Origin of the sequence: Paenibacillus allorhizosphaerae, assembly GCF_042659105.1 — a bacterium.
In the GTDB taxonomy this organism is placed as follows: domain Bacteria; phylum Bacillota; class Bacilli; order Paenibacillales; family NBRC-103111; genus Paenibacillus_G; species Paenibacillus_G allorhizosphaerae.
Genome location: NZ_JBHSRV010000001.1, coordinates 57,672 through 115,342, shown reverse-complemented (window position 1 = coordinate 115,342; position 57,671 = coordinate 57,672). Strand labels below are relative to the sequence as shown.

General features: G+C 48.5%; 45 protein-coding genes and 2 pseudogenes (2 of these 47 cut by a window edge). 43 read left to right on the top strand and 4 right to left on the bottom strand.

The genetic code is table 11. The annotated features are described in order from the left end of the window. From ACFQI7_RS00450 to ACFQI7_RS00310, 29 genes and pseudogenes are all read left to right on the top strand, one after another. On the top strand, positions 1-371 hold the 3' portion of the coding sequence (locus ACFQI7_RS00450) for an ABC transporter permease subunit (protein ID WP_218096445.1). Its footprint begins 373 nt before the window's first position; 371 of the gene's 744 nt are visible here — the last part of the coding sequence; its start codon lies off the left edge, out of view; it ends in the stop codon at positions 369-371. A gap of 268 nt (positions 372-639) precedes the next feature. After that, positions 640-1,018 (top strand): annotated as a pseudogene (locus ACFQI7_RS00445) (SRPBCC family protein). A 195-nt stretch (positions 1,019-1,213) separates the two neighbouring features. Beyond that, entirely contained in the window at positions 1,214-3,469 is a 2,256-nt protein-coding gene (locus ACFQI7_RS00440; protein ID WP_218096444.1) for an ATP-binding cassette domain-containing protein, read from the top strand. 307 nt (positions 3,470-3,776) lie between these two features. Continuing rightward, positions 3,777-5,090, top strand: a complete 1,314-nt coding sequence (locus ACFQI7_RS00435) for a bifunctional DedA family/phosphatase PAP2 family protein (protein ID WP_230414566.1) — start codon at positions 3,777-3,779, stop codon at positions 5,088-5,090. Between the two features lie 494 nt (positions 5,091-5,584). Continuing rightward, complete coding sequence (locus ACFQI7_RS00430; RefSeq protein WP_218096443.1) at positions 5,585-6,916, top strand: ABC transporter substrate-binding protein; 1,332 nt, start codon at positions 5,585-5,587, stop codon at positions 6,914-6,916. Positions 6,917-7,111: 195 nt separating this feature from the next. After that, positions 7,112-7,330 (top strand): hypothetical protein, encoded by a 219-nt coding sequence (locus tag ACFQI7_RS00425; protein ID WP_218096442.1) that lies wholly within the window; start codon positions 7,112-7,114, stop codon positions 7,328-7,330. A gap of 248 nt (positions 7,331-7,578) precedes the next feature. Further along, entirely contained in the window at positions 7,579-9,363 is a 1,785-nt protein-coding gene (locus tag ACFQI7_RS00420; protein ID WP_218096441.1) for a glycoside hydrolase family 36 protein, read from the top strand. A 133-nt stretch (positions 9,364-9,496) separates the two neighbouring features. Further along, complete coding sequence (locus tag ACFQI7_RS00415; RefSeq protein WP_218096440.1) at positions 9,497-9,913, top strand: Rrf2 family transcriptional regulator; 417 nt, start codon at positions 9,497-9,499, stop codon at positions 9,911-9,913. A 101-nt stretch (positions 9,914-10,014) separates the two neighbouring features. Further along, complete coding sequence (locus tag ACFQI7_RS00410) at positions 10,015-10,887, top strand: SDR family oxidoreductase (protein WP_218096439.1); 873 nt, start codon at positions 10,015-10,017, stop codon at positions 10,885-10,887. A gap of 236 nt (positions 10,888-11,123) precedes the next feature. Then, positions 11,124-12,008 (top strand): AraC family transcriptional regulator, encoded by an 885-nt coding sequence (locus ACFQI7_RS00405; RefSeq protein ID WP_218096438.1) that lies wholly within the window; start codon positions 11,124-11,126, stop codon positions 12,006-12,008. A 313-nt stretch (positions 12,009-12,321) separates the two neighbouring features. Next, positions 12,322-12,612 (top strand): hypothetical protein, encoded by a 291-nt coding sequence (locus ACFQI7_RS00400; protein WP_218096437.1) that lies wholly within the window; start codon positions 12,322-12,324, stop codon positions 12,610-12,612. A gap of 37 nt (positions 12,613-12,649) precedes the next feature. Then, positions 12,650-14,005, top strand: a complete 1,356-nt coding sequence (locus tag ACFQI7_RS00395) for a sulfatase family protein (RefSeq protein ID WP_218096436.1) — start codon at positions 12,650-12,652, stop codon at positions 14,003-14,005. 90 nt (positions 14,006-14,095) lie between these two features. Then, a complete protein-coding gene (locus ACFQI7_RS00390; protein ID WP_218096435.1) occupies positions 14,096-15,385 on the top strand; it encodes an ABC transporter substrate-binding protein in 1,290 nt (429 codons plus the stop codon). A 66-nt stretch (positions 15,386-15,451) separates the two neighbouring features. Further along, positions 15,452-16,918 (top strand): sulfatase-like hydrolase/transferase, encoded by a 1,467-nt coding sequence (locus ACFQI7_RS00385; protein WP_218096434.1) that lies wholly within the window; start codon positions 15,452-15,454, stop codon positions 16,916-16,918. Positions 16,919-16,941: 23 nt separating this feature from the next. After that, a complete protein-coding gene (locus ACFQI7_RS00380) occupies positions 16,942-17,112 on the top strand; it encodes a hypothetical protein (RefSeq protein WP_218096433.1) in 171 nt (56 codons plus the stop codon). A gap of 5 nt (positions 17,113-17,117) precedes the next feature. Then, entirely contained in the window at positions 17,118-18,563 is a 1,446-nt protein-coding gene (locus ACFQI7_RS00375) for a sulfatase family protein (RefSeq protein WP_218096432.1), read from the top strand. A gap of 61 nt (positions 18,564-18,624) precedes the next feature. Next, positions 18,625-19,950, top strand: a complete 1,326-nt coding sequence (locus ACFQI7_RS00370; RefSeq protein ID WP_218096431.1) for a sulfatase family protein — start codon at positions 18,625-18,627, stop codon at positions 19,948-19,950. A gap of 18 nt (positions 19,951-19,968) precedes the next feature. Further along, the gene (locus ACFQI7_RS00365) at positions 19,969-21,567 is read left to right on the top strand and encodes an arylsulfatase (protein WP_218096430.1); all 1,599 of its coding nucleotides are present in this window, start codon (positions 19,969-19,971) and stop codon (positions 21,565-21,567) included. 190 nt (positions 21,568-21,757) lie between these two features. Then, positions 21,758-23,182 (top strand): annotated as a pseudogene (locus ACFQI7_RS00360) (sulfatase-like hydrolase/transferase). A 203-nt stretch (positions 23,183-23,385) separates the two neighbouring features. Continuing rightward, complete coding sequence (locus tag ACFQI7_RS00355; protein WP_218096429.1) at positions 23,386-24,306, top strand: TauD/TfdA dioxygenase family protein; 921 nt, start codon at positions 23,386-23,388, stop codon at positions 24,304-24,306. A 107-nt stretch (positions 24,307-24,413) separates the two neighbouring features. Beyond that, complete coding sequence (locus ACFQI7_RS00350) at positions 24,414-25,898, top strand: ABC transporter substrate-binding protein (protein WP_218096428.1); 1,485 nt, start codon at positions 24,414-24,416, stop codon at positions 25,896-25,898. Positions 25,899-25,940: 42 nt separating this feature from the next. Beyond that, complete coding sequence (locus ACFQI7_RS00345; RefSeq protein ID WP_218096427.1) at positions 25,941-27,242, top strand: extracellular solute-binding protein; 1,302 nt, start codon at positions 25,941-25,943, stop codon at positions 27,240-27,242. Between the two features lie 28 nt (positions 27,243-27,270). Then, positions 27,271-28,641: a sulfatase family protein gene (locus ACFQI7_RS00340; RefSeq protein WP_218096426.1), complete on the top strand. Its 1,371-nt coding sequence runs from the start codon at positions 27,271-27,273 to the stop codon at positions 28,639-28,641. Positions 28,642-28,685: 44 nt separating this feature from the next. After that, complete coding sequence (locus ACFQI7_RS00335; RefSeq protein ID WP_218096425.1) at positions 28,686-30,080, top strand: sulfatase family protein; 1,395 nt, start codon at positions 28,686-28,688, stop codon at positions 30,078-30,080. Further along, positions 30,077-31,546 (top strand): sulfatase-like hydrolase/transferase, encoded by a 1,470-nt coding sequence (locus tag ACFQI7_RS00330; protein ID WP_218096424.1) that lies wholly within the window; start codon positions 30,077-30,079, stop codon positions 31,544-31,546. The genes ACFQI7_RS00335 and ACFQI7_RS00330 overlap by 4 nt, the downstream gene beginning before the upstream one ends. A gap of 30 nt (positions 31,547-31,576) precedes the next feature. Continuing rightward, positions 31,577-33,031: a sulfatase family protein gene (locus ACFQI7_RS00325; protein WP_218096423.1), complete on the top strand. Its 1,455-nt coding sequence runs from the start codon at positions 31,577-31,579 to the stop codon at positions 33,029-33,031. A gap of 406 nt (positions 33,032-33,437) precedes the next feature. Further along, positions 33,438-34,751, top strand: a complete 1,314-nt coding sequence (locus tag ACFQI7_RS00320; protein ID WP_218096422.1) for an ABC transporter substrate-binding protein — start codon at positions 33,438-33,440, stop codon at positions 34,749-34,751. A gap of 146 nt (positions 34,752-34,897) precedes the next feature. Beyond that, positions 34,898-36,193, top strand: a complete 1,296-nt coding sequence (locus ACFQI7_RS00315; RefSeq protein ID WP_218096421.1) for an ABC transporter substrate-binding protein — start codon at positions 34,898-34,900, stop codon at positions 36,191-36,193. Beyond that, on the top strand, positions 36,190-36,354 hold the full coding sequence (locus tag ACFQI7_RS00310) for a hypothetical protein (RefSeq protein WP_218096420.1): 165 nt from the start codon (positions 36,190-36,192) through the stop codon (positions 36,352-36,354). The genes ACFQI7_RS00315 and ACFQI7_RS00310 overlap by 4 nt, the downstream gene beginning before the upstream one ends. Before the next feature lie 193 nt (positions 36,355-36,547). Here the strand turns inward: ACFQI7_RS00310 and ACFQI7_RS00305 are convergent, their stop codons facing one another. Then, entirely contained in the window at positions 36,548-37,579 is a 1,032-nt protein-coding gene (locus ACFQI7_RS00305) for a DUF3231 family protein (RefSeq protein ID WP_218096419.1), read from the bottom strand. A gap of 315 nt (positions 37,580-37,894) precedes the next feature. Here ACFQI7_RS00305 and ACFQI7_RS00300 point away from each other — a divergent pair, with 315 nt between their 5' ends. The 7 genes from ACFQI7_RS00300 to ACFQI7_RS00270 all read left to right on the top strand — a co-directional run bounded on the left by ACFQI7_RS00300 (position 37,895) and on the right by ACFQI7_RS00270 (position 47,105). Next, a complete protein-coding gene (locus tag ACFQI7_RS00300; RefSeq protein ID WP_218096418.1) occupies positions 37,895-38,347 on the top strand; it encodes a MarR family winged helix-turn-helix transcriptional regulator in 453 nt (150 codons plus the stop codon). A 63-nt stretch (positions 38,348-38,410) separates the two neighbouring features. Beyond that, entirely contained in the window at positions 38,411-39,223 is an 813-nt protein-coding gene (locus tag ACFQI7_RS00295) for an SDR family oxidoreductase (protein ID WP_218096417.1), read from the top strand. Positions 39,224-39,732: 509 nt separating this feature from the next. Further along, positions 39,733-40,824: a Gfo/Idh/MocA family protein gene (locus ACFQI7_RS00290; protein WP_218096416.1), complete on the top strand. Its 1,092-nt coding sequence runs from the start codon at positions 39,733-39,735 to the stop codon at positions 40,822-40,824. Between the two features lie 585 nt (positions 40,825-41,409). After that, complete coding sequence (locus ACFQI7_RS00285; RefSeq protein ID WP_218096415.1) at positions 41,410-42,516, top strand: Gfo/Idh/MocA family protein; 1,107 nt, start codon at positions 41,410-41,412, stop codon at positions 42,514-42,516. Positions 42,517-42,593: 77 nt separating this feature from the next. Next, positions 42,594-43,913: an ABC transporter substrate-binding protein gene (locus ACFQI7_RS00280; RefSeq protein WP_218096414.1), complete on the top strand. Its 1,320-nt coding sequence runs from the start codon at positions 42,594-42,596 to the stop codon at positions 43,911-43,913. Between the two features lie 54 nt (positions 43,914-43,967). After that, on the top strand, positions 43,968-46,115 hold the full coding sequence (locus ACFQI7_RS00275; protein WP_218096413.1) for a beta-L-arabinofuranosidase domain-containing protein: 2,148 nt from the start codon (positions 43,968-43,970) through the stop codon (positions 46,113-46,115). A gap of 87 nt (positions 46,116-46,202) precedes the next feature. Next, positions 46,203-47,105: a phosphotransferase family protein gene (locus ACFQI7_RS00270; protein WP_218096412.1), complete on the top strand. Its 903-nt coding sequence runs from the start codon at positions 46,203-46,205 to the stop codon at positions 47,103-47,105. 235 nt (positions 47,106-47,340) lie between these two features. Here the strand turns inward: ACFQI7_RS00270 and ACFQI7_RS00265 are convergent, their stop codons facing one another. Next, complete coding sequence (locus tag ACFQI7_RS00265) at positions 47,341-48,276, bottom strand: AraC family transcriptional regulator (protein WP_218096411.1); 936 nt, start codon at positions 48,274-48,276, stop codon at positions 47,341-47,343. Positions 48,277-48,461: 185 nt separating this feature from the next. On the opposite strand from ACFQI7_RS00265, the gene ACFQI7_RS00260 reads away from it, so the two are divergent. The 4 genes from ACFQI7_RS00260 to ACFQI7_RS00245 all read left to right on the top strand — a co-directional run bounded on the left by ACFQI7_RS00260 (position 48,462) and on the right by ACFQI7_RS00245 (position 52,373). Next, entirely contained in the window at positions 48,462-49,199 is a 738-nt protein-coding gene (locus ACFQI7_RS00260; protein ID WP_218096410.1) for an SDR family oxidoreductase, read from the top strand. A 257-nt stretch (positions 49,200-49,456) separates the two neighbouring features. Next, the gene (locus tag ACFQI7_RS00255; RefSeq protein WP_218096409.1) at positions 49,457-50,143 is read left to right on the top strand and encodes a YetF domain-containing protein; all 687 of its coding nucleotides are present in this window, start codon (positions 49,457-49,459) and stop codon (positions 50,141-50,143) included. Positions 50,144-50,326: 183 nt separating this feature from the next. Then, on the top strand, positions 50,327-50,950 hold the full coding sequence (locus tag ACFQI7_RS00250; protein ID WP_230414565.1) for a PadR family transcriptional regulator: 624 nt from the start codon (positions 50,327-50,329) through the stop codon (positions 50,948-50,950). Positions 50,951-50,981: 31 nt separating this feature from the next. Beyond that, entirely contained in the window at positions 50,982-52,373 is a 1,392-nt protein-coding gene (locus ACFQI7_RS00245) for an FAD-dependent oxidoreductase (RefSeq protein WP_218096408.1), read from the top strand. A gap of 468 nt (positions 52,374-52,841) precedes the next feature. On the opposite strand, the gene ACFQI7_RS00240 is transcribed toward ACFQI7_RS00245, so the two are convergent. Next, complete coding sequence (locus tag ACFQI7_RS00240) at positions 52,842-53,438, bottom strand: TetR/AcrR family transcriptional regulator (protein ID WP_218102772.1); 597 nt, start codon at positions 53,436-53,438, stop codon at positions 52,842-52,844. A gap of 145 nt (positions 53,439-53,583) precedes the next feature. Between ACFQI7_RS00240 and ACFQI7_RS00235 the strand changes: the two genes are divergently transcribed. The 3 genes from ACFQI7_RS00235 to ACFQI7_RS00225 all read left to right on the top strand — a co-directional run bounded on the left by ACFQI7_RS00235 (position 53,584) and on the right by ACFQI7_RS00225 (position 55,973). Further along, complete coding sequence (locus ACFQI7_RS00235) at positions 53,584-54,798, top strand: MFS transporter (protein ID WP_218102771.1); 1,215 nt, start codon at positions 53,584-53,586, stop codon at positions 54,796-54,798. A gap of 283 nt (positions 54,799-55,081) precedes the next feature. Next, a complete protein-coding gene (locus ACFQI7_RS00230) occupies positions 55,082-55,498 on the top strand; it encodes a DUF1259 domain-containing protein (RefSeq protein WP_218102773.1) in 417 nt (138 codons plus the stop codon). Between the two features lie 52 nt (positions 55,499-55,550). Continuing rightward, entirely contained in the window at positions 55,551-55,973 is a 423-nt protein-coding gene (locus ACFQI7_RS00225) for a DUF1259 domain-containing protein (RefSeq protein WP_218102770.1), read from the top strand. A 108-nt stretch (positions 55,974-56,081) separates the two neighbouring features. Here ACFQI7_RS00225 and ACFQI7_RS00220 read toward each other — a convergent pair whose 3' ends face one another. Continuing rightward, positions 56,082-57,671: the 3' portion of a glycoside hydrolase family 55 protein gene (locus ACFQI7_RS00220; protein WP_218102769.1), read on the bottom strand. Its footprint extends 264 nt past the window's final position; 1,590 of the gene's 1,854 nt are visible here — the last part of the coding sequence; the start codon falls outside the window, past its right edge; its stop codon occupies positions 56,082-56,084.

Genomic DNA, 57,671 nt, shown 5'->3' with positions numbered 1-57,671 from the left:
CGGCCATTTGCAGCTTGTTTGCAGGAACCGGCGGAAGCTTTGACGCCACAGGAATGTTCAAGGCGTATGCCGCGTCGTTCGTGTCGATGGCGGCTCTGGCGGCGGTGTTCGTATTCGTCTCGCAATTTTTTGGAAGCGCCAGCGGCTCGTTCACCTTTTCGATCGTATTATATGCCGCGGCGAAGCTTGCGCCGTTTTTTGCAAGACCGGTTTCAGCCTTCTCGCCGGCTTCGTATACGGATTGGCATTTGCTATGGATCAGCAGTACCGTCCCCGCAGGCAAACTGATCGTGACGACACTCTTTCTGATATCAAGCTGTATATTGTTTTTTTCGCTTGGATATTTTCTCTTTAATCGCAAAGAAGCTTAACAGTTGGAGTGGAACGCGGCAGGGAATCCGGCTTTATTTGCGGTCCCCCATCCGCAGAGACAAACAGCTGACGTTTGTATCGGAATTGTTGCAGCTTGTACGGCGACAGATTTTGCGGACTACCTGATATTAATAAGCTCACAATCAAGTAGTTCTGACACCCAATAAAACTGAGTCATGATCATAAAGCTTCGGTATATCGCACCGAGGCTTTTTAACATGTAGCCAAGGAGCCAAACCTCATAAAATCAATAGTTGACACACAGCGATCGAGAAGCTTTGGTCCGCCTTAACCAATTCTAGCAAGCTTGCCAAGTGGGTGGTTAACATCCACACGCTCAGGCGATGGATAATGATTTAAGCCCTTCGTAGGACAACGTTTTCAGTTTCGCACTCAGCCGACCGAGTGGTGGGATGGTACTATCGACGGCGAAGTGCTTATCGTGGACGCACCAAACCGGGTGTCCTATACTTGGGCCAGCGGAGGGGAGAAGCACACGGTTACCTGGACGCTGCAGGATTTAGGGGACGGAAAGGTTAACCTTCATCTCGAACAAACCGGATTCTCAAATGCTCAAGGAATCGAAGGCGCTAAGTATGGCTGGGGTAAATGGTGTGGCGAGCTTGAAAAGGTGTTGGAACAATAGCCGCATTCGGTACACAAATATCTCCATCCCTAATGCTATATGATTGGGTACGATAGTTGTACCCTGCTTGACGCGAATCAAAATAAACCGGCTGCATGTAGTTTGCAGCCGGTTTATTTTGATTCGGATAATCTGCACGATGAATGGTACAATGTGGATATAAGTTGAAATTAACACTATCGGAAGGGTGAAAGCATGAGCGAATCGAATCAGGAGTATATTGTAATCTCAGGTGCGAGAGAAAACAATCTCAAGAACGTATCCTTGCGGATTCCCAAGCGGAAGATCACGATTTTCACCGGAGTATCCGGTTCCGGCAAGTCATCGATCGTCTTTGACACGATCGCTGCAGAATCCACGCGTTTGCTGAATGAGAACTTCAGTATGTTCGTGCGCACTTTCCTGCCCCGCGTTCCGCAGCCGGATACAGATGCGATCGAGAACCTGAGCATGGCTGTTATTGTGGATCAGAAGCGGCTGGGCGGCGGTTCCCATTCCACGATGGGCACGATTACCGATATCTCTCCCATTCTCCGTCTTCTCTTCTCCCGAGTGGGTCAGCCCTATATTGGACAAGCGCACATGTTCTCGTTTAACGATCCGCAAGGCATGTGTCCCGAGTGCAACGGGATCGGCCGTAGGCTGGGCGTCGACATGAGCAAGGCGGTGGACATGTCAAAGTCGCTCAATGAAGGGGCAATTATGCTGCCGGACTATTCGGTGAACGGCTGGGAATGGAACATGGTGATGCAGTCAGGGTCCTTTGATCCCGATAAGAAGCTAAGTGAATATTCGGATGAGGACCTGGAGCAACTGCTATACGGCAAGGCAAGGAAAGTGAAGATGGATTTCGCAGGTAAGGCAACGAATATTACGGTGGAAGGCGTCATCGAGAAGTTCACCAACAAATACATCAAGCAGGATGTGAAGACAAAGTCCGAGCGCACACAAAAAGCAGTTGCGCCGTACATTTCCGAAGGTCCCTGCTCCAGCTGCCGCGGCGCGAGACTCAGTCAGGCCGCGCTCAGCTGCAGGATCAATGGACACAACATTGCGGAGCTGTCCTCCATGGAGGTCGGACAGCTCATCCGCGTCGTTCGAGAGATTGACAATCCCGTCGCCGTGCCGATCGTCAAGTCGCTGACGGAACGGCTGCAGCATCTGGTGGATATCGGACTTGACTACTTGACGCTCGACCGTGAGACGGATACATTGTCCGGCGGCGAGTCGCAGCGAGTCAAGATGGTGAAGCACCTGAGCGGCAGTCTGGTGGATGTCACCTACATCTTCGATGAGCCTAGCGTTGGGTTGCACCCCCGTGATGTTCACCGGTTAAATGAATTGCTTCAGAAGCTGCGCAACAAAGGCAATACCGTAATTGTCGTCGAGCATGATCCCGATGTGATCAAGGTGGCGGATCATCTCGTCGACGTCGGACCTCACGCCGGCAGCCGCGGCGGTACCATCGTCTATGAAGGAAGCTTCCAAGGACTGCTGGAATCAGGTACACTGACAGGTACCCATATGAAGCGGCCGCTCCAGCTGAAGCATGATTGCAGACGGCCGTCCGGCAAGCTGTCCATCAAGGATGCCACTCTGCACAACCTGCGAAACGTAAGTGTAGATATTCCAACCGGAGTGCTGACTGTCGTAACGGGTGTTGCAGGCTCGGGCAAGAGTACGCTGATAAACGAAATATTCCTCAGTCAGCATCCGGATGCGATCGTCATCGACCAATCGGCGGTAGGCGTGTCAACACGCTCGAATCCCGCGACCTACACGGGCATTATGGATGATGTGCGCAAGGCGTTTGCTTCCGCGAACAAGGTGAACCAAGGCTTGTTCAGCTTCAACTCCAAAGGAGCTTGCGAGAACTGCCAAGGGCTTGGCGTAGTGTATACAGATCTTGCATTCCTCGACAGCGTGAAGCTGCAATGCGATGTATGCGGAGGCAGACGGTTCAAAGAAGAGGTGCTCGCGTACACGCTGAACGGCAAGTCAATTGCAGAAGTGCTGGAGATGACTGTGGAGCAGGCGTTGGAATTTTTTCAGTTAAAAGAGGTTGTGCGCAAGCTCCAGGCGATGAGTGATGTAGGGCTGAACTATATTACACTCGGCCAGCCGCTCAGCACGCTCTCGGGTGGGGAATGCCAGCGCATCAAGCTGGCAAGCGAGCTGCATAAGAAAGGCAGCATCTACATGATGGACGAGCCGACGACCGGTCTACATATGTCAGATATCGGTCACCTTCTGGAGATCATGAACCGCCTCGTGGATGCCGGCAATACGGTGATCGTCATCGAACACAACCTCGATGTGATCAGCCAAGCGGATTGGCTCATCGATATGGGACCTGACGGAGGCAGCAAAGGCGGCCAGGTGGTGTTCGAGGGCACACCTCCGCAGATCATCCATGCGGAGCAGTCGATCACGGGAAGATACTTGACGTAATGTATTAAATCTACTGTAATGTATGGGATTCGTAATTGCTTCGCATGACAAGGAGAACATATTCAAGGTTAAACTTACGTTTGCTCCACCAAGGCTGCCAACAGATTTGGCAGCCTTTCGCTTAAGTAGCTGGCAGTGCATGCCTTGCCAAGCTAGGTACTACTTACTGATGAAAGCTCGTGCAACTTAACCCGACAGGGACAAGGGGGAACTGATCCCCAACGGTATAGTGGTGGGCCGACTACCGCATCCTGGTTTAGAGAGTATGTTATGAAACAAATGGAAACAATGATGAAAGAAATCTTCGATGATGAAGAAGGGACCATACATTCTCATGCACTTTATCGTCCATTGGATGGATACGTACGGCTATGTCATTTTAGTGCTGCTGTTGGTGCTGGAGATGCTTGCCCTTCCGCTGCCCGGCGAGATGCTCATGAGCTACGTCGGCCTGCAGGTTTTTCACGGGACGTTCAGCTGGCCGCTCAGTATTTTGCTCGCATGGATCGGAACCTGCACCGGCGTGACGGGAGCTTATTGGATCGGAAACCGCCTGGGTCATCCTTTTTTCGAAAAATACGGCTCGCGTATTCATATGGGACCGGATCGGCTGAATCAAGTTTCCGAATGGTTCGCAAAGTTCGGCAACAAGCTGCTCGTGTTCGCTTATTTTATTCCCGGGGTTCGGCATATTACGGGGTACTTTGCTGGGGTTACACGCATTCCATTCCGTTCTTATGCCGTGTATGCCTATGCAGGCGCTTTGCTGTGGACGGGTACGTTCATCTCGCTCGGCAGACTGCTTGGCCCCGAGTGGGAGCATTTTCATCGCGCGGCGACGAGATATTTGATTATCGGCGGATGTATTGCACTCGCTGCAATGATTATCGTGTATGCGTACCGCAAATACCGCCGGCAAATCTTCGATACGGCAGCGGATCTGTTGGGCCGCGGTGCGGCTTCGTTACACTCGCTGCGCAAGCTGAGGCTGCTCGTCACGACGGCATGCGTCGTTTTTTTGACATTTTTTGCACTGATGGTCCGTCTCATAGAAGACTTCTTTTCACATGAATTTACCCGGTTCGATCGAGTTACCTCATATATTATTCATGAGCTTTTCGATGAAAGATGGGCTGCATGGATGCGAGGATTTGCATTCCTTGCTTCGATGCAGGTGCTGGTTCCGATTGTCGCGGTATCGGCGGCATGGATTTTGTTGCGGAGCCGTGAACGGCGGATCGAACTCGGTTTTACCGTTGTCCTCGTCATCGGCGGAGAGCTGTGGGAAGAAGGATTGCGCCGATTGTTTCACAGGCTTGATACCGGAACAGCCGGCTTTGCATTTCCAAGCGAGCAGACGTTCATTACTTTAATCTATATCGGCTTTGCGGCTTATTTGCTCGTAAGGCACCGCACCGCGGCATGGCTGCGGACGGCCGCTTTCCTGCTCGTGATCGCGGTTTCCCTGCTGGTGGGGCTAAGCCGGATTTATTTCGGTATCCAATTTCCGAGTGACGTGGCGGCCGGATATGTATTCGGTGGTGTTTGGCTCAGTTTGAATATCGTCCTGATGGAAATATTCCGTTTCATAAAACGCAGTAAAGGAGGGAATGAATCGTAATGAATTTGAAGCTGCCGTTGCCGTGAGCTTTTTTTATTAGCCTTGCTTGTGCGATGGGCTTTGGATTTATTGCGCTTTTGATTAGCGCTCAAAAAATGGCCCTTTTCGATCAAACGGTATCCGATTATCAGCAGTATTTGGAAAAACAATGTTGAATTTTTCGCAACATAAAATCCGCAAATATGAGAATAGGACAAAAACACCTCAATTTCCATTATATCCTACGCCCTCATTTCCCGATATGATTAGTTATACAGGAGGAAACAATGCATTTGAGGGGAGGAGTGTAATGAAACGGCGATTCCGGATAAATTAATCCTCGGTTTCCGGAATAAGGGATGTCAAGCCCGGCAAGATATACAAAACGTTTTATCGCACAATTTTGTAAGCGCTGCCACTTTCACATTTATAAAGCGGATCGTTAAAATAACAGTCTGCGTGCGAGTACCCGATTCATTCGGGGGCCCACTGCGACGGGGCAGGAGCGAAAATGGATGGATAACTATGTTTTGAGAAAAACAGGAATCGTCATTACCGGCTTGACACTAATGATCACAGGCTGCAGCGGCGGGGTAGACAGCGTCAAAACAGTAAAGCCCGCAGAAGAAAAGCAAGTGAAGCTGGATACGACGCCAGTCAAGGTGAAGTTTGCAACGACTTCCGGACCTTTCAACGAAAAAGATTTTCAGCAATATGTCAAAGACCCTGTAGCCAAAAAGTACCCCCACATTACCCTCGAATATATCAACATGTCGGAGAAAGGCTTATCTCTCAACGAACTGGTTGCGGCCGGTAATCTGCCGGATATTGTGGTCGGATACGGTGCAACGCTAAAGCAGCTTAAGGATCTGCAGTTGTTTTATACCCTGGAACCGCTTATCAAGAAATACAACTTGGATTTGAATCGGATCTCTCCCGAAATGCTCGAGTACATCAAGGTCAACGGCGCTTCCGACTCTCTGGGCGGACTCCCCGCATATAACAATACTTTCGGTTTGTTCAATAACAAAGGATTATTCGATAAATTCGGCGTGCCTTATCCGAAGGATGGAATGACTTGGGAGGAAGTCGGCGACCTTGGAAGAAAAATAACCCAAATGTATGACGGCGTTCAATACCGCGGCTTTTTTCCCGACGGCGTGAATCGGATGATCAACCAGATCACGTTGACTCAATTGGACAAAAACGACAAATCGATGTTAACGACGGAGCCTTGGAAAAACGCCTTTGAGTTGTGGAATAAAATCTATAACTACCCAGGCAGCTCGGATCCACCTTTCAATACGATCAACTTCAGCAATAATCAGGCTGCCTTCTTGAAGGGGGAGCTGGCCATGATTACCGGCTACAGCGCAACGCTGCTGGCGCTGCGCGAGGCCAAAGATATGAGCTGGGATGTCGTGACGTATCCGCAGCATAAAAGCAAAATGGGATACAGCACGAATGTCGATACACCGAACTTATCCATCACAGAGCAAAGTAAGGTGAAGGATGCCGCGTTCCTTGTGATCGAAACCGTATTATCCGACGAAGTGCAGCTGGACTTCTCGAGAAACGCGAAAATGTCCGTGCTGACCAGCGACAAAGTCAAGCAAGAATTCGGCAAGGGCATTCCCGAATTCCAGGGTAAACCGTTGAATTTGGTCAGCATGGTGAATCTGAAGCCTTCCGTGCCCCGAATTTCCCAGTACCAAGGAAGCGATACGAATAAAATCGTGTCCGATGCTTACGAGGTGGTGCTCCGGAAGGAGAAGGATATCAATACCGCATTGCGAGAGGCGGACGAGGCACTTAATAAGTTGGTGGAATCGAAAAAGAAGCAATAGGAGGTCGCGGAATGTTCTTTCAGCATAAGCAGCAAGCGCTAAACAAAATACTTATACTCGCAATCGTACTTTCGTTCTTTTAACGTACCCGGTTTACCGGCATCGACGGCTCATGCAGCGGCGGGAGACAACTCCTATCTGTTAGGCATCGAAGTAAACAAGCCCATCCATGCGGCAGTCAATCTGGATCTTGCAATGATGATATCACAAGGTACGAGCGCCTATTTGCAAGGTAGAGCTTTCAATGAACAAGGCGCCGAATACACCGTCCGTATGCTGATGGACACCGTGCAGGGGAAATCGGGCAAATCTTCCGTTCCTTCCATCGTCATTTGGAAAAGAGCCGCTGCCGAAGGAACTCCCCTTGCCGAGATCAAAACGCACGACTTTAACGGCAGCATCCAAATTCGTTAATAGTCTAGGTTGCACATGATGAAGTGATCCACTCTGGAGCCGCCAAGCATGCTTGGCGGTCTTCCGATATCCGCTGTCCACATCATTGCTCCACATGCGGTTACAATTGGCTGTCTAAGGTCAATATGAGCATCAGACAAAAACACATCAATTTCCATTATGTTCGGCGTCTAGATTTACCGATATGATTAGGTTCAGACAGGCTGCAGCAATGAATTTCGAAAGATGATATAGGAGGAGATCCGCATATGCTGACTTTAGACAAACTGAAAAAATTGCCTTCAACGGTTAGACTCTCCGATTGTACAACCGCTTCTGAAAGCGATGTGGCCTTAGAGAGGACGTGGTCGAACAATCTGCTGCAAACAACGGTAACCAATCGTTCCGACCGGCCGCTGCAGATCAAAGAATTGGTGTTGTTCTCCGGCATGACGTCGTACGATCAGGAAACCCCATTTTACGGAGAAGGGTACCAGATGCTGACCCAATATGGGGGGACGCTCTCGTCACCGTTTCATATTGGGGCGTATGGCACGGACTGGGATTTCTTCCGGCTGCCGAGAACGCCGTTTCATGAGAACGTATGGTCCGTATACAATCTTTTGCTCCTATCGCCTGAACGACAAGGACACCAGCTGCTGGCTTTTACGTCCTGCCACCGTTTTTCCGGCGAGATTCGTTTCAGTGGCTCTTATATCGAAGTGATTATGGATACGGAAGATTTGACGCTTGAGCCGGGCGGTTCTTGGGATTTGGAACAATTCGTCTTCTCTTCCGGCTCTGACCGTAATCGGCTTTTTGCGGAGCTAGCCGAACACTTGAACCGTAACCATCCGCGCATGCGGTATCCGGAAATTCCGACCGGCTGGTGCTCGTACTATTGCCTGCGCCCGATGACGGCGGATGGATTTTACGACAATGCCCGCGCAATGAAGCAGCGTATCCCCGAGCTGAAGCGGATTCAAATTGACGGCGGGTATGCGGCCGCTAACGGCGATTTCTTAATACCGCGGCCAGGTCTGGGAGCCGATGTCAAAACGATCAGCGACGGCATCCGCGCCAATGGGATGGAGGCTGCCGGATATCTTTCTCCATTTATTGTTGAGCCCGGCTCCAAACTGCGCCAGGAACATCCGGACTGGCTGGTCAAAGATGAAGAAGGAAATCCGTATAACGGAATCGGCCAGAAAAAAAGAACGCCGGAGAAGCAGTGGTACATGCTGGATACTACGCATCCGGAAGCGTTGGAATATTTGCGGTCTGTCGTGAGGACGATGCATGACGAATGGGGCTGGCGCTATTATAAAATGGATTTTTTGCAGTACGGCGCGCTTCCCGGAGTCCATCACGATAAAAACGCAACCCGTATTGAAGCATTCCGTCGCGGTATCAAAGCGATTGTCGATGAAGTCGGACATGACAGCTTTATCCTCGGCTGCAATGCGCCTTTTTGGCCGCTGCTCGGACTTGTTCACGGGAACCGGATTACGAACGATATCGCGCGGGATTGGAAGCATGTGGGCGGCAACGCGAGGGAGCAGTTTCCTCGTAACTGGCAAAACGAAGTTTTATGGTTCAACGACCCGGACGTTATCGTACTCGAGAGAGTAACCTTCAAATCCAAAACGATAAGCGGAGAAACGGTTGAAAAACCATCGATTATTACCGACCAGGAGTTTGAATTCCACAAAGCCGTCATTTTAGCTTCCGGCGGAATGATCATCAGCGGTGATCTCATCCCTTCGATGTCGGAGAAGAACATCAACGTATTAAAAAAACTGCTGCCTCCGACGGGAAAAGCGGCCGTTTTCGAAGACAACAGCTTCGCCGTAGGACGGATAGATTTGGGTAATAAGCAAGTGATCTGCGTATTTAATTTTGAAGATGAGCCGAAAGATTTCGATTTCCCGCTGCAAGGAAGCCATCGCCTCTATGATTTTTGGACGGATGAGGAGATCGGGGTATATCAGGATAAGGTTCAAGTGCCGGGCCTTGACGCGCATTGCGCAAGAGTGCTGTACTACAACGCTTAGTTTATTGCGGTAATATTAAACGGGACGAGAGCTTATAATACATCTGGAAAGGGCTGCCGATAAGGTGGGTGGCCTTTTCTTATTGACTTTACTTTTGGTGGTAACTATAATGGTTACAACGGTGGTGATGTAATTGAAACAAATAAGCACGCGTTTCTCAATCGCTGTTCATATTCTTTCCCTGATTGCTGTCAGTTCAAACGAATGCACCGGGGACTTCATCGCAGGTAGCGTAAATACAAATCCCGTGGTAATTCGAAGAATTATGGGAATGCTGAAAAAAGCGGGACTAGTGGAAGTACGGCCGGGGGTGGGAGGCGCTTCTCTGCTCAAGACACCTGATGAAATAACGCTTCTTGATGTTTATCGCTCTGTAAATGTGATTGAAGAAAACCAATTATTCCGTTTTCACGAAGATCCGAATGAACGTTGTCCGGTCGGGCGGAACATTGAGTCGGTTCTCCAATCCGAGTTGAACGAAGCTCAATCTGCAATGGAACACAGGTTGGCACGAACGACTTTGAGCCAACTCATAGCAAGGTTCAAATAAATGAGAGCTCCTTAAAGTGAGCTTTTATTTTATAAACTTGTTGTAACTATAAAGGTTATAACAATAACAACTACAACAAATTAGATTTGGAGGAATAGAAAATGAAAATGTTAGTCACCGGCGCGACAGGGAGATTAGGAACGAAAATTGTAGAGACGCTATTGAAATCTGTACCAGCGAGTCAACTGGCTGTAAGTGTCCGCAATCCAGAGAAAGCGGAAGGGTTACGTGCGCGTGGGGTAGAAGTTCGGCAAGGGGATTTTGACCGTCCGGAAACATTGAATTCAGCCTTTGCAAATATCGATCGATTATTGATTATCTCTGCGGATGGAGACACTGAAACAAGAATTCGTCAGCACACCAATGCCGTAGCCGCTGCAGAGCGTTCCGGTGTTCGATTTATTGCATATACCAGCATAGCCAATGCAACGGAAAGCGCGAATTTCCTTGCTCCTGTTCACCGCGCTACGGAAGAAGCCATCGTCAAAACGGGCATTCCTTACTCCTTCTTACGCAACAACTGGTACTTGGAGAATGAAATTTCAAGCATTCAAGGCGTGATGGCAGGAGCTCCTTGGGTAACCTCTGCCGGATCCGGCAAGGTGGGGTGGGCACTGCAACAAGATTACGCGGAGGCGGCTGCAGCAGTATTAGCGGGGAACGGACACGAGAATACGATTTATGAGCTTTCGGGGAAACCGTTGACTCAAGAAGAGCTGGCATCTGCTCTTGGCACGGTATTAGGCAAGAAGGTATCCGTGCAACAGGTTGACGACACCACTTATGCCGACATCATGAAAGGCGCAGGTGTACCCGAATTCGTCATCCCCATACTCGTAGGGATTCAGCAGGGAATCCGGGAAGGCACACTGCAGATCGAAAGCAACGATTTTGAAAAACTGCTCGGTCGCCCGATTACTTCGATCCGTGAGGCATTGACTCAAATCGTTAACGGAATCTCTCCAACAAATTAATCGAACTCCATTCATAACCGGCCTTTCGTAATGTCAATTCACGATATTGGCACGAATGATATACAAATTGACACTTCGGATGGACCGTGCTACCATATTTATCATATTAATCATATTTGTGTGTTCAACCGGAACTCCGGAGACGCAGCTTACGTTTCATTTTGTTAAATGGACGGGAGGCTACGTCTTTTTTTTGATCAACCTATGGATGAAACATTGAAGTAAGAGGTGGATTCATGAAGGAGTATTCGTACGAATTTAGGGAAAATTACCGTCACACGCCATCGGAGTGTGAAAAATTGGGCGGAATATGGCCGCTCCGTGTTGGACAAAACAGAGCAAAACCAAATTATTTTGTTGGCACGCGGATTATCGATTGTTACTCCGTTCACTTTATTATCAGCGGATCGGTTTTCCTCTCGCATGGAAACGAAGTGGTCCATTTGAAGCCAAAAGATATATTTTGCCTCTATCCGAACATAAAGTATAGTTACAATGTTGTCGACTTCGATTCGGAGTTACCTTTGCAAATGTGTTGGATCGCTTTTAACGGAGTCCAGGCTTCTTCCATTTTGAAGCTTATCGGTGTTTCTGAAGACCAACCCTTCCTTCGTAATTGTTTGACTCCTGATTTATATGAGTGGATCAAAAAATTGTTCAACCTCGTTGCTAAAAAGGAACAAAACGTTGGGCTGAAAACACAAGTCGCCTTATACAACATTTTTGACATGTTAATGAATAATAAAAGCGGTTTACCGAGTAAGGCATACGTCAACGAATGGTTAATGAGAAGCATAGATTTTATTAATACCCATTTTATGGAAGGGATATCGGTGATGGAGGCCGTTCAGGTCGCGGGAGTGCACCGTTCACATTTTTACAATGAATTTAACCGTTTGCTCGGCATGAGCCCCAGACAATATTTGATAAAGCTTCGTATGGAAAGGGCCAGCGAGATGCTGATGAATACAACCTTAAGTATTACTGAAATTTCGCTCTCCACCGGGTATCCGGATCTGTATTCTTTTTCCCGCGCTTTTTATAATTTTTTTGGTGTTTCCCCAACGGATTATAGGATAAAAGCATCCGTAAAACTAAAGCAGATAGACAATCAAGTATAGATGAACTAAATAGTTATTCTCATACATCATTGTATAACTTTGATTAAATGCTGCATTAATTCCGATTTATTATATTGGAATACTATATTATTGCGGTTGAGTTGATATTGACATTGTTCAAGGAGGATGCTTCAACGTGAGGGCAACCGGCCTATCGAGAGGCGGTGGAAGGATTCGACATAATGATAAATAGAGGAAAACATAATGATATTCCACAATCGACACGGATAATTTAAAATTAAGATTAATTCCAATATATATCATAGGAATACTGAGTTATTTTGATCACCGTTCAAACGATTGGCATCACGATATGGTGAACACTTTGAAATACGGCGTCACCCGGGAGAAATGGTTTAACTCGGAATTCAAAAAATCGTATACCGAGGAACTCGGTATATTCAAAGGAAAACCTGGAAGGATTATTCAAGGAAAAGCCTGCACCGCTCCGGTCAGTACGGTGTTTGACAACAAAATTTATGCAGTGCTTGCCGATGCGCAAAAAAATATGGGGCAGAACGGTGCGGATGTCGACAAAATACTTCGGATTGCAGACGATCAGGCAAATCACGTGTTTGCGGAAATAAAAAACGCCAAAAAGTAGGGACTTCAACGTTTAGAAAGGATGGACAATACATTCAATGACTCGAACGAATATACTGCTCATTACCGCTGACGATTTGAACTATAATTCACCGGGGGTTGCGGGATGCGGAATTCCTGGAATAACGCCGAACATCGATCGGCTGGCCCAGGAAGGGATCCGGTTCGTACACGCACATATGACGATTGCGGTGTGCCAGCCTTCCCGATCGGTGCTTATGACCGGCAAATACCCGCACCGCAACGGAGCGCTCGGCTTCGGTCCGATAAACCGCGATGTGGTCACGCTGCAGGAGCTGCTGAAGAAGGCAGGATACCGAAACGGCATTATTGGCAAAGAAACGCATTTGGCACCCTCCGACAAGTTTTATTGGGATGCCTACGTCCGCACGGAGGATGAAGCCAATGGCTATGGCCGGGATCCTTCCGTATATTACCGATATACGAAGCAGTTTATAGAGGATGCGGTTCGAGAGGGAGAGCCATTTTGCCTTATGGCCAATTCTCACGATCCGCACCGCCCATTTGCAGGAAGCGAACAGGAATTCAAGAAGTTTGGCCGGCATACGGAAGTAACGCGACGATTTGCGCCCGATGAAATCGAAGTTCCGGGATTTTTACCTGATCTTCCGGATGTACGTATAGAGCTCGCACAATATTTTGCTTCTGTCCATCGCTGCGACTGCACGGTAGGGGAAATTGTAAGAGCGCTTAAGGAATCGGGACAGGAGGATAATACGCTTGTCATGTTTTTAAGCGATAACGGAATGGCCTTTCCTTTTGCCAAAACGAACTGTTATTTGACCAGCACCCGGACGCCATGGATCGCTCGTTGGCCGGGTAAAATCGAACCGGGGACGGTGGATGAGCAGCATTTTATTTCCGGGATCGATTTTATGCCGACCATACTGCAGGCCGTCGGACTTTCTAAGGCGGGCGGAGTGGACGGCAGGTCATTCGCAGATCTGCTCTTCGGCAAGACGCAGCCGTATCGAACGAAAGTATTTACGGTATTTAACCAGACTTCGGGGAAGCGCGATTACCCGATGCGCTGCGTGCAAAACAAGCAGTTCGGATACATTTATAACGACTGGTCCGATCAAGAGAACGTTTTCGTTAACGAGTCGCAAAACGGTATGAGCTTCAAAGCGATGCAGAAAGCAGCGGAGCTGGATGAGTCGGTAGCGGCCAGAGTCCGTTTTTTTCAATACAGGGAAAAAGAAGAATTATACGATTTCGAGAAAGATCCCGACGCTCTGAATAATTTGATTGACCTGCCGGATTATAAATGCATTGTGAACGATATGAGACAAGAGCTGCTCTATGCAATGAGTTCCACGTATGATCCGGTAACGGAGTCGTACCGTAAATTTCTCTCACAATCCAAATCTTGAAATGAATAAAAGTCTTAACATTTCAGGGCTGAATTGTTAAGACTTTTCATTGTTCATTGTGACTTAAATAAAAAGAAGGAGCTGACCGTTATGAAAAATAATCGATTGCTCATGCTGCTTACCGGTTTCATCCTGATCAGTTCCGGCTGCGGCGGGAGGGAGACTGGCGGTACCGGACATGCCGATAAAAGCCGTTTCGAGCCCGTCAAACTGATAATGTACCAGCGCGGAGCGAATATCAGCGATGAGGAATTCCGTATTTTGATCGCCGAGCCGGTGAAAAAGAAATATCCGCATATTGATATAGAGCTCATACACGCCGACAAAGAGAAAACGCCGGAAAGCTTTGTGTCCAGCAGAAACATGCCGGACCTCGTCTTCACGAACGGTGCAGGAGTCCGAACATTCAAAGATCTAAATGCAGCCGAGGATTTATCGGGGTTGATTAAAGCGAACAAATTTGACTTGAACCGTTTTGAATCCAATGTCATCGAAACGATCAAGTCTCTTGGAGCACAAGGCCAAATCTACGCGATTCCGTTTTCGATTAATTTCACGGCGCTATTTTACAACAAGGATATCTTTAATAAATTTGGTGTTCCTTACCCTAAAGATGGCATGACATGGGAAGAAGTGACGAAACTAGCCAGGCAGCTGACCCGAATCGACGACGGGCAGCAATATTACGGCCTCCATCCAGGCGGAGTAGAACTTAAAGCGGAACAGCTATCGCTCAGCGCCTATAATCCCAATACGAAAAAAGCTACTCTGAGCGGCGACGGTTGGGTACGCGTGTTCCAGGCCCATAAAGCCGTTACGGATATTCCGGGCAATCAGCCGCCGAACAATATAGCAACGTTTCAGAAAGACCAGGTTTTGGCGATGTCGGCTGCGAAGGGAGCCAGGATCGGAGAGCTGGAGGATTTGCATAATCAAGGGAAGCCGGTCCATTGGGACCTGGTTTCGTTCCCGACATTTCCGGAAGCACCGAGAATAGACGCAGAGGCCGCAACGCACATGCTGATGATGACTTCAACAAGCAAACATAAGGATGCGGCTTTCAAGGTGATGGAGATTGTAACGGAGGAAGCGAATCAATCGGAGATGAATAAGCGCGGCCGTTTGACCGGCTTGAAGGATCCCGCAATGAAAGAAAACTTTGGCTCCAATCTTCATTCATTGAAAGGAAAAAACGTAAAAGCCATATTATATAATACGCCGGCGGTTAACCGCTATAATGACAAATTTACGGATATTGCCAAAAGCCAGATCGGGCCAGCAATCAACAAAGTGATGAAAGGGGAAGCGGACATTAATACGGCGCTGCGGGAAGCGGAGGATACAGCGAACAAGCTGATCGAAGCGGAATTAAAGAGATAGATGAACCTGCTATAGAAAATTGCCGTCGGTAATCACCATAAACCTGTAAAGGAGAGTGTTTATAATATGTCGAAGCACAACCGGACCAACATTCTTATATTTATGACCGACCAGCAGCAAGCGCAAGTAACGCTTCCAGGACACCCTTGCCGAACCCCAAATTTGGATCGCATCGCCAGGGACGGGATTCGCTTCACGAACGCATATCCGCCGATGGCTCATTGTTGTCCGGCAAGAGCCTCTTTTATGACGGGATTGTACCCTTCGCAGCATGGGATTTACAACAACGTCTCTAATGAACAGGCCATCTGCCGATCCTTGAAACCCGGAGTCGAGACGTTTTCCGAGAAGCTGAAGGAAGCGGGATATCAGCTGTTTTTCAGCGGAAAATGGCATGTTTCCGCAACAGAGAATCCAAAAGACAGAGGCTGGGAAGAGCTCCACGTCAATGCGGGCGTGGGAGCATATATGGGCATACACCGGGATAAGTGGAGAGAGAACAAGGCGCAGATCGATGAGGATCTATCGGCAGCCTCCCGGAAAAAAGGGGAGATCGTAAGACCGGGATGGGGGAACGTGCAGTTATACGGGACTTCGCCAAAAGCTCTTCAAGAATTGGGAGATTACCGAGTCGTTAGAAAAGGGATCGAGCAACTGGACAGACTAAAAGACGGTGAAAAGCCGTGGTGCCTGTATATCGGTGTCACCGGTCCGCATGATCCGTTCATTATTCCGGAAAAGTATGCAACCATGTACTCCCCGGATGACATCGAGCTGCCGCCCAACTACAATGACACACTAACGGATAAGCCGGCCTTATACAGGAGAATGCGGAAAGTGTTCGACATCTTGTCGGAGCAAGAAGTCAAGGAATCGATCGCCCATTACTGGGGCTATTGTTCGATGATCGACGATCTGTTCGGCGAAGTAGTGGATGCGCTTCAGCGTAACGAGCAGCTGGATAATACGCTGGTGCTGTTTCTGTCCGATCATGGGGAACATGCCGGGGCACACGGATTGTATGCGAAAGGACTGAGCCATTTTGACGAAGGGTACAGAGTACCGCTGGTTGCACATTGCCCCGGCTTGATCAAAAGTCCCGGAAAAACCGTCGAACATTTTGTCACGTTGATGGACATTGCTCCCACATTAATCGATGTTGCCGGTGCATCAAAGCTGAACAAATGCAGCGGCGCCAGTCTGATGCCGTTCTTCGACGATGCAGAGCCCGACGGTTGGCGGGAATCGGTATACGCTCAATGCAACGGAGTCGAAGTTTATTACACAAGCCGAATGGTCAGGACGAATCAGTATAAATTCGTTTATCACCCAACCGATATCGACGAGCTGTACGATGTGCGGAATGACCCGTATGAAATGAACAACCTTGCCGAGCTGCCCGAAATGGCGTCGCTCAAAAAAGAGATGTACCAACGGATGTGGCGGCATGCTTTCCAGTCTGAAGATACGATTTTTAACAAGTACGTCACCGTAGCAACCGCCGATTATGGGCCGGGTATCGCGGATTTATAATTCGTCGTAAGGGAGTGGTATTTATGCTGAACCAAACTACCCCAATGTTTCTCCGACAAGCCGATCTTGTGATCATCGATTCGGATAGATTGGGTGATGAAAAGTGCGGAGAATGGGAGGATTACGGCACCCAGGACATCTTCCGTATTCCTGTACTTGAACGGATTGCTGAGAACATATACTTTACAGGTTGAAGGGAATGGCTGATAAGATGGTACAAAACAATTGGAATATATTAGTTATTACGTCGGATGAGCATAATGCCAAAATAATGGGCTGCGCGGGCCACCCGATCATCCGTACTCCGGGACTGGACCGGCTTGCCAGCGAAGGGACACTGTTTACGAAGGCTTACTGCGCTTATCCGATCTGCGCTCCGACCCGGCAAAGCTTTATCACGGGTCAATATCCGCTCGAGCACGGCCAACTCAGCAACTCGCACGTGTTCGATAAACGAAACCGGACCTGGGCGCATCATTTCAAGCAGCATGGATATACAACGGCTTGTATCGGGAAAATGCACACCAACCATGAGTCTTACGAGTACGGCTATGATTACAGATACAGTACGGAGCATATTTCTGAGGAGATCAAAGCGAACAGAAAATCAAACCCGCCGCAATTTGATCCGGCTGATAAGCTTATATTCGATTCGATTACCGATATTCGCGGAGAGAAACCATCTCGTCTGCACGGCAAGGTGGTCAACGACGAATCGTTAGAGACGGATGCCATAATGCTGAAAGAAGCGGTTCATTATTTAAAGTCGCATCCATCGGAAAAGTTTTTCCTGCACGTTTCGTTTGTTCAGCCGCATTGGTATTGGAATACTTCGAAGGAATATTACTACATGTATGACCCCGAATCCATTGACTTGCCGAAGACTGTTCCCGGGGAATTGGAGAGCAATGCGGTTGTTTACAAGATGGCGGAGAAAGCCGGGTGGTTTCACAATACGGAGGAGATGCACCGGCTGGCGAGGGCGCGATATTACGGCAGTATTAGCTGGATGGACAATAACGTCAACCAGCTGCTTGATACGCTTGACGAGCTTGGACTTACAGAAAACACCCTGGTTGTGTACTTCTCCGATCACGGAGATATGGCCGGTGAAAAAGGACTGTGGCTCAAAAATCAAATGTACGATTCTTCGGCGCGCGTTCCGCTCATTATCCGGATGCCGGGCGTCGTTCCTGCCGGTGAAGTGAACGACAAGCTGATCAACCATGTGGACTTATTTCCCACTCTCGCAGGCCTAACGGGAACTCAAGAGCAGATGCCGAATGACATATCCGGCGTTGATTTATCCGGTTTGATTGTCGGCGGTGAAAGCGAGAATGCCTTAGTTAAGAGCAGACAATTCACCTTCAGCATACAGGGACTGAAAAGCGCAGACAGTGTGCCGATGCAAGTAATGGCACGTTCGGACCGTTGGAAATTCATTCAGTATGCACAAGAAGCGCCCGATCAGCGCTATGTGCTGTACGATATGAATCATGATCCGGAAGAAACGCGGAATTTGGCTTCTGAAGAACAATGGCGTCCTGTCGTTCATGAGCATCTCAATGCCATCGCGGAATTTCTTCGCGGATTGCGAAAGCCGGCCTACGAGGTGATACGAAAAGAGGAGGCCGATGTAACCTAAGTCTGAATCCCCAAAAGTCGGATAGGTTCACTTTACATTTCAAAGGAGGATGAAGCAAAAAATGACAAACAAAACGCAGCAGAATCTTGTTTTTATATTTGCGGATCAATTTCGAGAAGAGTCTCTACCCATACGGGATCCGAATGTCATTGCCCCTAACTTGCAAAAGCTGATCGACGAGGGGATATCCTTAACTCGGACGTACACGTCAAATCCTGTTTGTACGCCTGCCAGGGCCTCGATCATTTCCGGACTGTATTCGCATACGCACGGCCTTATTACGAACAACCTGCGTTTGCGAACGGATATCACATCGATTGCTCACGTATACCGCGATCACGGATACCGAACCGGATATATCGGCAAGTGGCATATGGACGGGGAGGAAAAGCCGGGCTTTGTACCGCCGGGACCGAGAAGGCAGGGCTTTGATTATTGGGCGGCATTTAACCGAGGGCACAACTATTGGGATTCGGTGTATTACCGGGATGAGCCCGTACCGATTCAGGCCGAGGGGTATGAGCCGGATTATCAAACCGATCTCGCGGTAAGCTTCATTGAAGATAATAAAGGTGTGCCCTTCTGCTTGTTTATGTCTTGGGGTCCGCCTCATACTCCTTTTCATCCGGAGCAAGGAAGAGACGATCGTTGGAACGATCTGCAGCCCGATAGCATACAGCTGAGGCCCAACGTGCCTGCCAACGAAGCGAACAAGGCAAGGCAAGAATTGGCGGGCTACAATACGCATATTACCGCCTTGGATCAAAATTTGGGGAAAATCATCGAGGCGCTGGACGTTCATGGTTTGAGCGCTAATACCATACTCGTGTTCACCTCCGATCATGGGGACATGCTCGGTTCGCAAGGTTTATATCGTAAAGGACGCCCGCTTGAAGAAGCGATTCATATCCCGTTTATCATACGTTTTCCCAGCAAGCTCGGACGGGGAACGGAGAACGAGGCATTGTTCCATACCGTAGATTTTATGCCGACGCTGCTTGCTTTATCCGGCCTTGAGGTGCCAACTGCGGTTCAAGGAAACGATCTGTCCCAAGCTATCGTACAGAACGATCCGAATCTCGGACCGGAGGCGGTGTATATTGAAGGGAAAATGGGGCAGGTGGAAGAATTCCGCGCCATCCGGACGAAGCGGCATCTGCTTGCGCTTGAATTGTCAAGCTTGAAGACGACCCATCTATACGACACCGCAGAAGATCCTTTCGAACTAAACAATAAGGCGGGTCAATCCGACAGCGAGCCTCAGGAGCGGCAATTACGTCATCTTCTGTTCACATTCGCTGCAGAGAAACAAGATCGGCTCGTTACGGAACGCATAGAAGCTCTGGGGGAAGATGCATTGCGTTATGAAATCAAACAGAAAAATTAGTTCGGAGGGAAAAAGAAAATGAGTAACAGACCGAATATTATCGTGATTTTAAATGATGATATGGGATATTCGGATATCGGATGCTATGGCGGCGAAGTCGATACGCCGAATTTGAACTCGCTGGCGGATAACGGTATCCGCTTCGCCCAATTTTACAATACGGCCCGGTGCAGCCCGACGCGCGCTTCCTTGCTCACCGGGTTGCATCCCCATCAGACCGGAATCGGAGTTTTGATAAACGATGACGGACCTGAAGGCTACGCCGGCAATTTGAACGGTCGATGCGTAACGATTGCAGAGGTGTTGCGTGACAACGATTATCGAAATTATATGAGCGGCAAATGGCATGTGGCCACAAATACGAAGACAGTGAACGACACCTGGCCGATCCAGCGCGGATTCGACCGTTTTTACGGGATACTGGCCGGCGCAGCCAATTATTTTTATCCGGGTACGTTAACCCGCGATAATGAGAATGTTGAGCATGAAGCGCTGAACGACGACCGCTACTATTTTACAGATGCCATCAGCGAGTATGCGGTGCAGTTCATTAAGGAGCATGTTCAACAGCATCCGGATAAGCCTTTTTTTCAGTACGTTGCCTATACCGCGCCGCATTGGCCCCTGCACGCTCACGAGGAGGATATTGCGAAATATAAAGGGAGATTCGATGAAGGCTGGGATCGGCTGCGGGAAGAGCGTTTGAAGCGTATGATCGCGATGGGCCTAATAGATGAATCCTGGAAGCTGACGGAGCGGGATCCGGAGCAGCCCAGATGGGAAGATGCCGAGGATAAGGCATGGCAGCTGCGCCGCATGGAAGTGTATGCCGCACAAATTGACCGGATGGATCAAGGCATAGGCACTATTTTGCAAACGTTAAAGGATACCGGCCAGTGGGAGAATACGATCATTTTCTTTCTTGCCGATAACGGTGGTTGTGCGGAAGAATTGGCTCCGGGGTCGGGAGCGGCTCGAGTTAACAAAGGGATCGGCAGAGAGCGGACCAAACGTAACGAGCTTGTCTCCTTTGGAAATCGCAGGGACATTACGCCGGGAGCCGAAAATACGTATCAAAGCTATGGGGCAGCCTGGGCAAATTTATCGAATACGCCGTTCCGCTTGTATAAGCACTGGGTTCACGAGGGAGGGATCGCAACTCCGCTTATTGTGCATTGGCCGGAGTCGATTAACGATAAAGGCGTTATCCGGCACACCCCGGGCCAATTGACGGATATTATGGCGACGATACTCGAAATTACAGGCGCATCGTATCCTGCAACCTATAAAGGCAGACAAATTGTGCCGCTGGAAGGAAATAGTCTCGTTACCGTCATGGATCGGGATACGCGGGAGAATCGTCCGTTGTTCTGGGAACATGAGGGTAATGCCGCCGTCCGTACCGGTAATTGGAAGCTGGTAAAGAAGTATCCCGGTTCCTGGGAGCTTTACGATATGGAAAAAGATCGTACGGAAACGAATGATCTTTCCGGCGAATATCCGGACATCGTAGCTGAGCTAAGCAAACAATACGAGATATGGGCGGATCGCAGCGGCGTTATTCCCAGGGAGAAAATCGTAGCTCTGAAAGAACGGGAACGCCGAATTGAAAAATAAACGGCACGCAGAGCTTAACGTTGCCCTTTATTTGAGGAGTGAATCAAATGAAAAGACCGAATATTTTGATTCTCTAAACGGATCAATTGCGATGGGATGCACTGGGGGCTAACGGCCACGGGCTGCTATACGGCAGGCCTGCGCTAAGATCTGTGCAATTCTGCAATCGTGAAAAAAGGAGACGAATGGGATGGGAAATCTCGTAAAAACGGAAAAACAGGGTTCAACCGATCACAGACGGCCAAACATCGTTTTTTTAGTTGCGGACGATCATCGCTACGACGGGATCCGCGCTTTCGGCAACCGCGCAATTCAAACTCCGGTGCTTGACAGGCTGGCGGAAAGCGGCGTTTCGTTTACGCGGGTCCATATTATGGGCGGTCTCGTCGGGGCCGTTTGCGTGCCCAGCCGGGCGGCGCTGCATACCGGCGTGAATGTATTTCGCGCCTCGGTCAGTCAAACCGTCGACGATCCGAACGGCATAAGGACAATCAATCCCGAGATTGCCGTACTGCCTCAAGTACTACAGGAGGCAGGGTATCACACTTACGCTACCGGCAAATGGCATAACGATATCTGTACCTTCGCCAAATCGTTCAGCAGCGGCGCCCGCTTGTTTTTCGGCGGAATGAGCGATCATCGGAATGTGCCGCTGCATCACTTCGATCCGAGCGGACAATATCCGAAAGAGGAACAGTACATCGGTGATGGATTTTCCACGGAGTTGTTTGCGGATGCCGCCGTCGATTTTCTGCAAAGCTATCGCAATGAGGCGCAGCCTTATTTCCTATATGTCGCGTTCACATCTCCGCACGATCCGCGTACGCCTCCGAAGGAGTATGCGGACTTATACGACCCGGAAGCCATCGATTTGCCGGATAACTACTTGTCGGAGCACCCTTTCGACAACGGCGAGCTTCAAAACCGCGATGAGCGTTTGGCGCAATGGCCCCGGACGCCGGAAGTCGTCCGCCGGCATATTGCCGATTATTACGGCATGATCAGCCATATGGACGCGCAGATCGGGCGGATTATTGAGGCGTTAAACTAAAGAGAAGACGCTGAAAATACGATCATCGTGTATACCGCCGATCACGGCATCGCTATCAGCCGACACGGCTTGATGGGCAAGCAAAACTTATACGATCACAGCGTGCGCGTGCCTGTCATCATAAGCGGGAAAGGAATTCCCGCAGGCACACGGGCGGACGCCTTAACGTACTCCTTCGATCTGTTTCCGACGTTGTGCGATCTCATCGGCATCCCTGTACCGGAAACGGTCGAGAGCCAAAGCTTGGTTCCACTGATTACGGGAGAGCGGGAGCGAAGCCGGAGCACCGTGTTTTCTTTATATAAAGACATTCAGCGAATGGTGAGCGACGGCGAGTGGAAGCTCATCCGGTACTATCGATCCGAACGTAAGGAAGCAGGCGAGGATCGAATTCAGCTTTTCCATCTCAAAGAAGATCCGGCGGAGATGCGAAACTTGGCGGGTGATCCGGTCTATGCCGGCAAGCTGGAACAGCTGGCCGAAGCTTTGACGGACTGGCAGCGCGAAGTGAACGACCCTTGGGCCGGCCGGCCGGTTTTGTTGGCGGAAGGTGCTGGGCAATGACCTGGACCGCTGCAAAACATCCGAACGATCAGAAGACGCGCCTCCCCTAGGGGGTCGTGTGAGAAAACAGACGAAATGATAAATATATCAAGACGTAATGATATGTACATATACAGTCGAAACATTTATTCTGAATTAAACCCGCCTAATCACATATGAATACAAGGTATATTATTCATTCCAATACGAGAGGAGCTTGACAAATGTCTGAAATCATTGAATTATCCCGTTTGAGGTCCCTGCCGGAGCGCGGTAATCCGAAGGGATCGGCTATTCTGCGCCGTCTCCCGGAAGGTATTGAGGAACGGACGTATACGCTTTTCAGCGTCAAACCGCTCAGTCCGATCATCGGCGCCGAAATCTCCGGCGTGGATTTGAGCCAACCTATCTCTCCCGAGCTTCATGCGGAACTGAATCGGGCGCTGCTGGAGTGGAAGGTCATCTTCTTTCGCGACCAGCGCATCAGCAGCGAGCAGCAAAAGGCATTTGCCCGGTTGTGGGGAGAATTGGAAACCCATCCGTTTCTGCCGCAGGGGGATACGGACGAAATTGTCCGCTTCACCAAAGGCGTCAATCCAATCCGGTTCGGCAACTGGCATACGGATGTAACTTGGCGGCTCAATCCCGCACTGGGAGCCATACTCCGTCTAGTCGAGGTTCCTCCTGCCGGCGGCAACACGATATGGGCCGATATGGGCGCCGCATACGACAACCTGCCTGACGAGATCAAAGAACGGATTGACGGTCTTACTGCGATCCACGACTTCACTCATTCCTTCGGACGTAATTTGCCGCCGGATGAACTGGCCGCACGGCAGGCGGAATTCCCGGCAGCCGAACACCCGGTAGTACGAACGCACCCGGAAACCGGACGAAAGACGCTGTTCGTGAATTCATCCTTTACTACCCGGATCGTCGGTCTTGATTTAGAGGAGAGCGAGCAGTTGCTTCAGTACTTGTTCCGCCAAGTCCTCATTCCGGAGTATCAAGTACGTTTCCAATGGGAGGCGAATTCGATAGCCTTCTGGGACAATCGCGCCACCCAGCACTACGCGGTATCCGATTATTATCCTCACCGTCGCATAGCCGAACGCGTAGCCATTGTAGGGGACCGCACGTATTAGGGGGACCGGATCGCATCGTTGAAGATCACAATGCTTTACTCAAGGAGGCCGAAAAACTTGTTATCCGTTGAGATAACAAGTTTTTTAATAAGTCGGAGGTGGCTTATATGAAAAAACAAATGCCGGTTCTATTCGCATTATTGGGTGTTCTCTTGTTTTTTACCGCGGGATGCGCAAAAGAGGATGTGGCAAGTTCGCAAGAAATACTCATTCAGGTATGGGGCTCTCACGATTTTTGGAAAGGGGAGCAAAGTCCGGGACAAAGAACGGTTCAGGATTTTAACAAGAAGTATGCAGGTAAAATCAGGGTGGAAGCGCGGTATATGCCTGGGCCTGAATACAACACAGCCATTCAGGCGGCTATCGCCTCGAATGAGCTGCCGGATCTGTTTTTCAATCCGGGAGGTACCGACATTCGAACCATGGTAGCCCTGGGTTTGGCGCGTCCTTTGGATGAGTTTGTATCGGATACATGGAAGCAGCAGTTTTACCCGGGTTCTTTCTCCGAGGGGATCAACGTCATAAACGGCAAAACCTACAGCTGGCCATTGGCCGGGCCGCAGCTTGGAAGCATATTGTACTACAACCAAGATGTGCTGCAAAAAGCGGGGCTGGACCCCAATGCTCCGCCGAAAACATGGGATGCATTGCGGCAAATGGCCAAAGCGATCACGGACAAAGGCCGCGGAGATGTGTACGGGATCGTATTCGGAGGCGCTGAGACCGGTCTTTCGACATTTGTGCAGGGCTTCGCCGCAACCGTTTCGCCTCAGGAAGCTACGGGTTTTAATTTCAAAACCGGAAAGTACGCTTATGATTCAAAAGCGATTCTGGATTCTTTTCAACTGCTGTCGCAATTGAAGCAGGACGGTACCATATTGCCTTCCTCTTATACTTTGAAAACGGTAGAAGCCGGCGTGCTGTTCGGTCAAGGGAAAGCCGGCTTCTTAGTAGACGGTCGAGCCCGAATGTGGATTACGAAACGCGATGTACCCGAAGTGAAGATGGGGCTGGCGCCTGTTCCGTCCCCGACGGGAAGCAATAAGCCGACCCAATATTACATCCCTGCTGCGGCATCCGGATATGTGATTTCATCCAAAACAAAGCATGCAGAGGAGGTAGGGAAATTCATAAACGAAGCGTTCGCCTCCGCTGTTTTTTATGAGAAATATATCAACAGCGCCGTAGCGGTTACGCCTTTTCCCGCCATAAATGAAAAGAAGTCGCTTTATCCGTATCCCGAGTATGAAACTTTCGTGCAGCTGCACCGCGATTTGATGCGTGTGCGTCCCGACCCCGCGGTTCGCAATCCGGAAGCGGCAAAGGTGATCGTTGAGCTGGGAACGTTGGAACAAACGAATGTCAAACCCAATTTCAGCGAGCTGCTTCAGTCCTTGCTTACCGGCGCTCAAAAAGACGCTGAAGGCACCTTGAAAAAATACAATGAAAAAATGAATAAAGGCTTGCAGGATGCGATCGGTAAAGTTCAAAACAAAGGGACGAAGATCAATCCGGACGATTTTACATTTCCGAATTGGAATGCTGAGAAAGATTATACGGCTGAGGATTACGGGTTAACGAAAAAAGATTGACATTCGGTAAGCCTCATCGAATAGATGTAAGGAGACAAGGGCATGAAAATCATTCCGAAAGCGGCTATCGCTTTACCGTTAGGCTTATTTGTCATCGTGGCGGCCGCCGGATGCAGCGTGGACAATAAAGAGACGTTAGAAGTGACGGCTCAGCGATCACAGAAGGCAGTAGCTGACGAGATCAAGCCGATTACACTGAAAATATATGCAGGCATGCCGGAATCGGAATTCAAAAGTCAAGTGGTCGAACCGATGAACAAAAAATATCCGCAAATTACGATCCAGCGTCTTGGCGTAGATAAAAAGCCGCTTGATCAGCTCATTGTATCAGGGGATACACCCGACATAGTCATCGTTCCGAAGGATGAACTGAAGAGCAATCTGATGCGGCTCGGACTGCAATACGACCTGCGGGAGCTAATAAAGAAATACGACTACGACCTAAACCGCTTCGATCCGATACTGCTCAAGACGATTCAAGATTTAGGCGAAAACGGGCAGCTTATCGGGCTACCCGACAAGAAAACGTTATACGGACTTGTTTATAACAAAGACATTTTTGATAAATTCGGAGTTCCTTATCCAAAAGACGGCATGACGTGGGAGCAAACGATCGAGCTCGCCAAAAAATTGACGCAGCAGGAGAACGACATCCAGTACCGGGGATTGGATCTCAACAACTTGGGTTTGCTGCGCGGACAGCTGACGGCGACTTACGTTGATAGAAACGACAAAGCTGCCGTCACGACGCCGCAGTGGAGGTCGATTGCCGACGTATATGAAAGCATCTATCAAATTCCAGGGAATATCGGCGAGAAGTCCGGTTATGACGTATTTTTAAAAGATCGTACGATCGCCATGTTTGCTACCGGCCTGCTCGGAATGATCAACCGCGCAGCGGAAGTGCCCGATATGAACTGGGATGTCGTGAGCTTTCCTACCTTCAAAGAAGCGCCACTTACCGATCCCCAGGCGGATGGCGTGGCGATTGCAATCACTTCGACAAGCAGGCAGAAGGAAGAAGCGTTCCAGGTCATCCAATATTTGCTGTCCGATGAGGTACAAACGGGTTTGGTTCGGGACGGATTTCTCACTCCGTTGCGTTCCCCGGACATTCTTAAGCAGCTGGGTGCCAATCAGCCTTTATTTAAGGGGAAAAATTTGCAGGCGGCGTATAAGCAGCAGTTGTCGAATTTGCCGGTTACCGGCTACGATAGTTTGGCTTCCGTTCCGATCAACAAGGCGGCGGAGAAGCTGAGATCCGGGACAAGCGATATCAACACCGTATTGAGAGAGGCGGAAGAGGCCATCAACAAGGCGATTGCTTCGGAAAAGTCCAAATAATAACATGAGCAGGGAGGTACGTTTGCCGATGAATCAAGCAGAAAGAAAACCAAACATACTGTTTATCATGGACGATCAGCACCGATTCGATTATTTAGGATGTATGGGGGCGGAGTATGTCCGAACGCCTAATATAGACCATTTGGCAGAGCGCGGGATTCGCTTCACCCACTGTTACACCAATTCCCCGCTCTGCGTGCCCGCGCGCATTTCTCTGGCTACGGGCCTTGACCCGGCGCGCCTTGGTCTGGTCGACAACACGCATGTGTTGGATACCCGGCATGTGACAATGTATCAACGGTTTCGCGATAACGGCTATCGCGTTCATTGCGTTGGCAAGCTCGATTTGAACAAATCGGATCGTTACAACGGAAGGTACGGGGATAGGCCAAGCACGTATCAGTGGGGCTTCACCCACCCGGAAGAATGTGAAGGCAAGCAGCATGCCGGCTCCTCTCCGACGCCGATCGGTCCCTATACGCATTATCTTGAGCAGCTCGGGCTGCTGCAGGCTTTTTATGAAGATTATCGAAACCGGGGAAAGAAAAACGGATACGATCAATCGTTCCGTGATTCGGTACTGCCGACGGAAGCGTTTGAGGACTGCTACATCGGCCGCAGGGCGGCACAGTGGATAGACACGGTACCGGACGATTTTCCGTGGTTCTCATTCGTCAGCTTCGTTGGGCCGCATGCCCCGTTCGATCCGCCGACAGCATACGCCGACAAATACCGTCACTCGCAGGTGCCTGAAGCGGCCAGCGGTAAAACGGACGGTAAGCCAGCATGGGTCAGGAGGAAGGAAGAGCCGATCGAACCGTACGAAATCGCTGTATCACGCCGGCAATATTGTGCGGCCATCGAGGCTATCGACGATCAGATCGGTTTGATTCTTGACGCCCTGGAGCGGCGGGGAATGTTGGACAATACGTACATCGTGTTTACGAGCGATCACGGGGAAATGCTGGGCGACCACCGATTGTACGGCAAAACATTGCCCTACGAGCCGTCCATCCATGTACCGCTAGTCATAGCCGGGCCCGGTATCGAAGCGGGGCGCGTATCCAAGGCAATGGTACAATTGATCGATTTGAATCCAACCGTCGGGGCACTGGCGGGCCTGCCTGCTCAAAACGGAATCGACGCGTTATCGATCGCGGAGCTGCTGCTCGAGAACCCCGGAAAGCATCACCGTAGCGATATAATCAGTTCCTGCAAACATTTCCGATGCATTCGCGACGATAAATATAAGCTAATTATGAATAGCGACGAATATATTGAATTGTATGATATGGAATCGGATCCTCATGAACTCCATAACATAGCGAGCGTCCACCCCGAGCTTGTCCGCAGCTTGTCCGCGCAGCTGGAGCAGCGGTTTGCCGAAGTCTCCCGTTGACGTTCGGCAGCGAACGAAGCAATCCGAATATGGAGGTTTACCCCATGACCAAAAAAAGACCGAATATCGTATACATTATGAGCGATGATCACGGCTACCAAGCGATGAGCTGCTACGGAAGCCGAATCAACGAAACGCCGAATCTCGACCGTATCGCAAATGACGGCATACGGTTGAATAATTGCTTTTGCACGAATTCGATATGCGCACCGAGCAGAGCAGTGATTCTCTCCGGCAAATACAGCCATCACAATGGGGTAAAGACGCTGGCGGACCGGTTTGACGGCAGACAACAGACGTTTCCGAAGCTGCTGCAAGCGTCCGGTTACCAAACGGCGCTCATCGGCAAGTGGCATCTCGGGCACGGCGGCGATAACGATCCGACGGGCTTTAACTATTGGAACGTTGTGCCGGGCCAAGGCCGCTACTACAACCCCGAATTTATTGAAATGGGTGAAAAACGGACAGTAGACGGGTATGTGACGACCGTGACGACGGATCTTTGCCTCAATTGGCTTGAGGAGCGGGATCAAGACAAGCCGTTTCTGCTCATGTGCCACTACAAAGCACCCCACGGACCGTGGCAGCCGGATGAGAAGCACGCGCAGCTGTATGACGACTTGGAGATTCCGGAACCGGTTACGTTCTACGACGATTACCGAAATCGGGGAAGAGCTGCCGGCGCTGCGTTAATGCGAATAGACCAGGATTTACCGAGGAATGTACCGAAATATGCCGCTCCGGAGGGGCTGACCGCGACCCAAGCGAAAAAATGGTCGTACCAGCATTTCATTAAAGACTATTTGCGCTGCGTCGCATCCATTGACGAGAACGTCGGACGTTTGCTCGATTATTTGGATGCGGAGGGATTAACGGAGGATACGATTGTCGTATATACGTCGGATCAAGGGTTTTATTTGGGAGATCACGGATGGTATGATAAGCGGTTCATGTACGAAGAGTCGCTCCGGATGCCGTTTATTATGCGATACCCAAGGGAGATTGCGGCAGGAAGCGATACGGATGCCTTCGCGCTGAACGTCGATTTTGCGCCGACCTTCCTTGATTATGCAGGTGTGGATATCCCGTCCGATATGCAAGGAAGCAGCATCCGCCAGGTCGTTCAAAGGCATGTGCCGGACAACTGGCAAACGACCGTATACTACAGGTATTGGATGCACATGGATAAACCCCATGCCGTCACCAGCCATTACGGCGTCCGTACCGAGAAGCACAAGTTGATTTATTATTACGGCGAGGCGCTCGGCTGCAAAGGGGCGAACGACATTCCGACGCCAAAGGAATGGGAATTGTTCGACCTGGAGAAAGATCCGAACGAATTGAACAATGTATACGCCCGGCCGGAGTATGCCGCGGTCGTAAATAGCTTAAAAGCGGAGCTGAGCCGACTGCGCGAGCAGGTGAAAGATTATGAGTGACCGAGGTGTACACGAAGAAACAAGCGCCTAATATCGTCATGATCGTGTCCGACCAGCACCGAGCCGATTGGATGGGTTGCGCGGGAGCATCGTACCTGGACACGCCGAATCTTGATCGGTTGGCGGAAGGCGGTGTGCGTTTCACGAATGCATACTGCAATGCGCCGCTCTGCGTACCTTCCCGTATGTCCATGCTCAGCGGACGTTATCCTTACCGCACCGAAGTGTGGGGCAACGAGCACGAACTCGCCACCGATATCCCGACCTTTGTACATGCGCTGGGGTTGGCAGGGTATGAGACGGTGCTATGCGGTCGGATGCATTTCAAAGGTCCGGATCAGCGGCACGGCTACCAGCGGCGGCTCGTCGGGGATATTACGCCCACGTACAACGGCGGGCAATCCGCTCCCTACGGCAGACTGAAAGGAACCGCTGCGCAAGGCATGCTGTCGCTTCAGCTTTCCGGACCGGGAGACAGCCCGGTAATACGGTACGATGAAGCGGTGACGGATGCTTGCGAGCAGCTTCTTGAAACCCGCTTCCGCAGCGGCGAGAACCGAAGCTTGTTTCTTACGGTCGGTTATTACGGTCCGCACCCGACGTTTATATGCCCGCCGGACACGTACGCGTCTACATCCGCGGCAATGGATGGCATCGAGCCGATTTCGCGGGATGAAGAACCTACGCACCCTTGGGTGGCCGATTGGTTCAAGCGGTTAAAAATCGATAATGCGACGAGCGAGGATGTCCGGAGAGTGCGTGCCAGCTACGCGGGACTTGTTCAGCAATTGGACCGGCACGTAGGCCGGGTGCTGGAGGCGGCGCGTTCGCTGCCCGGAGATACCATCGTCGTTTATGTCAGCGACCACGGTGAAATGGCAGGCGACCATGGCATGTTCTGGAAGCAAAGCTTCTACGAAGGATCGGCTGCCGTGCCGATGATCTGGCACCCGCTGTCTCAAGAAACCGCCGAATTTCAGTTCGCCCGAGGCCGCATGGTTGATGTGCCGGTAAGTCTGCTTGATCTGGCTCCGACACTGGTCGGGCTATCCGGAGCCCCGGAAATGCCGGGACTCGACGGTAATGATCTGCGACCGCTGCTGCTGGCAGGCGCAGTCGCAGCCCAAGATGCCTTTTGGACGGAGCGGCCGGTGTTTTGCGAGATGCTGGGGCCTTCCCGCATGATCCGCTATAAGCAATACAAGCTGAACTATTACAACAGCCATGCATCACAGTTATTCGATCTGGAGAGCGACCCGCACGAGAAGCGCGATCTGTTTCCGCTTGAAGCGTACGCCGGCGTTCGCAATGAGCTGCTCAGTCTGTTGCTGGACGATTGGAAACCGGAGCGGATACGGGAGACCGTCGCAAGTAAAATAGCCGACGTGCAATATTTGACACAGTGGGGGAAACAGATCGGTTTTGGCAGGATGGATTTGTGGCCGTCGGATTACTCGGATTATTAAACGAAGCGGTATCGCAGAAACGGAGGGTATATGAGCAAACCGAATATACTGATCATTATGGCCGACCAGCATCGGTACGATTGTATAGGCGCCTACGGGAACCGGGACATCCGGACGCCGAACCTGGATGGATTGAGCCGGGACGGCGTTATTTATGATAACAGCTTTTGCAGTTCGCCCTTCTGTACGCCTTCCCGCTATTCGTTTCTTACCGGATTATACCCGCACCAGCATCTGGGTTGGAGCAATCGGAGTACGATTCCAAAGGAAATAAATACGTTTCCCGGATTGCTGCAAAAAGCAGGCTACCGCACCAAAGCGGTGGGGAAGATGCATTTTACTCCCACGTATCTGGATGTCGGATTCGAGTCGATGCTGCTGGCTGAACAAAACGGCGATGGCCGGTACGAGGACGATTACCATCGATACTTGCGAGAGCACGAATTAATGGACCGGATCGACTTGATGGATCAGGTAACAGAGTACAGGGCGAAAGCGCCGCAGCAGTATTGGGATACGTATGGCGCTATGGCGTCCGACTTGCCGGAGGCGCACCATTCGACCACCTGGATCGGAAATCAAGGGCTGGCCGCGCTGGACGAATGGGGTGAGCAGAACGAGCTGCTGATGGTGAGCTTCATCAAGCCGCACCATCCTTTTGATCCGCCCAAGCCGTGGGACGCCATGTACGATCCCGAACGGCTTCAACTGCTGCCGGGCTGGACCGAGCAGTGCTTGCCGGCGGATTTGCGCATGCATGAAGGCTTCTTCCCTCATGCGAAGCTGACGGAGCCGGTTTTGCGTCAAGCGATGGCCCATTATTACGGTTCGATCAGTCAGATCGATCACATGGTCGGTCAAATGATCGACAAGCTCAAGAGCAGGGGACTCTACAACAAAACGCTTATCCTGTATACCAGCGACCACGGCGAATATATGGGCTATCACCACATGCTTCTGAAATCGAATTACATGTACGAGCCGCTCGTCAAAGTCCCGCTAATGATAAAGTATCCGAACAACGAGCAAGCGGGGGAACGATCCGCTCTACTCGTGAATAATATTGATGTTTCAGCTACGATTCTCGAGCATGCCAATGTGGAAAAAGCGAAGTTTATGGCCGGTAGAAGTATCGGAAGTTTGGCCGGGAAACCGAGAACTTTCGTGATCGGTGAGAACGGGCGGGGGCGGCAGTACATGGTCAGAACAGATCGCTACAAGCTGATATTGACGAACGACTCCGGCAAATCTGCATTTTACGATCTAGCCGCCGATCCATTCGAATTGAGCAATCTCATCGGCGATCCTGCATATGAGCATGACATTCGTACCTGCCGCGAACATCTGTTCCAAACGCTGCTGTTTGATGCACCTTCACCAACCTATGTTGATCCGTTAGCCGACAGGATCGAGGGGGACAATGTCCCCTCAAATCCATCGATCGTGTCGAATTTGGCAGGCTGGATCGCAAGCAACTGGCAATGAAACAAGCGATGGCGGCCGATCCGATATACAGGAATTGGACACCGCGAGTTTGTGCATGTGGTTGAGTCACTAGAGGCGCACATATTTCATGCGAGATGGGTGCGTCTCGTTTTTTTTGCGCAAGGCCACCTTACCAGACAAAATGCCAAATAAAATAATACGAAGTGATATTACCCTTTTATCATGTTTCGAATATGATGTTTTATAATCGAATATCCGACTATGCACATCTGAATATAATATTATAAATGAGTGCTCATAACAAAGAAAAAAACGTTTACTGGACACGCCAGAGACGCGATTTCCCTATAGGGAGACTGCGTTTTTTTATCCTCAATATTCCGAGAACGGACATAGAGAGTCCTATGGTAAACAGAATATATTTGAAGAACGGGAGAGGATTCATTTGCTAAATGGAAGAAAAGTGCTTGTCCCCCTGCTGGCGGTTACAATGTCTATCGCGTCGTATGGCTGCGGTAAATCCGATGTGAAGTCGGCAAACGGCGATGAATCCAAAAAACCTGTTACACTGAGCGTGCTAAAGGGAGAGCTTAGTTCAACACCGGAGGATTTTCAGAAGTTTTTTGTCGAACCGTCGAAAAAAGCGTTCCCGAATATTGATTTGCAGTATGTAGAGTTGCAGAAAGGGCAGACCTATCAGGATCTGTTAACCGCGGGGGACTTCCCGGACTTGATCTTCACAGGGATTCGGGGGGCGAACACTTTGACCGATTTGCATATTGCTTTGGATCTTACCGCACTGATTAAAAAATATAATGTGGATTTAGCGAAGTTCAAACCGGAAGCAATGAATTCGATAAAACCTTACGGAACGAATGGAGAAATATTCCTTCTCCCCTATACCATCAATTTTTATGCCTTGTTTTATAACAAAGATCTGTTCGATAAATTCGGTGTAGCTTATCCAAAAGATTCGATGACATGGGATGACGTGACCGAGCTTGCGAGAAAGATGACGCGCAGCGAAGACGGAACGCAATACCGCGGCGTCGATTCGGGGAACGTTACGCTCACGGCAAGAGGGCTTTCATTGCCATTCGTCGATACTGAGGCGAAGAAAGCCGTTGTCAATAATGACAGGTGGAACGAAGTTTTCAACACCGCCAAGGCCATGTATACCATTCCTGGTAATGCTCCTTCACAGGAACAGTTCGGTAAGGCGGTCACCAATTTTTTCAAAGAAAAAAACATCGCCATGTTTCCTTACTATACCAATGCCGTGATTGAGCGTTTTGCAGCATTCGGTGGTGGCGCCCAACCGTTTCAATGGGACGTGACGACCTACCCGAGTTTTAAAGAAGCTCCGGGAAAAACAGCCGAATTGGACCCGAGCGTCTTTTTGTTGTCGAAAACAAGCAAATACAAGGATGAGGCATTTCAGGTCATCTCTTATTTGGCGACATCGGAAGAAGTTCAGACCGCTGCGGCCAAGCAGGGAAGACTGCCAGCCATTCAATTGAACGGAATTGAAAGCTTTTACGGGGAACAGATTACGGTATTGAAGGATAAAAACGTGAAAGGGATGTTCAAGTCCGCAACGCGGGAGCTTCCTCCGGCCACGAAAATCGATGATTTTGCTAGGAACCAGTTAAACACGGTGTTTAAAAATATCGTTTACAATAATTTGGATACGGTAACCGCACTGCGCACGGCGGAGGAAGTGATTAATAAATACATTGAACAAACCAACAACCAATAAGGTCACGAGGCGGTCACTTCCGGAAGCATGCCGTACATTATCTATACGTGGTACCTTGTGCATCTTGCTCACTTAAAACCAATAAAAACGATGTGAATTATTAGAATGGGAGTATTTTAAAAAAATGTGCCTGTGAGGGGAGAAAAATGAACAAAAAGCAAATAACTTCCGTCGTGCTATTGATTCTCGCAATCGTCGCGAGCACCGGATGCAGCATAAAAGGCGCTGATCAACACGTTGCAAGTAATGATGCGCCTGTACACTTGGTTCTATATCAACGCGGGGCCAATATTTCCGATGAGGAATATAATGTTCTGATTGCTGAGCCGGTAAAAAAGAAATATCCGAATATAACATTAGAACTTGTGCGTACGGACGCGAACACCACACCGCAAACCCTTGTAGCAAATGAAATTTTGCCGGATATTGTGTTCGGAAGTCCCGATGTTATCCGTCAGTTCAAGGAACTCGATGCGCTGGAAGATTTGACGCCTTTGGTGAAATTCAACAACATGGATTTAAACGCTTTTGAACCGACGGCGATTGAAACGATCCGAGCTTATGGAGAGCAAGGACAGTTGTATGCCCTTCCGTTTTCCATCAACTTTCCCGCGCTGTTTTATAACAAAGATCTGTTTGATAAATTCGGTGTGCCCTACCCTAGAGACGGCATGACGTGGGAAGAAACGACGGAGCTTGCGAAGCAGATGACCCGAATGGAGAACGGGCAGCAATATTATGGCTTACATCCCGCCGGCGTGGATCGAATGGCAGGTCAGCTTTCACTGAGATCTTATAATGCGACAACGAAAAAAGCAACATTGACCGGAGACGAGTGGATTCATATCTTTAAAGTTCATAAAGCCATCTGGGATATTCCGGGCAATAAACCCGGAAACAATATTAAAACGTTCGAAGCGGATCGCACCTTGGCGATGATGGCAGCCATGGGAGCGCGGTTGGGAGAATTTGAAGAGTTACATAACCAAGGAAATCCGATGAATTGGGACATGGTATCACACCCGTCGTTTCCGGAAGCACCCCAAATCGGCGCGGAGCTTGACGTCCATCTCTTGATGCTAACGTCAACAGGGAAAAATAAGGAGGCCGCATTTAAGGTGATGCAAGTTGCAACGGATGTGACCAACCAACATGAAATGAATAAACGGGGCAGGTTGACGAGTTTGATCGATCCGAAAGCGAAACAGGATTTTGGTGTCCGTTTGAAATCTTTGGAAGGAAAGAACGTAAACGCGATCTTTTATAATAAGAACGGGGTCAGGAGAGGCATTGACAAGTATTCTCAGATCGCAAGTTCTCATATTGGCCCGGCCATGAATCAAAAAGTTCTTGCAAATAATGTGGATATTATAACGGCGCTCCGCGAGGCGGAGGAACTGGCCAACAAAAAAATAGAGGAAGAACTGGCGAACAGCAAATGACCTATTCAGGGACGGAGCTGACGGTTACAAACCGAACGCCACAAGGTGCGGCTCTAAAACCGCCGCTCGGATGGAAAGCTTCGACTGCTACGGCTGTGCCGCGCCGTGTCCATATGTCCGCGTACCGGCAAGCGAGCATGCTGAGAACAACGCGCGACTGAACAACCCCATGGATACGATTGAATCGATTGGAGCTTTCTTTGGAAGAAAAGAACGACATCCGATTCATCAACATATGGGGCGGTCAGGTCATGCGGGATGACGGAGCGGTGCTGACTGTCGAAATTGCTGGCTACGACGTATTGATTTTCGGTATGTTTAGCGGTAAGTCGCACACAATGTTGGCCGAATCCGTTATTTTGAGGCCAAGTCTTTACGATCCGCTGCCTGAGGAGGCTGCTCCATCCATCCGTGATCAATCAAAATAGTGGCTCCATCCTCAACATACTTTCCAACTTCTAATAGGAGGCGCCCAAACTTTTCTGCCACATCCAGCCTTGCACTCATCGATAAAGCATTTCCATAAGCTCGTATTCTTACCGCAAACATATCCAGTTTATGGAACATCATCAACTTATCTGAAAACGGTGCAAACGTTGACGTGGTCACTAAAGGATCAAGCATGGGAGGTGCAGATAAATCCTCCTGCTGTAACAATTGACTAAAGATATTGTAATGTTTTTCTGCAATTTCTTTACCTCTTAGGAAATACTTTCTTGTTTGGTCCGTTTTCGTTATCTGGCTAAATCCAAGTAAGACGGCTTTACTTGTCGCATTATTTTCAATGTTGTCGTATAGATGTGTAATCTCTAAAGCTTGAAGCGGTCGAACGTCACCAAAAAATCCATTTAGATAACTTTGTTCTTTTATAAAATCTACACGGTCTGGATAAGGAATATAAGAGGGCTTCGTTAACAGCCCTTTTCTAATTAATATTTCGTTAATCTGATTCATTAATTTAACGGTCAAATCGATACATTGTGTATAAAATGCTCTAACATCTGATCTTGTGACCAACGGTATAGCAATTGCATATAGGCTAATGCCTGCTTTGCCCACATATTTCAAATAATGTGGATAGAATTCGTCTGCGAACAACCTAGGCGCACCTACATTTACATCATCCTTAGTAAACCCTCTGGGAATAGGATAATTTTCCTGTTCATAGATCTCCGTTATGGTTTGCACGAATTCGTTGGATAAACCAATGGCGTTTTCTAGGAGTTTTTTAATCTCTTCATCATCAACATGGTTAAGCATATAGCTTAAAACGCATTGAGACATTGTATTTCCAACATATGTAGCCCATAATTTACCTTGCTCAGCAGAAGTTAATTTACCTTCATTATTGGTTACATTGATTTTAGTTGGCTTAATGGTTTCCATAATGAACCTCCTTAATCCTAGATTATCCATTTTATTATCGGGAATTTTGCGAGCAATTATTCTTCTCCGTGTATAACAATTTCGTTAGATTTAATAAGCGGAGTAATTATACCCCTTCCATTTGCTTAATATACCAAACAGGGTATTACAATCCCGAATCGGTTTCATGTACAAATGGCCCGGCATCTCCCGGATCTCATTCACCGCCGCGGTCGCTCGTTTCCTAGCGGTTTGCTTCAATGATTGACAATATCCACAAGCTTTAGTAAATTCATTTTAGTTAAGCACTTAACCAAATGAAAGCGATGTGGCGATATGAGGAAGGACGACCTGCAGCAGTATGTACTTGATTTGCCACTGCACAATCTGGTTTTCTTCACACTGGTAGAAACGACGGCCAAACTGGTCGATGTCTCGGAGAAATATTGGCAGTCCAAAGGAGTCAATGGAGCAAGAATTCGAATTTTGGTTGAAATCATGAAGGAAGGAGGCACCATGCTTCCATCGAAGCTGGCCCAAAAAATCGGAGTAACAAAGTCGAATATAAGTCTGTTGCTTAGCCCCTTAGAAAAGGAAGGATTTGTTGGCCGGCAACCTCATCCGAGTGACGGCAGAAAATGGGTGATTTCCATTACAAGCGAAGGTCAAAGCCTCTTGTGGCGATATTTACCCGACAATCGGCAAACGATTATGGAAAAAATGCAAGCGCTGGAAGACAAGGAATTGAGCCAACTCCTAGTCTTTTTAAATAAATTAAGAAAGGCTTAATGAACAATTTACGCATTTAGTTAAGTCCTTAACTAAAAATACATTCAGAAAGGATGTAGTTCCGTGTCGATCGTTATTACAGGGGCCAGTGGCAAATTAGGCCGTTTCATCATCAACCAGCTCCTTCAAAAGGTTTCATCGGAACAAATCATTGCTTGCGTTCGCCGTCTCGAATCCGGTAAGCCGTATGAGGAGCAGGGAATTATCGTCCGGCATTGCGATTACGATCAACCCGAATCGCTTGAACATGCTTTCGCAGGAGCCTCCCGATTGCTATTGATTTCAAGCTCGCATCACGACGATACCATACGCTTACGCCAACATGCCCATGTCATTGAAGCGGCGAAAAAATCGAAAGTGGACCATTTACTTTACACCAGCTTTGCATTCCCTGAACATGGATCCGTTTCGCCCGTTCATTTGCATTTGGCTACAGAACATGCGATTCGAACCACTGGAATTCCCTTTACTTTTTTACGGAACGCTTTGTACACCGATTTTGTGGGAGCTCTCGATATAAACGAGGCGATAAAGAAGGGGAAACTTAGCATTGTTCCTGGAGATTGGAAGTTCAACTCGGTCACGCGTCAAGATCTAGCCGCCGTCTGTGCTGCCGTTCTTTCCGAACCCGGCCATAAGAACAAAATATACGAACTCACCGCATCCGCTCCTTGGACCTTTGAAGATTTGGCCGACGCTTTATCCAGCCTTTCAGGTAAGACCATCTCCCTGCAGCCAGACCCCGAGATCCGAAATTGGATATACGGGTTCTTAAGCAAAATCGATACGACATCGACCTCGAGCGATCTGGAACGGTTACTTGGGCGTCCGGTCACTACATTGAAAGAAAGCGTAAAGCCATTTATCTCGTTATAAACCGGCTCCCCTGTTTGGATTATGGCGCCCTCTAGAAAAGACCCCTGCCAACCTTGTATGCCGCGCGGCGGAAGGGTAACCTAAATCGCTACTTTAACTCGCAGGATAACGTTAGCCGAATTAAAGCTTTATAGGAGATATACCGTTTGATTCGCTCATAATGCTCCATAAGCAGATCATTTTTTTCTGCCAGCTTGCGTTTAGCTCGTGAAAAATTATGTTTTATTTGACGAGTAGAATGAAGTGGATTGCTACACATGACCGATAGCATCTGCTGCGCTGCCTGTTAGGGCTAAAAAATGGAGATTGCCAAAAAAAAGGGACGCCCCGTTATGACGGGCTTGTCCGCTGGTTCGAAACCTAATGAAATCAAGGTGGCGTTCTTATAGTTATCTACAATGAAAGCGAATAGATAACAAAAGGGGAATTTTCCCTAGGTTCGTTGTATCAGTAATCCCAAAAAATAGTGCCTTGATGTTAAGAGACGAAACAAAAGGATGAAGGAAAATATGGCAGATCGGAAGTACAAGTTGGGTGTCATTGGATTAGGCGAAGGACGAAGCATTATCTCAGCTGCAATGCAGAGCGAACGTTGGGAGTTGACAAATGTCTGCGATCTGAACGAGGACCTATGCAAGGAACGTATAGAGGAATTCGGCTTACTCCGTTATACGACCCATTACGACGATCTGCTCAGTGATCCGGACATTGAAGTTATCGCGATCTACACACCGGATCAACTGCATGGCCGGCATATCAAGCAGGCACTTGAGGCAGGCAAGCACGTTATTGTCACGAAGCCGCTGCTGCATTCGCTGGAGGATGCATCCTCCTTGCTCCTCGCTTCGAAGGCGGCCGGGAAGCTTGTATTTGTCGGGCAGAGCACGAGGTTTTTCGAACCAATGATCCATCAGCGGAGAGATTTTTTGGCGGGACGGCATGGTGAAGTTGATACGGTGGAAACCTATTACATCTCGGATTCTCGCTGGTTTCTACAGCGGGATTGGAGCCTCCAGAAAGGTTTCAGTTGGCTGCACAATTTCATGAGTCACGCTGTCGATCTAGCCAGATGGTATATTCCGTGTATAGAGGAAGTGTTCGGTTACGGACACTCGAGTAAAGTGAATCAGGAATACGGGTTGACTTGTCCCGATACATTAAGATTTTTGCTGAAAGATGAAGTAGGCCGTATTGCTCAAGTAAGCGGCTCCTATACGAAGCCAACGCTTCGTCAGGTTGACTCGGGAATTGGCTGCACGCTGCGAGGTTCCAAGGGAACAAGTCGAGCTCTTTATTCTAAGCTGCTTTACCATACTCATTTTGCAGGTGAAGAACCGACAACGCATTCGTTTGAAGAGAAGCGTTCTTACTATTTCCGTTTTGAAGGCGAAAGCCATCATGCCGGGGAGTATCAGAACTACATCGAATACTTCGCCGATTGTCTAGACCAGGGAGTGACACCGATGCCGGATTTGAACGAAGGCATTCATACGCTGGCAATAATGGCCGCTATGGAGAGAAGCATACAAACCCGGCAGCCGGTGCTGATCGATGATATATTACAGGAATATTCGCTTCAAGAAATAAGGAGGAGCCGGTAAATTAGCCCTTTGTGATTAGCATAAAAAAGGTTAACGGATACGATAATGAATTGACCCATTGGAGCAAGCGCCGAGGCGACCTGCTTCTATGGATATAGGTGCAGTTCCAGGAGCACTTTTTCTCTTGTGCGGCTGCAAAAGATTGTGTTCCTCACGAGTAGAGATTTGCCATTTTAGGACTGCTCCTAGTGTTGACAGAAAGTGGGATTCATTTTACAATTAAGTTGTTACATCATGGTATACAATCCCATATTATGAAATGCATGAATGTTTGAGATATCAACCATTCACCATTATAAACTGCACCGGATGCATAATCTAAATAACGGTGCAGTTATTATTATATACTTATTATGAGATATAATCTCATATTATGAAAGTAATAACTCTCTTCACTTCGCAGAATTAACGTGTTGAATAACTCACAAACACGTCTTTTTGAGGGCAGTGCTACTACGGCTTTTATGGTTATTGCCGACAAATGAAATCCGCTGTGGGGAAAGGAAGCGGATGGGGTGGAGCTAGGTGTCGCTACGGAAAAAGTCGATATGTGCATGTTCGATTAGTACTTAAGGAGGCAGCCCAATGACTGAGATCAGGCTGGAAGTCAAAGATTATCACCCGTTATATAGCAATAGTATGGATAGCGGGCCGTATGGAATTGGACTCATTGGTTGTGGCGGCATTGCGGTGGGTAGACATTTGCCCGCATACCGCAAAGCGGGATACAACGTTGTGGCCTGCTGCGATATTCGCGAGGATGCCGCCCGCAGCACCGCGGAGAAATTCGGTATCCCCTTCTGGACGACAAATATCAGGGAACTTCTGGAACAAGACCGCGTAGCTATCATCGATATGGCCCTTCATCCTCAGCATCGGATGGAAGTGTTGATAGAAATCGCGAAGCGGCCTCGCCCCGTCCTTACACAGAAGCCTTTGCATTTTGATCTGGGCGAGGCTGAACGGTTAGCAGAATTTGCAGACCAATCTGGGATTGTGATGGGCGTCAATCAGCAGGCGCGGTGGGCGCCATCCCACCGTGCGCTTCGGATCCTGCTCGATCGGGGCGTGATCGGTCAACTATACAGCATCCAGAACGTGAAGCGGACGTTTCAGGATCAGCCGGGCAAATGGTGGACGAAGATGGAGAATTGCAATATCGTCGACAACGGAGTTCATTACTTGGACATTTGCCGCTACTTTGCCGCTTCTCCCGCTGCCGGAGGCAAGGAGTGGACCCGGCTTCACTGTACGACGGCGGAAGTACCGGGTCAACATGCGGTTAGTCCGATGATCTACTCGATGAACATTGAATTCGGTGAGGCGGGGGGCCGGGCGTCGCTGATGGCAAACCTTCATTTCAATAATATTGCTCGCGCAGTCCGTTCACATTCGTATACTTGGAGCTTGGACGGAACGGAGGGCAGTATGTGGGCGAGTCATGATAAGGTGTGGATCGCAAGGGTGAAAGAGCCGAGCACGATTCATGAAATTGCACTCGAGGGATCTTGGTTCCCGGATGCATTTATAGGTCCAATGGGAGATTTAATGAATGCGATCGCTTTATCTCAGCCCCCTTCCGTTACACCCCTAGATAATTTAAATACGGTCGCCATGACGAGCGCTGCCGTTATCTCCAGCCAGGAAGGCCGTGTCGTTGAACGAACGGAGCTGCTGAAAAGCATCCACTAAAATACGAATGTATCTTCATTGAAAGGATTCGATCAGACGCGTTTCTGATAACGCTTTCAAATAGAGGAGGTCCATGTATGTGGAAAAAAAGTAGTGTTGTGTCTTTCGTATTCGTTAGTCTGACGGCTGTTATCGTCGGATGCAGCGGCGGAGATACCGGTAAGCAGCAAACTGCGCCGTCCCCGGAGCCCGAGAAAGCGATGGTAAGTATCGATCAATTAGAAAATAAAAGCCCGATTACGCTCAAGATTTGGACCGGAGCCAACGAAATCTTATGGAAAAACACGATTGAAGATCCGATCAAGAAGAAGTTTCCCAATATTACTTTGGAAAGAGTCCCTCTGCAGCAAAATACTTTGGAAAAATTGATCGCCGCGGGAAATCCGCCCGATATCATCCACGGTTCGAAAAACCATATGATTTTGCAAGTGATGCCGACAAAGATGCAGTTCGATCATACCGAACTGATTAAGAAGTATAACTATGACCTGGGCCGTCTCGCCCCCGAATTGCTGCAAAGCATCAAGGCATTCGGGGATAAAGGGCAAATGTATGGCTTTCCGAATACCAGGGTTCTGTATGGGCTTTTGTACAATAAACAGCTGTTTGACCGTTTTGCCGTCCCGTATCCGAAGGACGGAATGACCTGGGATGAAGCGATTCAGCTCGCCAAGCGCATGACGAGAAATGAGAACGGTGTCCAATATCTGGGGATGGAACTGCCCTTTTACAGCATCATTCCTTCGCAATTGAATTTGGAGGTGATCGACCGTAACGACAAGGCAAGCCTGTCGAAATGGTCGAGAGGCGCAGCCGTATCTAAGCAAATATATGATATTCCAGGTAATCAAGGACCATTATTCGGGAACCTCGCCCAATCCTATGATCCTTTCTACAAACAAACGTTAGCCATGCTGCCCAGCAGCCTCGATACGATGTTCGGCGCGGCAAAAAATTATCCCGATTTACAATGGGATCTCGTAACGATGCCTACATTGCCTGAGGCACCCAATACGGATCCTTACATGAACTACAGCTTCTTTGCCGTTACTCCCATGACTCCGCATAAGGAAGAGGCATTCAAGGTCATTGCCCATTTGCTTTCCGACGAAGTACAGACGCAGATGGTTCGTAAAGGGTATCCTACTGTGCTGAAAAATACGGACATTCAGAAACAGTTCGCCGCCGAGGTTCCGGAGCTGCAGGGGAAAAATTTGCAGGCTCCCTTCAAAAACAAACAATCGGATCCATTTGTGAGCAAATATTTTGACTCCTCCGTTGACTTGTTGGCCAAAAACGCATTCATCAAAATCATGAAAGGCCAAGGGGACATCAATACCAACCTGCGCGAGGTGGATGAGGCCATCGATAAAAAGGTGGCGGAGTTGAAAAAATGAAGCCGAATGAATACGTTGTGGAAGGTCATTCCCCAATCGGAAGGAGCGTTTCTCATGAATGATATAATGTGTATTGTTGATAAGCCAATAGCATATTCTGAAAAAAGCTATTACTTAAATAATAGAGCCCCCCTTAAATCACTCCCGTTTATGAAACTGCCTATAGGCCATATTAAGCCAAGAGGATGGTTAGGGAAGCAGCTTGATTTCATGCTGGATGGCGTGACCGGCAGACTTCCGGAATTCGGCAAATTTTTTGAGTACCGGAATAACGGATGGCTTCATCCCGAAGTGGATTCCGGGTGGGAGGAAGTACCTTATTGGTTTAGAGGTTTTTATTCCCTTGCTGCGATTACAGAGGATGCAAGGTGTTTGGATATTTGCCGTCAATATATAGATGCAATGATCTCAGGTCAAGATGAAGACGGGTATTTTGGACCTAAATACTTAAAGTCTGCAAAAGGGAAAAACGGTCAGGTCGTTTGCGACCTATTTCCGCATATGGTGATATTGAGTGCATTTATTGAGCATTTTGAATATACCGGCGACCCGCGAATCTTACCGTTCCTGAACAGATTTTTTCGTTTTTGTTCGGGGATACCGGATGAAATGTTTATTCCTCTTTCTACGGAAGGAAATCTGGGATGGGGCGGGAAAGCGTTTGGAAGCATGCGTCCATTTGTACAAAGCGTTCGAGCCGGTGAAATGCTTCCCCATTTATTTTGGTACTATAATCAAACAGGCGATAGTAAAGCATTGGATTTGGCCAGGAGATTTTTTAAGCATATAAGGCCTCCGTGGGACGAATGGCTTGACCATCATGCTGTAAATTTTGCTCAAAGATACGCGTACAGCGGCATTTACTCTCAGTTATCCCAATTGAATTATCACATGGACCAGACGGAATACTGGTACAACCAGCATATGTCGACATGGGGACAGATGCCTCGAGGAATCTTTGGCGCAGATGAACGAATTAGACCCGGCTGTGTCGACCCAAGACAGGCTTTTGAAACATGCGGTATGGTAGAGTTCGCGAGAAATTTTTATATGCTCGGTAGAATAAACGGTAACGCGAAGTATGCAGACCAATGTGAAGATATCATGTTAAATCATTTTCCTGCTGCCTATACGCCGGACCAAAAAGCACTTCATTATTTAACCGCCGCGAATATGCCGCAGCTTGATGTTTCTTTTCATCACCATTTTAGAAATGGGGATGAACGGTCTAATAAATCATGTTTAGCGTATACACCATTTAACAGATGCTGCGGACATAACGCCGGTATGGGATGGCCATGGTATGCACAAAACTTATGGCAGGCCACTTCTGATAAAGGATTAGCTTCATGGCTCTATGCGGAATGTGAAGTAAGTGCAAAGGTAGGGTATGATGACGCTGATGTTAAACTGTATGTTGATACGCACTATCCATTTAAAGGAAATGTAAATATTACGCTTGAAATGGATAAAGATACACAGTTCCCGTTATATTTACGAATACCCGGATGGTGTACGTCTTTTACCGTTTATTTAAATGGAAATGAAGTTTGTAAGCAAACCGAAAAAAGCAAGTTTTTATTAATGAATCGGCTTTGGCGGCACGGAGATCAGATTCAAATCAAAATGGAGATGAAGACTAGCGTTACGCAATGGCCAAGGAACGGGAGTATAACGGTAGATAGAGGCCCCTTGAGTTATTCAATTAAGATAGAAGAGGAATGGAGAAAACATTTAGATATAGGTCACGATCCATATAGGGGAACTGCGGAGTGGCCAAACTGGGAGGTTTTGCCCAAGACACCGTGGAATTATGGCCTGGTACTAGATCGTAATAATATAGAGGAATCCGTAACCGTAAACGAAAAAGAACGTATGGAAGAGCAGCCGTGGACCGTGGAGGGAGCACCCGTCGAAATAAAAGTGAAGGCAAAAAGAATTCCGAACTGGACTCTGCAGGATGAAACGGTTGATGAGCTTCAAAATTCACCCATTCGTTCAGAGGAGCCGGAAGAAGAAATCAGTATGATTCCATTGGGATGCGCGAGACTTAGAATGTCTTGTTTGCCTATGATCGATGACAGTGAGGAAGCGAATGAATGGCAAAAAGCAGCTCCACATATTGAATTCGCGAAAAGGTCAAAAAACAGGTTCGATATCATCGAGCCTGTTGTAAACGATAAGAAACAAGAAGATGTGTAATATACTTCCTTCGCATAAAACAAGTCTCGACGGGGGCTTCTCCGACAATGAAAAGTACTTTGCCGGAAGTACATAGGAGGTACCTATATGAAACAAAATGAACTTCATTATGCAACAATGATAAAGGAACAGTTCCCCGATGTGAGCATACAAACTATCGAATCGCTCGGTGAAGGCTTCCGGAATTACGCGATCCTCGTCAATGGAGAATGGGTATTTCGTTTTCCCAAGGGTCAACAAGGAGCAGATGAATTGAACAAAGAAATTCACTTGCTGCCTTTGTTGGTCGATTGTGTCAAGGTTAGTATTCCGGAATTTGTATATATCGGAAGGCAAAGCGATGGAAGTCCCTTCGTAGGCTATAGGAAAGTCCAGGGAGAGATCTTGGGGGAAGACGGAATGGCCTCTTTCCCGGATATTGTAACAGATCGATTCGCTCTGCAGCTTGCTGATTTCATGAATGGATTGAGCGCATTTCCCGTTGAAACTGCCATTCAGGCTGGAGTTCCTGTTCGAAACCTGAAAAATGATATTTGCTTGCTAATGGAAGCGGCGGAGAAGCAGGCGTTCCCGCTTCTTAATGTGTCTTTACGGGAATATCTCTCGCTACGCTTCCAATCCTATCTGGATCATCCGGAATATACTCGATATACTCCGGCATTGATTCACGGCGATTTGTCACCTGATCATTTTTTGACGGATTCACATCATACCGCAATAACGGGTATTATCGATTTCGGTGATGCCGCGATAAGTGATCCCGATTACGATTATGTATATCTTTTGGAGGATTGCGGCGAGCCGTTTACTCGGCAAGTGATGGCTTTTAGAGGCGAGGTTGACTTGGACGCTCACATCAGAAAAGTCTCCTTGTTCGTAACGTTCGATCAAGTCAGTTACTTGTTAGAAGGCTTAAAGGCCGGGGATCACGACTGGATCTCCGAAGGGTTAGAAGTATTGGAAGAGGATAGGGCCAACAACGCATTGTGATATCGGCCGTTTTGGAAGACGTGATTAATCAAAAGATTTCCTGTCACTTTCTTCGAGAACGAGCCTTTTTTTGTTTTATGGGCTAAGTTCTTCAATGGCAAATGACAAGAACTTTAGCCCATTCCCGATTTTGACAAATCATGCGGAGGATGAACGTAATCGCGGCGCCGCGGCTGATGATGATACCGCGGAAGTGCACAGCTCGATCTACATGAGTCGCGAGCGATATCGATTCCTAATATAGTACATTGGAACCCGCAGTCGAACCGCGAAGCTCCTGAACGTCCAGCATGGGCGGCCGTCCGTACATACGAGCATATTCCCGGCTGAACTGGGAAGGGCTCTCGTAGCCAACACGGAAGGCTGCATCGGAGGCTTGCACAGCTTCCGTCAACATTAATCGCCGGGCTTCTTGCAAACGCACCGTTTTTTGGTATTGCAACGGGCTCATCGCCGTGATTCGCTTGAAATGCTTATGAAACGCCGACGTGCTCAAGTTCACGGACTTTGCAAGCTGCTCGATCACAATCGGACGGTTGTATTGCCGGTTAATCAACTGAATCGCTTGAGCAATATTGTGCGCATGGCTGCCGATGATCGCGAATTGATGGATGAGTGCGCCTTGTTCGCCTTGAAGCACTCGATACAAAATTTCGCGGATGACGAGCGGCGCCAAAATCGGAACGTCCTCAGGCGCATTGAGCAACTGCAAGAGCCGCACGATGGCATCGAGTAATGGGAGAGACGTTCCGTTCACAGTTATGCCACGACTGGCTTCCGCAGGAACGAAAACGGGACGATTCGTTTCTTTCACGATGTCTAAGATGACGTCGGCGTCGAAACTCAGTTTCAAGCTTAAATACGGGATCTCGGGCGAAGCTTCGATGATTTTGCCGATGATCGGCAATTCGACGGAAGTGACCAGGTATGTCGAGGGATCGTAGCGGTAGGTTTCGTCGGCCAGTGTGGCCGTTTTCGCCCCTTGCGCTACAACGCAAATGGATGGCTTATATACGGATTCCAGCGGTTCTGACAACTGTGTGGCATGCATCAGCGCCAAAGAAGGCACGGCCGTCTGATGTGTACCGCTCGATGGAGCATGGCGGCGTATCAAGAGCGCCAATTGTTGCAAGGCTTGCTCTATGCGCAATGATTCAATATTTGTGTCCATGTTTGTGCGCTCCATTCCAGAAAGGATGTAGTTTACTTTTATAATAGCGAGATAGAAGACAATTAGGCAAGGATCGAACAGATATGTTCTAACCGATTAATACAAACATTTACTATAATGAATTTGCAAGGTCGAACATGGCGGATAATCGATCGGCCTAAATCAAGTTAAAGGAGAGTATGGAAATGAGCATAAATGGAAAAGTCGCGATCGTCACCGGAGCGTCGCGGGGGATCGGACGGCAAGTGGCCATCCAATTGGCGCAATCCGGCGCAAAGGTGGTTGTCAATTATTCGTCGAATCAAGGGAAAGCTGGCGAGGTCGTAAAGATAATTGAGCAATCCGGCGGCGAGGCGACTGCAATCCGCGCGGATGTGAGCATGGTGAGCGAAGTCGAAGCGTTATTCTCGGAGACGCTCGAGCGATACGGGCGCGTGGACATTCTGGTCAATAATGCCGGCATGTTGGAATGCATGGCTATCGAGGACGTGAAGGAGGAGATGTTTGATCGGCATTTCGCCATCAACGTGAAAGGGACTTATTTCGCTTGCCAACAAGCGATGAAGCATATGGCAAAAGGCGGGACGATCATCAATTTTTCGACCTCCGTGTCGGGCGCGATGCTGCCGACGTACAGCGTCTACGCCGCAACGAAAGGTGCGGTCGAGCAGTTGACCCGCCAATTGGCTAAGGAATTCGGTCCCAAGGACATTGTCATTAATTGCATCGCGCCCGGGCAAGTGTCGACCGAGTTATTCTTGAACGGCAAATCACAGGAGCTGATTGATTCGTACCGCAGAATGAATGCGTTTGGGCGGCTTGGCGAACCAGAGGACATCGCGAATGCGATCGAATTGCTGGTCAGCGGCAAAGCCCGTTGGATAACGGGGCAGACGATTCGCGTAAACGGCGGGTTTAACTGAATATTGCGGAAAGCGGTTCTTGGAAAGTACGGACGAATGGACAACGGGGCAGTAGCGTTGGCTGTTCGTTCATTTTTATTTTCCAGTGCGGGAAAAATAACGGACAACTATGTCGATCGGGTCATGCCGGCAAAATAAGAAGAGGAATTTGAGAAATGGTGTAATATCCCTTCTCAAAATTTAACATACTAATCATCGTGATGTGTTAAGGCTCGTCGCCTTGATCTATAAGCTTCAAATTCGGAAGGATGACGAATGTGGGCTATCCAGAAGTTACATTTCGCATTATTTGCTCTTTTATCGTTCTTTTAGTCTTGGCCAGGATCATGGGTAAAACGGAAATCGGTAAGCTGAATGTTTTTACCTTTATCACGGCTATTACAATAGGGAATATAACGGCCTCTGTAACTACGGAACAAAACCTGGACATTGATAAAGGGTTATTTGCCGTATTCGGCTGGGCGGTACTAACGATAGTAATGGGTTACATTAGCTTAAAGTCAAAAGCGGCACGCCGACTAATAACAGGTGAACCTGCCATAGTAATAAGACAAGGGAAGCTTATGGAAGAGGAGCTGAAAAAGGCTCGTCTTGATTTAGATACGCTTCAAGGCATGCTGCGCCAGCAAAATGTATTTTCTTTAAAGGACGTTGAATACGCGATTTTTGAAATCAACGGTGACCTGTCCGTTATGAAAAAACAAGACAAAAAGACATGTTCAAATACAACGTATAAAAAAACGCTGATATTCCCGACTTCAACCGGGGTCATATCAGATGGGAGAATAAATGAAGACTCCCTTGCAAAAATGAGTCTCGACGTTAAATGGTTGGAACAACAATTGAAAAAGGCGGGGGTGAATTCGGTTTCGGATGTATTCTACGCAGAGGTACAAACCGATGCCACGTTGTATATTGATTATAAAGCGGATCATTTGATATGAACAAACGCAAGGAATTTTGGGTTCGCAGCATGCGGGTATATCGAAGGAATACGTCTGCAATGATCGTAATGTGAAACGAACGCGGAGAAATCATGACCCTTTGAAACGGCACGCGAGGATGAAGATCGCCGTAGCCGGAATTTTTTTGCCCATTGACATAGTAATGTAATGAATAGTAATATAATGACTATGAAAAAGACAAATACAACCCAAAGATCTCCTTTAGCGATTGCCGTGCTTGCATTATTGACCGAGGAACCGATGCACCCGTACCGGATACAGCAGTTGATCAAAGAACGAGGAAAGGATGAAGTGATTAACGTACGTCAGCGCACGAACATTTATCAGACGATTGATCGTCTGCTGCGTGACGGCCTGATCTCGGTTCGGGAAACCGCCCGGGAAACCGGTAAACCCGACCGGACCATTTATGAAGCTACGGACGAGGGTCGAGGCGTGCTGGCACAATGGTTGAGAGAGATTCTTTCCACCCCTTGTGAGGAATTTCCGGAATTTCCGGTAGCGGTGTCCTTTGCGCCGATGCTGACCAGCGAGGATACCACGAAGCAGCTTGAAACCAGGCTCCACGCTTTGGAACAGGAGCTCGGCCGTCTCGATTCATTATTCGCCACGCACAAGGACGTAATTCCAAGACTGTTCATGCTTGAAATGGAGTATAAACGAGCGATGCTCGTAGCCGAATTGGAATGGGTCGGATCCGTGGTCATGGATCTGCGGACTGGAGCTTTAACATGGAATGACGATTGGCTGAGGGAAATTACCAAGCAATTTGAATCGAGAGGGTAATGGTGTTTGATGGGGATCAATGCAATGCACCATGATCTGTGGTTCAGAAACATTGGGAGGGGAGCGGTTACTTATAAATACGTTCAAAGTCATCATTATCGGGGCGGGAACCGGAGGGTTATGTCTCGCTCATGGCTTAAAACGGGCGGGAATTCACGCCGAAGTGTACGAACGGGACAGGACGCGCACCGGGGGACTGCAGGGATATCGCGTCGGGATCAGCCCTGACGGAAGCCGCGCTTTGAAAAAATGCCTTCTACCGGAGCTCTTCGATATTTTTGTCGCCACTTGCGCGCGGACGCCAAAGTATTTCAATATGCTGACGGAGCGGTATACGGAACTGCTTAGTCTGGAGCTGGAGTCGGGAAGCGACCCCGTGAACGACGAAAAATCGGTAAGCCGCATGACACTGCGCCAGGTGCTGCTGACGGGACTGGAAGACATCGTTCATTTTGATAAAAAATTTTCCCGATATGCGCAAAATGCGGATGGTACGGTTACCGCATTTTTCGAAGACGGGACGAGTGCCACTGGCGATCTTCTGGTCGGTGCGGACGGTGCGAATTCGCCGGTCCGCAAGCAGTTTCTGCCGCACGCCAAGTTGGAGGAAACCGGGATTGTGAGCATCGGAGGCAAGCTGCCGATTACGGACGAAACCAAGGCGCTGCTGCCGCACAAGGTGTTCCACGGAGTCACGATGGTTATGGCGCCAAAAGCATACGGATGTATCCTGCACGCGATGGAGTTCAAATGGGACCACAGCGGCATTAAACACGGCATCGGCGGCAACGATGCGGAGCTGCTCACCCGCTGGCCGGGGCTCTTGTACGACAATACCAGGGATTACATCAGCTGGGGATTTTGGGCTTCCCGCCGCAGCTTTGCGGAGAATCCTTTGCAGATCAAAGATGGGGAGCATCTAAAACGTATCGTGCTGGAGATGACCGAAAGCTGGCATCCGCATCTGCGGGAAATCGTCCGTATGTCCGATCCTACCGCCATGATCACCGTAAACATCCGCACTTCGGTGCCGATTGAGCCTTGGCCGACAAGCAACGTCACCCTCATCGGCGATGCGATTCATACGATGACTCCCGGCCGCGGCGTAGGTGCAAATACGGCTTTACGCGATGCCGCTTTGCTATGTCAAAGGATGATCGAAGCGCGGGACGGAATAAAGCCGCTGAAGCAGGCCGTAAACGAATACGAGGCCGAGATGATCCGGTACGGTTTTGAGGCGGTGCTCGATTCACGCAAACAGATGGACGACAACACGGTGATGCATAAACCGGTGATCGGCAGGATTGCGCTGGCCTGCATGAGAACGGGAATGCGTCTCGTGAACTGTCTACCCCCAGTCAAAAAGAAAATGGCGGCGAACTTGAGTCGTTCCCGGGGAGCGCAACGGGAAGAAGTGTCGTAATGAACACAGAGCCGGAATTCTTCAAGCTTTGCGGAGGTATCCGGCTTTATACATATAGGATTAAACATATGGAAGGTGATTTAATGATCGAGTTTAATAATAGAAAAAATATCGTTCTTATAGGTATGGCAGCATGTGGGAAAAGTAAAATAAAAAACGACTTGCAGATACAGATATAAATAGTCGTGGGATCGTAATTGATAAAGGGAAAACATTGTTCGATGTATATAATGAAAGAAAAATATTATATAGTACATATGCAGATTATACAATTGAGGCAGATGATAAATCTGTTGAAGAGTTGGTATCAGAAATCATTAGCTTATTTACAAAAGAAAGCAAAGCTATTTAAAATAAATGGGTTATTGGTCAGGGTAACCTGGGTAAACAGAAAGAACTTTTGTGTAAGAGCCGCTTTGACGCGGCTCTTTTTACTGTCGTGATCCGCCATAAAAATAAGATGTATTTTTAACCGCCATTCAAAGGTGAAGCGAGCAGCGAAAGCGTTGAGTCAATGTAATTGTCGATCCATTCCGGACTTGGATTTGATTTTTTCAATACGGTGATCCCGATTAATGCTACCACAAGCGTTTGAGCTATCGCACGGCAGTCCACAGTTCCATCGATCTCGTTGGAAGTTACCCCCCGATTGAGTGTATCTTCAAATATCGCCGCTAAATACTGCTGATGCTCTCGTGTCAAAATTTCGAACTTGGCATCGTGCGGAGCCAGTTCCACCATCGTATTGATACAAAAGCAGCCACTCCGCCCATGATCACCGTCTGGGAACACCCCATCATGAAACAGGTTTCGGAAAGCGACTTTGACGCTAGTTATTTTATTTAACTTTGATCGGGCGTATTTAGCATGTTGTTGATTATAATGACGAAGAGCGGCTTCAAACAAGGACGATTTATCGCCATAGGCTGAGTACAAACTCGGTTTCTGAATCCCCATGCGCGTGGTTAAGTCGTTTAATGTCGTGGCTTCGTACCCCTTTTCCCAAAAAAGGTACATGGCTTCTGTCAATGCCTTTTGTTCATCGAACTCTCGAATTCTGGCCATAATGCCCCCTATAAATACCTTTTGGTATGTAATTATGATATGTAATCAAAATTAATTTGTCAACAACAGGTTGACTACAAGCGTGTTTATTGAATAGAATGAAGTTTATATTATATACCGATCGGTATAAAAAGGGGGTTTTTCAATGTCCACTTCACCTGAAGAGAGACCGAATTACACGGAGTCGGCATCTCCATTCACGAGAAAGGCAGCTTTACTGTATGCAATCGTCTGCGGTTCCGCCGTAGCCGCGATTTATTTTTCCCAGCCTTTGCTTGATATGATCGCCATAGATTTCGGCATCAGTAATGCGATCGTCGGCACGATCGTAACAGCAACGCAGCTATGCTATGCATTAGGATTATTTCTTTTGGTCCCGCTAGGGGATTTGATCGATCCGCGTCGGCTTGTAACTGGGATGATGGTATTGTCAGCGGTCGCCTTAAGTATTGTTGCTTTAGCTTCGAATACGATGGTCCTATTTATAGGCATGGGGATGGTTGGTTTTCTTGCCGTCGTTGCTCAAATCCTCGTAGCGCTTGCCGCCGCTCGATCGTCGCAGCGTTATCGTGGTCAGACTATTGGACTCGTTACGAGTGGAATCGTAATAGGGATTTTATTAGCCCGTACTTTCTCCGGCACGTTGGCAGATTTGGCAGGATGGCGGTCGGTCTATATCGTCTCAGCTGCAATTACGGTTTGCATGGTATGTTCATTCCTTATCGTTACACCAGCTTCTCGGCGCCCGTCGCATCAACTCCCGTATACGGAGTTGCTCCGTTCCGTGAAAGATTTATTCATGCAGATTCCTCTTCTAAGAATTCGTGCACTACTTGCATTCTTCATTTTTTCGGACTTTAGTATTTTATGGTCCTCGATGGTATTGCCAATGAGTTCTCCGCCACTGTCGTTAAGTCACAGCGCAATTGGGCTGTTTGGATTTGCAGGTGTGGCAGGTGCGGTAGCCGCCAGTAGGTCGGGGAAGTTAGCAGACCGGGGATTAGGAGAACGGACGACTGGCGCCGCATTGTTACTTCTAACGGTTTCCTGGCTGCCAATAGGGTTCCTGCAACATTCCTTATGGATTTTTGTTGTGGGAGTCATCATGTTGGATTTCGCGGTGCAAGCGGTTCACGTTACCAATCAAAGTATGATTTTAAGTGTTCGTCCAGAAGCGAGGAGCCGGCTAACCGCAGGGTATATGATCTTTTATTCTATGGGGAGCGCAACAGGAGCGGTAGCCTCAACCTGGATTTATTCGTGGGCAGGATGGTCCGGGGTATGCATTCTGGGGGCTTCAATAAGCGTGATCGCGATCCTTTTTTGGGGAGTTACACTTAGAAATTTAAGCAAAAGCTAATTATATTCCTATGCTTGGATCAGACGAGCCTGCCGCGGAAAACGATCGGCGGCCTCATAAGCTATCGGGCGTATTTCTCTAATGGATAATCTCAGGATCCGTTAAATGGTCATTAAGGCACTCTACTTTCAGAGTGCTTTTTTTACATGGTTATTCGTTCCACTTTATTGAAGTATAGTCATTATCCCGTCGAAAGCATATTTTTGAAACCATAGTGATTTGCCCAGTTCACTTTCCTTCTTTAGTCATACGTTATTTTGAATAAGGTTGGAGGAGGATTATGATGGCAAATGTTAAGGCAAGTCCACAATTTAAAAGGCTTTGTATGCAATTCGGAAGAATTTTAGGAGGCGAATCGGAAGTTGAACAAGGTCCGGTTTGTTTTGTCACGAGAATGACGAATTTAAGGGAATCGATCTTAGGAAGAAGAACGCGCTCCCCATTGGTTCAAATGCAAATGTTCTCCTTTGAATCACTTGATAAGTCGGGTCGTGCGCTTTGCCTGGGTGAGACTGCCGTAAATCAAAATCAGGTTAATCGTTTGATCTCGAATCTCCGTAAACGTGGGATTAAAGTGACTGCAATTCATAATCACTGGCTCAAAGAAAACCCGCGATTATTGTATATGCACTGGGAAGCTATAATGAATCCTGTTGTATTTGCTAGAAGAACCAAAGATTCCATTTCATTCTTGGGTTAATGAACACTTGAGTATGGAAGTTGTAAATTTTATTATGAAAGGATGAATTCGTATGGCGGAAAAAGTGGTAGTAAGTCCCCGCTTCAAAAAACTATGTGACCAATTTTCAACCATTTTAGGTGGAACAGAGCATGAAATTACTAAGGGGCCGGTTTGTTTCGTCAGTAGAAATAGAAAATTTAACGCCGCTATTTTAGGAAGACGTACTACATCTCCTTTGGTCCGTTACCAATTGTTTTCATTTGAATCTCTGGACAAATCGGGCCGTGCACTTTGTTTAGGGGAAACGGCTCTCTTCCAAAACCAAGTCAATCGATTGCTGTCAAACCTTCGCAGAAACGGGATTAAAGTAACGGCAGTCCATAATCACTGGCTTAATGAGAACCCGCGTCTTATGTATATGCACTGGGAGTCGGTGGATAATCCAATTGCATTTGCAAGGAAAGTAAAACGTTCTATTGCTTTCTTGGGTTAATGGCACAGAAAAAAGCACAATCCACGCGATTGTGCTTTTTTATTGGGTCTTATGCTTTTAGTAGCGTTGACCGCAGTGTTGGCAAACCGAAACAGATGGAGCCCTTTTTTAACCGATATATTCGATGATACAGTCAGCGAGCGGATTCGCAGCCGCTACGTTCGAACCCGCTACCAGTTGCAGCGTGCATCTCTCCGGCGTATCACACCGGAAGAACAAATCCTGCTTTACATAAAAACCCTGGGCATGGTTAGGCGTCGTTACGGCAGCCAATATGGTTGGTGTCGCTTCCGTCGTTTGCACGGTAAATGTCGCATCGTTTGTTTCCGTAACGGCGCCGGCAGGCGATTCCATCCATATACATACAATTCGTGCATTGACCGGAAGCGTAAAATTGACCGTTGTGGATGCGGTATACGGAAACTTCCCGTCCGATCGTTTGATGGATATACAAGCTCGCTTCGAAACGCCGAAGGCGCTTTTATGAAAACCATAATCGCATTCCCACGATTTACGCGTGGGGTCTCCTTGCCCTCGTGTATTGCTAAAATGGATAGTCGGTGTTCCCCCGACACTGGTCGTTCCGGCATTCGCCGTATATACAATGAAGTCCGATGGACTTGTATGTTGATTGATTTCACAATTTTCGTAGACGATATTGTGAGGATATTGCCATGTATTGGCCGAGTATGTATATTCGTGCTTTCCTAAAAGTCGGCAATTGTCAAATTTGATTGAGGGCATCTTGGTATTGTTGCTGAAAAAGGTGGCGACGATTTCTGTAGCCGATCGCAGCGGTACTGAACTGGAAGTATCAACATTAATGAATGACACGATCCCCGCATTCCATTCGCAATACACTAATTTACTATTGCTGTTGCGATGCTCCATTCTTGCGCCGATGCACAGGAAACGCTCGACGCCGTAAGCATGGACGCTTCCGAGCAATTTGAAAAATGTGCCGCCGTTAGCCCCGATGTGGATATAACTTCCGCCCCAGATATTGATATTTCCGCCTTTTTCAAAATGGAGGAAATCGCCTTCCTGAACTTCGAAATTGCAAGCGAAGAAGTTATAATTTAGAAATTGATCCGATCCGCCGGTGCTTGGTACGTAGACACCTTTCACGTAAGTACCCGCCCAGTCTACGTCGCGCCACGTAAATTCGCTATTGGTATCCGTCCCTTCCAGATGGAACGTGTATCCCCAGCTCCCCCGGAATCGGATCCGCTCGAAAACGAAGCTTTGCGCTTGTCCTGTGGAATAAGAGTACATGAAGTGATTACTTGTGCTATTCGAGTGAAATTCCAGGTCAGAAATCGTTGCAAACAACCAAGCGTTGTTATTCTTGAGCAAATAGCTTCCTGCCGTGGCAGGCTGGAACAGGATTTGAGTAATGGCCTGTCCGGCACCAACAATCTGGAGCCCGACCGTGCTTGTCGTAAAACTGCTTCGCATGAGAGCTTCCGGCTGCGTAATTTTATAGGATCCGGGTGGGATAAAAAGACGAACTCTTCCCAGTTTGCTGCCGTTAGCGAGCGGGGCAGGGTTGGTTACAATGTGGCTCTCCGCATAGGCAATGGCACTAATAAAAGCGGCGGAATCGTCTGTCACGCCATCACCGGCGGCCCCGAAATCCTTGACGCTGATCCATTCACGAAGTCGGCTGGCTACCGACCGCTCGGTCAAACCGGCGGA

Coding starts and splice junctions, on each gene's coding strand:
- ACFQI7_RS00420 (WP_218096441.1), top strand. CDS start 7,579: ATGCTGACTTTAGACAAACTGAAAAAATTGCCTTCAACGGTTAGACTC.
- ACFQI7_RS00245 (WP_218096408.1), top strand. CDS start 50,982: ATGATCTGTGGTTCAGAAACATTGGGAGGGGAGCGGTTACTTATAAAT.
- ACFQI7_RS00335 (WP_218096425.1), top strand. CDS start 28,686: ATGACCAAAAAAAGACCGAATATCGTATACATTATGAGCGATGATCAC.
- ACFQI7_RS00435 (WP_230414566.1), top strand. CDS start 3,777: ATGATGAAGAAGGGACCATACATTCTCATGCACTTTATCGTCCATTGG.
- ACFQI7_RS00365 (WP_218096430.1), top strand. CDS start 19,969: ATGAGTAACAGACCGAATATTATCGTGATTTTAAATGATGATATGGGA.
- ACFQI7_RS00400 (WP_218096437.1), top strand. CDS start 12,322: ATGGTGAACACTTTGAAATACGGCGTCACCCGGGAGAAATGGTTTAAC.
- ACFQI7_RS00390 (WP_218096435.1), top strand. CDS start 14,096: ATGAAAAATAATCGATTGCTCATGCTGCTTACCGGTTTCATCCTGATC.
- ACFQI7_RS00410 (WP_218096439.1), top strand. CDS start 10,015: ATGAAAATGTTAGTCACCGGCGCGACAGGGAGATTAGGAACGAAAATT.
- ACFQI7_RS00230 (WP_218102773.1), top strand. CDS start 55,082: ATGGCAAATGTTAAGGCAAGTCCACAATTTAAAAGGCTTTGTATGCAA.
- ACFQI7_RS00340 (WP_218096426.1), top strand. CDS start 27,271: ATGAATCAAGCAGAAAGAAAACCAAACATACTGTTTATCATGGACGAT.
- ACFQI7_RS00345 (WP_218096427.1), top strand. CDS start 25,941: ATGAAAATCATTCCGAAAGCGGCTATCGCTTTACCGTTAGGCTTATTT.
- ACFQI7_RS00440 (WP_218096444.1), top strand. CDS start 1,214: ATGAGCGAATCGAATCAGGAGTATATTGTAATCTCAGGTGCGAGAGAA.
- ACFQI7_RS00370 (WP_218096431.1), top strand. CDS start 18,625: ATGACAAACAAAACGCAGCAGAATCTTGTTTTTATATTTGCGGATCAA.
- ACFQI7_RS00275 (WP_218096413.1), top strand. CDS start 43,968: ATGAATGATATAATGTGTATTGTTGATAAGCCAATAGCATATTCTGAA.
- ACFQI7_RS00305 (WP_218096419.1), bottom strand. CDS start 37,579: ATGGAAACCATTAAGCCAACTAAAATCAATGTAACCAATAATGAAGGT.
- ACFQI7_RS00300 (WP_218096418.1), top strand. CDS start 37,895: ATGAGGAAGGACGACCTGCAGCAGTATGTACTTGATTTGCCACTGCAC.
- ACFQI7_RS00315 (WP_218096421.1), top strand. CDS start 34,898: ATGAACAAAAAGCAAATAACTTCCGTCGTGCTATTGATTCTCGCAATC.
- ACFQI7_RS00395 (WP_218096436.1), top strand. CDS start 12,650: ATGACTCGAACGAATATACTGCTCATTACCGCTGACGATTTGAACTAT.
- ACFQI7_RS00355 (WP_218096429.1), top strand. CDS start 23,386: ATGTCTGAAATCATTGAATTATCCCGTTTGAGGTCCCTGCCGGAGCGC.
- ACFQI7_RS00240 (WP_218102772.1), bottom strand. CDS start 53,438: ATGGCCAGAATTCGAGAGTTCGATGAACAAAAGGCATTGACAGAAGCC.
- ACFQI7_RS00250 (WP_230414565.1), top strand. CDS start 50,327: ATGACTATGAAAAAGACAAATACAACCCAAAGATCTCCTTTAGCGATT.
- ACFQI7_RS00425 (WP_218096442.1), top strand. CDS start 7,112: ATGATGATATCACAAGGTACGAGCGCCTATTTGCAAGGTAGAGCTTTC.
- ACFQI7_RS00380 (WP_218096433.1), top strand. CDS start 16,942: ATGCTGAACCAAACTACCCCAATGTTTCTCCGACAAGCCGATCTTGTG.
- ACFQI7_RS00350 (WP_218096428.1), top strand. CDS start 24,414: ATGAAAAAACAAATGCCGGTTCTATTCGCATTATTGGGTGTTCTCTTG.
- ACFQI7_RS00405 (WP_218096438.1), top strand. CDS start 11,124: ATGAAGGAGTATTCGTACGAATTTAGGGAAAATTACCGTCACACGCCA.
- ACFQI7_RS00265 (WP_218096411.1), bottom strand. CDS start 48,276: ATGGACACAAATATTGAATCATTGCGCATAGAGCAAGCCTTGCAACAA.
- ACFQI7_RS00385 (WP_218096434.1), top strand. CDS start 15,452: ATGTCGAAGCACAACCGGACCAACATTCTTATATTTATGACCGACCAG.
- ACFQI7_RS00375 (WP_218096432.1), top strand. CDS start 17,118: ATGGCTGATAAGATGGTACAAAACAATTGGAATATATTAGTTATTACG.
- ACFQI7_RS00260 (WP_218096410.1), top strand. CDS start 48,462: ATGAGCATAAATGGAAAAGTCGCGATCGTCACCGGAGCGTCGCGGGGG.
- ACFQI7_RS00225 (WP_218102770.1), top strand. CDS start 55,551: ATGGCGGAAAAAGTGGTAGTAAGTCCCCGCTTCAAAAAACTATGTGAC.
- ACFQI7_RS00270 (WP_218096412.1), top strand. CDS start 46,203: ATGAAACAAAATGAACTTCATTATGCAACAATGATAAAGGAACAGTTC.
- ACFQI7_RS00285 (WP_218096415.1), top strand. CDS start 41,410: ATGACTGAGATCAGGCTGGAAGTCAAAGATTATCACCCGTTATATAGC.
- ACFQI7_RS00290 (WP_218096416.1), top strand. CDS start 39,733: ATGGCAGATCGGAAGTACAAGTTGGGTGTCATTGGATTAGGCGAAGGA.
- ACFQI7_RS00235 (WP_218102771.1), top strand. CDS start 53,584: ATGTCCACTTCACCTGAAGAGAGACCGAATTACACGGAGTCGGCATCT.
- ACFQI7_RS00325 (WP_218096423.1), top strand. CDS start 31,577: ATGAGCAAACCGAATATACTGATCATTATGGCCGACCAGCATCGGTAC.
- ACFQI7_RS00310 (WP_218096420.1), top strand. CDS start 36,190: ATGACCTATTCAGGGACGGAGCTGACGGTTACAAACCGAACGCCACAA.
- ACFQI7_RS00280 (WP_218096414.1), top strand. CDS start 42,594: ATGTGGAAAAAAAGTAGTGTTGTGTCTTTCGTATTCGTTAGTCTGACG.
- ACFQI7_RS00430 (WP_218096443.1), top strand. CDS start 5,585: ATGGATAACTATGTTTTGAGAAAAACAGGAATCGTCATTACCGGCTTG.